The organism is Pontibacter harenae (genome assembly GCF_020907245.1).
Taxonomy (GTDB): Bacteria; Bacteroidota; Bacteroidia; order Cytophagales; family Hymenobacteraceae; genus Pontibacter; species Pontibacter harenae.
Genome location: NZ_JAJJWH010000038.1, coordinates 1 through 43,178 on the forward strand (window position 1 = coordinate 1; position 43,178 = coordinate 43,178).

General features: G+C 44.4%; 38 protein-coding genes and 1 tRNA gene. 15 read left to right on the plus strand and 24 right to left on the minus strand.

The genetic code is table 11. The annotated features are described in order from the left end of the window. Window positions 1-753: 753 nt before the first annotated feature. The 5 genes from LN893_RS15890 to rpmH form a co-directional block, all read right to left on the minus strand. On the minus strand, window positions 754-1,266 hold the full coding sequence (locus LN893_RS15890) for a DUF2480 family protein (RefSeq protein ID WP_229971775.1): 513 nt from the start codon (window positions 1,264-1,266) through the stop codon (window positions 754-756). A gap of 11 nt (window positions 1,267-1,277) precedes the next feature. Next, entirely contained in the window at window positions 1,278-1,973 is a 696-nt protein-coding gene (tsaB, locus tag LN893_RS15895; RefSeq protein ID WP_229971777.1) for a tRNA (adenosine(37)-N6)-threonylcarbamoyltransferase complex dimerization subunit type 1 TsaB, read from the minus strand. Between the two features lie 138 nt (window positions 1,974-2,111). After that, a complete protein-coding gene (locus LN893_RS15900; RefSeq protein ID WP_229971779.1) occupies window positions 2,112-3,764 on the minus strand; it encodes a S41 family peptidase in 1,653 nt (550 codons plus the stop codon). A 33-nt stretch (window positions 3,765-3,797) separates the two neighbouring features. After that, complete coding sequence (gene rnpA, locus LN893_RS15905; RefSeq protein ID WP_229971781.1) at window positions 3,798-4,202, minus strand: ribonuclease P protein component; 405 nt, start codon at window positions 4,200-4,202, stop codon at window positions 3,798-3,800. 41 nt (window positions 4,203-4,243) lie between these two features. Continuing rightward, window positions 4,244-4,402, minus strand: a complete 159-nt coding sequence (gene rpmH, locus LN893_RS15910) for a 50S ribosomal protein L34 (RefSeq protein WP_229971782.1) — start codon at window positions 4,400-4,402, stop codon at window positions 4,244-4,246. A 310-nt stretch (window positions 4,403-4,712) separates the two neighbouring features. Here rpmH and LN893_RS15915 point away from each other — a divergent pair, with 310 nt between their 5' ends. Beyond that, a complete protein-coding gene (locus LN893_RS15915; RefSeq protein WP_229971784.1) occupies window positions 4,713-6,344 on the plus strand; it encodes a M61 family metallopeptidase in 1,632 nt (543 codons plus the stop codon). A 140-nt stretch (window positions 6,345-6,484) separates the two neighbouring features. Here LN893_RS15915 and LN893_RS15920 read toward each other — a convergent pair whose 3' ends face one another. The 7 genes from LN893_RS15920 to LN893_RS15950 form a co-directional block, all read right to left on the minus strand. Beyond that, window positions 6,485-6,727 (minus strand): hypothetical protein, encoded by a 243-nt coding sequence (locus tag LN893_RS15920; protein WP_229971786.1) that lies wholly within the window; start codon window positions 6,725-6,727, stop codon window positions 6,485-6,487. A gap of 115 nt (window positions 6,728-6,842) precedes the next feature. Further along, on the minus strand, window positions 6,843-7,763 hold the full coding sequence (locus LN893_RS15925) for a PfkB family carbohydrate kinase (protein WP_229971788.1): 921 nt from the start codon (window positions 7,761-7,763) through the stop codon (window positions 6,843-6,845). A gap of 118 nt (window positions 7,764-7,881) precedes the next feature. Then, window positions 7,882-7,957 (minus strand) — tRNA-His (locus tag LN893_RS15930). 125 nt (window positions 7,958-8,082) lie between these two features. Continuing rightward, complete coding sequence (locus LN893_RS15935) at window positions 8,083-8,451, minus strand: DUF6980 family protein (RefSeq protein WP_229971790.1); 369 nt, start codon at window positions 8,449-8,451, stop codon at window positions 8,083-8,085. Between the two features lie 12 nt (window positions 8,452-8,463). Next, entirely contained in the window at window positions 8,464-9,801 is a 1,338-nt protein-coding gene (locus tag LN893_RS15940) for a dihydroorotase (protein WP_229971792.1), read from the minus strand. A 402-nt stretch (window positions 9,802-10,203) separates the two neighbouring features. Then, the gene (locus LN893_RS15945; protein ID WP_229971795.1) at window positions 10,204-10,530 is read right to left on the minus strand and encodes a low molecular weight protein tyrosine phosphatase family protein; all 327 of its coding nucleotides are present in this window, start codon (window positions 10,528-10,530) and stop codon (window positions 10,204-10,206) included. 77 nt (window positions 10,531-10,607) lie between these two features. Continuing rightward, window positions 10,608-10,817: a response regulator transcription factor gene (locus LN893_RS15950; protein WP_229971798.1), complete on the minus strand. Its 210-nt coding sequence runs from the start codon at window positions 10,815-10,817 to the stop codon at window positions 10,608-10,610. A 239-nt stretch (window positions 10,818-11,056) separates the two neighbouring features. On the opposite strand from LN893_RS15950, the gene LN893_RS15955 reads away from it, so the two are divergent. Beyond that, complete coding sequence (locus LN893_RS15955; protein WP_229971800.1) at window positions 11,057-12,409, plus strand: DEAD/DEAH box helicase; 1,353 nt, start codon at window positions 11,057-11,059, stop codon at window positions 12,407-12,409. A 63-nt stretch (window positions 12,410-12,472) separates the two neighbouring features. Here the strand turns inward: LN893_RS15955 and LN893_RS15960 are convergent, their stop codons facing one another. Together LN893_RS15960 and upp are read right to left on the minus strand one after the other, a co-directional pair. Then, window positions 12,473-12,880 carry a hypothetical protein gene (locus tag LN893_RS15960; RefSeq protein WP_229971802.1) on the minus strand — a complete coding sequence of 136 codons (408 nt, stop codon included), beginning with the start codon at window positions 12,878-12,880 and terminating at the stop codon, window positions 12,473-12,475. 220 nt (window positions 12,881-13,100) lie between these two features. Next, on the minus strand, window positions 13,101-13,757 hold the full coding sequence (gene upp / locus LN893_RS15965) for a uracil phosphoribosyltransferase (RefSeq protein WP_229971804.1): 657 nt from the start codon (window positions 13,755-13,757) through the stop codon (window positions 13,101-13,103). A 192-nt stretch (window positions 13,758-13,949) separates the two neighbouring features. Between upp and LN893_RS15970 the strand changes: the two genes are divergently transcribed. Continuing rightward, complete coding sequence (locus LN893_RS15970; RefSeq protein WP_229971805.1) at window positions 13,950-15,620, plus strand: hypothetical protein; 1,671 nt, start codon at window positions 13,950-13,952, stop codon at window positions 15,618-15,620. 108 nt (window positions 15,621-15,728) lie between these two features. Here LN893_RS15970 and LN893_RS15975 read toward each other — a convergent pair whose 3' ends face one another. Further along, entirely contained in the window at window positions 15,729-16,562 is an 834-nt protein-coding gene (locus LN893_RS15975) for a glycosyltransferase family 2 protein (RefSeq protein ID WP_229971807.1), read from the minus strand. 121 nt (window positions 16,563-16,683) lie between these two features. Here LN893_RS15975 and LN893_RS15980 point away from each other — a divergent pair, with 121 nt between their 5' ends. The 4 genes from LN893_RS15980 (at window position 16,684) to LN893_RS15995 (ending at window position 20,274) form a co-directional block, all read left to right on the plus strand. Next, on the plus strand, window positions 16,684-18,510 hold the full coding sequence (locus tag LN893_RS15980) for an ABC transporter ATP-binding protein (RefSeq protein WP_229971809.1): 1,827 nt from the start codon (window positions 16,684-16,686) through the stop codon (window positions 18,508-18,510). 129 nt (window positions 18,511-18,639) lie between these two features. After that, window positions 18,640-18,978, plus strand: coding sequence for a hypothetical protein (locus LN893_RS15985; protein ID WP_229971811.1), 339 nt, complete (start codon window positions 18,640-18,642; stop codon window positions 18,976-18,978). Window positions 18,979-18,984: 6 nt separating this feature from the next. Further along, a complete protein-coding gene (lpcA, locus tag LN893_RS15990) occupies window positions 18,985-19,563 on the plus strand; it encodes a D-sedoheptulose 7-phosphate isomerase (RefSeq protein ID WP_229971813.1) in 579 nt (192 codons plus the stop codon). An 81-nt stretch (window positions 19,564-19,644) separates the two neighbouring features. Further along, complete coding sequence (locus LN893_RS15995; protein WP_229971815.1) at window positions 19,645-20,274, plus strand: hypothetical protein; 630 nt, start codon at window positions 19,645-19,647, stop codon at window positions 20,272-20,274. 3 nt (window positions 20,275-20,277) lie between these two features. On the opposite strand, the gene LN893_RS16000 is transcribed toward LN893_RS15995, so the two are convergent. Further along, window positions 20,278-22,470, minus strand: a complete 2,193-nt coding sequence (locus LN893_RS16000; RefSeq protein ID WP_229971816.1) for a GAF domain-containing sensor histidine kinase — start codon at window positions 22,468-22,470, stop codon at window positions 20,278-20,280. 270 nt (window positions 22,471-22,740) lie between these two features. Between LN893_RS16000 and LN893_RS16005 the strand changes: the two genes are divergently transcribed. The 4 genes from LN893_RS16005 (at window position 22,741) to LN893_RS16020 (ending at window position 27,038) form a co-directional block, all read left to right on the plus strand. After that, complete coding sequence (locus tag LN893_RS16005; RefSeq protein ID WP_229971818.1) at window positions 22,741-24,279, plus strand: YifB family Mg chelatase-like AAA ATPase; 1,539 nt, start codon at window positions 22,741-22,743, stop codon at window positions 24,277-24,279. A 229-nt stretch (window positions 24,280-24,508) separates the two neighbouring features. After that, a complete protein-coding gene (locus LN893_RS16010) occupies window positions 24,509-25,084 on the plus strand; it encodes a porin family protein (protein WP_229971820.1) in 576 nt (191 codons plus the stop codon). A 486-nt stretch (window positions 25,085-25,570) separates the two neighbouring features. After that, the gene (locus tag LN893_RS16015; RefSeq protein ID WP_229971822.1) at window positions 25,571-26,242 is read left to right on the plus strand and encodes a porin family protein; all 672 of its coding nucleotides are present in this window, start codon (window positions 25,571-25,573) and stop codon (window positions 26,240-26,242) included. A 145-nt stretch (window positions 26,243-26,387) separates the two neighbouring features. After that, a complete protein-coding gene (locus LN893_RS16020; RefSeq protein ID WP_229971824.1) occupies window positions 26,388-27,038 on the plus strand; it encodes a porin family protein in 651 nt (216 codons plus the stop codon). A gap of 112 nt (window positions 27,039-27,150) precedes the next feature. On the opposite strand, the gene LN893_RS16025 is transcribed toward LN893_RS16020, so the two are convergent. The 7 genes from LN893_RS16025 to uvrA form a co-directional block, all read right to left on the minus strand. Further along, window positions 27,151-28,512 (minus strand): dipeptidase, encoded by a 1,362-nt coding sequence (locus tag LN893_RS16025; protein ID WP_229971826.1) that lies wholly within the window; start codon window positions 28,510-28,512, stop codon window positions 27,151-27,153. Between the two features lie 101 nt (window positions 28,513-28,613). Continuing rightward, window positions 28,614-29,258: a glycerol-3-phosphate 1-O-acyltransferase PlsY gene (gene plsY / locus LN893_RS16030; RefSeq protein WP_229971828.1), complete on the minus strand. Its 645-nt coding sequence runs from the start codon at window positions 29,256-29,258 to the stop codon at window positions 28,614-28,616. A 148-nt stretch (window positions 29,259-29,406) separates the two neighbouring features. After that, on the minus strand, window positions 29,407-34,182 hold the full coding sequence (locus LN893_RS16035) for a hypothetical protein (RefSeq protein WP_229971831.1): 4,776 nt from the start codon (window positions 34,180-34,182) through the stop codon (window positions 29,407-29,409). Window positions 34,183-34,191: 9 nt separating this feature from the next. Next, a complete protein-coding gene (prmA, locus tag LN893_RS16040; RefSeq protein ID WP_229971833.1) occupies window positions 34,192-35,022 on the minus strand; it encodes a 50S ribosomal protein L11 methyltransferase in 831 nt (276 codons plus the stop codon). A 4-nt stretch (window positions 35,023-35,026) separates the two neighbouring features. Continuing rightward, window positions 35,027-35,407, minus strand: a complete 381-nt coding sequence (locus LN893_RS16045) for a 7(1) septoil knot domain-containing protein (protein ID WP_229971835.1) — start codon at window positions 35,405-35,407, stop codon at window positions 35,027-35,029. 179 nt (window positions 35,408-35,586) lie between these two features. Continuing rightward, window positions 35,587-36,348, minus strand: coding sequence for a triose-phosphate isomerase (gene tpiA / locus LN893_RS16050; protein ID WP_229971838.1), 762 nt, complete (start codon window positions 36,346-36,348; stop codon window positions 35,587-35,589). A gap of 175 nt (window positions 36,349-36,523) precedes the next feature. Continuing rightward, window positions 36,524-39,328 carry an excinuclease ABC subunit UvrA gene (gene uvrA, locus LN893_RS16055; protein ID WP_229971840.1) on the minus strand — a complete coding sequence of 935 codons (2,805 nt, stop codon included), beginning with the start codon at window positions 39,326-39,328 and terminating at the stop codon, window positions 36,524-36,526. A gap of 343 nt (window positions 39,329-39,671) precedes the next feature. Here uvrA and LN893_RS16060 point away from each other — a divergent pair, with 343 nt between their 5' ends. Then, a complete protein-coding gene (locus tag LN893_RS16060; RefSeq protein WP_229971841.1) occupies window positions 39,672-39,797 on the plus strand; it encodes a 30S ribosomal protein THX in 126 nt (41 codons plus the stop codon). A gap of 175 nt (window positions 39,798-39,972) precedes the next feature. Here LN893_RS16060 and LN893_RS16065 read toward each other — a convergent pair whose 3' ends face one another. After that, window positions 39,973-41,241 carry an MFS transporter gene (locus tag LN893_RS16065; protein ID WP_229971843.1) on the minus strand — a complete coding sequence of 423 codons (1,269 nt, stop codon included), beginning with the start codon at window positions 41,239-41,241 and terminating at the stop codon, window positions 39,973-39,975. A gap of 238 nt (window positions 41,242-41,479) precedes the next feature. Between LN893_RS16065 and LN893_RS16070 the strand changes: the two genes are divergently transcribed. The 3 genes from LN893_RS16070 to LN893_RS16080 all read left to right on the plus strand — a co-directional run bounded on the left by LN893_RS16070 (window position 41,480) and on the right by LN893_RS16080 (window position 43,061). Beyond that, entirely contained in the window at window positions 41,480-41,911 is a 432-nt protein-coding gene (locus LN893_RS16070) for a hypothetical protein (protein WP_229971846.1), read from the plus strand. 265 nt (window positions 41,912-42,176) lie between these two features. Further along, window positions 42,177-42,515 carry a hypothetical protein gene (locus tag LN893_RS16075; protein ID WP_229971848.1) on the plus strand — a complete coding sequence of 113 codons (339 nt, stop codon included), beginning with the start codon at window positions 42,177-42,179 and terminating at the stop codon, window positions 42,513-42,515. A 165-nt stretch (window positions 42,516-42,680) separates the two neighbouring features. Further along, window positions 42,681-43,061 (plus strand): group III truncated hemoglobin, encoded by a 381-nt coding sequence (locus LN893_RS16080; RefSeq protein WP_229971850.1) that lies wholly within the window; start codon window positions 42,681-42,683, stop codon window positions 43,059-43,061. Window positions 43,062-43,178 lie beyond the last annotated feature (117 nt).

Below are 43,178 nucleotides of genomic sequence, written 5' to 3' on the forward strand. Positions count from 1 at the left end.
GGATAATTTCCGAACCTGCAAGTAAATCTTCAATCTTTTTTCCTTTTCCGAAACACCCTGTCGGCATTCCGTCTTCCCTCTTTCCAGAAGCGGATGCAAAGGTAAGAAACATTTTCCGCTTTGCAATACTAAAGGAGAAGTTTATTTTCAGCGATTTCGTTTCTTTTTAGAATCAGCCCCTAAAGGCCAAAACGAAATACTCAGTCAGCTTTTCCTCTCCAGGACACCCTGTGTTAGCAGAGCCTCCGTTGGCCGCCTCCTTCTGAAACGGGATGCAAAGGTAAGAACCTTTTCTGTATCCGCAACACCAGAGGCAATATTTTTTTTCAGCTTTTGTTTCCCNAAGGGTTGAAATAAACTCCTCCAGATGCCTAAGTGCCTGTGAGGGAGGGGGATTGTTTTTAGAAAACCTTCAGCCTGCCGATCATTGTTACCGTATCCGCCTGCCGCGGACACTTAGGGATAACCAGCGCCGCAGCACTTTAGTTCATGTTTGCATGAAAGTTTTTTAAACTTTTTTCATCCTATAAAAGGACCATTACATATTTTAGCCTCCGCCTTTTCATCTCCTCTCTTTAATCTTATACAGATGTTTCGAGCCCTCAACAGGAAACTATCTACGCTTCCACACCTTTTCATGAACTAAGCTTTGCAATCTTTTAGTAGCATGAGAGGGGGTTGCTTATTCACAGAAAATCCCCTGCCGTAATCAGCAGAGGATTTCTGTTATGGCATTGTACTGTATCTTCTTGCTTATGCTACTTTAGGCTTTTTATAAAGTGGCACTGTGCTGCATGGTTCGCCATACATTAGGCTACTGGTTACAGGCAGCAACTTACGCATTATCTCTACATACGCATAAGTAGGCACTGGTACACTTCCGCATCCTTTTACCACCACTTTGGCGTCCCTATATTCTTCCACATCAATTTTGGCGATAGCTTCCTGCATTAAAGCCTGCTCTAACGCTTCCAGATCACCAAACACGTAATAGTTTGCGTAGTTCTGAAGCTTGCTTGCCAACAACATATAAGTCCAGGTTGGCACGATAGCATCTGCAGAACAGATGATGGCTACATTTTTACCAGCATACTGCGACCAGTCATGCTCTTTTACAAAAGCTCTAAAATCCTTTTCCCTCAGAATAAGGCCGTGGAATAGATTATCTTTTATATCGTAAACCACACGCTCCCCTGGGTGTAGCAATAGCTCCAGGTTTAAAGTTACTAATGCACTTTGTGCGACTTTATTTATTAGTTCTGACATAGCTTTGATTTTTAGTTGGCACTTTTGTTACCTCTTGTTATATAAACATCTTTCAAATAAAAGGGTTCATAATAAGCAACATCCTCAAACAGTTGTTTCTCATACTTCCCAACAGCTAATTGACCTATTGTTTTTGCGGAAGGGCTTATACCTTCAACAAACAAAGCATTATTATTAGCTGCTACTAAAGGCTTAAATTTACTTGCTCCGTTACCAAAGAACATTACAGGCTGGTCTGTTAGCTTGTTCTTAAAAGTTTCCTCTGTAAGCACAACTGGCGCAATAGCTTCTACCTCCTGTAGTTGATCTGTCAGCAGGCAAGTATAAACCTCCATTCGTCTGGCATCCAGCATAGGGCAAAAAAGATACACTTCGGTATTCGGTATTGTGCTTACGACCTGCGCAGCCAACCCATGAAGCGTTGAGACTTCTATTAGAGGAATATCTAAGGCATAGCAAAATCCTTTCGCGGTAGAAGACCCTATTCTTAAGCCCGTATAAGAACCTGGCCCACCAGATATTGCCACCGCTTCCAACTGCTTCAGTTCGAAGCCGCAATTTTCTAGCAGCTGCGACACCATAACCGTAATATGAGACGAATGCGACTTCTCTATCAGCAGTTCAGACGCCCCCAGTAATTGATCTCCCTTAAAAAGAGCCACAGAGCATACAGAAGATGAAGTTTCAAGAGCTAACAATAATGCCATACTTTTTGCCGTAATTTTCTCTACAAAAATAGCGGAACTTAAACTTGCATCCAACCTCCCGCTTACTGAGCTGCCTTAGAAGCAAAAAAGGGAGTCACTCTTACAGCACCTCCCTTTGGTTTTGACTTATGCTTAAAACTATTTTGTTTTAAGATAAGAAGCGTATTCGTTTGAGTCGCTCAATACACGCTTTGCCATCAAAATATTCTGGTCATCATCAAAAGTAGATTCGATATAGCCTTTCTGCAGGTAATACCTTGAAGCGATTTCCGCCTCCAGCACTTCGCGGATTTCATCTTTGAAGCGGGTTAAATCATTTGCTTTGTTATGAGATATTTTCTTTTTGATAGCATCTAACTCTGCTTTGATATCATCATAATGCTTGCCGCTCTTTGCTTTCGAAGCCAAACCTTCAAGCTTACGCTCTACCGATGTATTATAAGTTACATCTTTGCCATTCAGGTAAGTTACAAACTTTTGATACTCCTCATCTGTCAGCTTGAAGTCTATAGCAGCTGGAATAGACGAGCGCTCTAACTTATACTTATTCGCATAGTCGAAGAAATAGCCATTCGCAGCAATTGTCTTGGTGATGTCGGCATAAGCATGCTTTTTCACTTCCACATCTGGGCTTACGCCACCGCCATCAAACACCACTCTACCCGCAGCCGTTTTAAAAGCTACGCGCAAAGAATCTGGAATTTTACCAACACTACCGTCTTCATTACGGTGTGCATAGTCGATGGCCTGTATACAGCGGCCGCTCGGTATGTAATATTTGGCAGTAGTTACTTTTAACTGCGAGTTGTAAGAAAGCGGACGTGTAGCCTGAACCAAACCTTTTCCGAATGTTCTTTCTCCTACCAACACTGCTCTATCGTAGTCTTGCATAACGCCTGCCACAATTTCAGCAGCTGAAGCACTGCGGGAGCTGGTCAGGATAACAATTGGAATGTCTTTATCAAGCGGTTCATCTAAGGCTTTATAAGTTTTATTCCACTCTTTTACCTTTCCTTTTGTGCTTACAATATCTTTGCCTTTATCCACAAACACATTAGAAATATTTACAGCCTCGTGCAGCAAACCACCTGGGTTGTCGCGCAGGTCGAAAATGATTTTCTTGGCTCCCATTTCCTTTAGTTTCTGAACAGCTGTTCTTACCTCCCTAGATGCCTCCATGGTAAAGCCCTGCAACTGGAAATAGCCGATTTCCTTATCTACCATACCGTAGTAAGGCACGTTTTCCATGTTGATGTTGGCTCGGGTAAGCTCTAGAGTCTTGCTTTTAGTTTGGCCATACGGACGAACCTCTAACTTAACAACTGTATTAGCCTGACCTTTAAGCAGCTTACTTACATCGGGGGTGTTTTTACCTGCAACATTTACGCCATCGATCTTTAAGATTTCATCGCCGATGTTTAGGCCAGCTTTATGAGCAGGCGAGTTTTCGTAGGGCATCTGCACAACAACTTTGCCGTCGCGTTCGCCTACCAAAGCACCAATACCACCATACTGACCTGTGGTCATTGTGCGGAAGTCTTCAATATCGTCTTCTGGAATATAGTTAGTGTAGGGGTCCAGCGATTTGAGCATCGCATCTATACCCGTGCGCAGCATTTTGGCAGGCGGCACATCATCTACATAATATGTGTTTACCTCCTTGTAGAGTGTGGCAAAAACATCAAGGTTTTTTGCTATTTCGAAGTAGCGATCGGAATCCTCTGATTTAAAAGAGAAAAGGCCTAAGCCCAGACCTGCAACAAGCAGACCTGCTAAATATTTCTTATACATATAATTCCAGGTTAAGGAGACGTGGTAAGACTTCTACATCAAACAACGTTCCAATCCTGAAATTAGTTTTTTTTGTATGGAATCAAAGGATTTTTTTTCTTTACCAATGTAAAGAATAGCGAGAAGACGTGGAGCCTTCGCTGGGTTTGCCTGCAGCACATGCTTGTTCAGGCGGTATGCTTCGCGCATCTGCCTTTTGAGGCGGTTGCGATCTACGGCACGCTTAAAATGGCGCTTAGAAACAGAAAGAATCACCTGCGTAGCAGCAGGAAAGGCCTCCTCTTGCGGCGTATGGTATACAAACCGCAGAGGATACAAATTAAAAGAAGAACCCTTGCTGAAGAGTAGCGCAATGAGGCGCTTACTACACAAGCGTTCTTCTTTCGAAAATGTATAGCAATCGGGCTTAGGGGCTTTGTTATTTAGAGCTGGATCCATTCGTTTGAGCGGCTCCGTGCTGTACAAAGCACAACCTTAAATTAAGCCTTATGTTTACTTTCGCTAGAAACAGTTAGTTTCTTTCTGCCTTTGGCTCTTCTGCTGGCCAATACTCTTCTGCCGTTAGCGGTCTCCATTCTTGATCTGAAACCGTGCTTGTTTCTTCTTTTTCTCTGAGAAGGCTGGAATGTTCTTTTCATCGTCTGCCAATGGTTTTATTATGGCCTGCAAAAGTATAGAACCTTTTCTAAAATAGCAAAGCCTGGTTAACTTTATTTCAAAAAAGATGCGTAAAAGTGGTTGAAAAGGTGGACGCGAAGCTACTGCTAAAGGATTAAATTACATGTTTTAGCTACTTGTGCTCCACAATCTTCACATTTACAGAACTAATACATATTCAAATTTATACCTTAACCCAATGCTCTACTACCAAGTCTCTTACGATAATCCGCTTTCGCACTTCATCAATATCAAGATAACTATACCCGAGACCAGCAGCAGGAACTATACATGCAACTGCCTGCGTGGCGTCCAGGGCGTTATGAACTACAAAACTTTGCTCAGAAACTAAGAGGAGTAACGGCTAGCGCTAACGGAGAAAGCATAGACATAGCAAAAGAGACAAAAGACCGCTGGCTGGTACAAGCTGCAGGTGCAGAGACTGTAGAGGTTAACTACAGTTTTTATGCGCGCCAAATGGATGGAGGCGGCTCCTGGCTTGATGAGCAGCAACTGTACCTGAACGGTATCAACTGTTTTATGGCGGTAGAAGGCAGAGAGTTAGAGGCCTGCGAGTTGAAACTGGCTATACGTGAGGACTGGCAGATTGCCTGCGGCCTTTCCGAAAAAACTAAGCACACGTTAGTAGCCGCCAACTTTGATGAATTAGTGGACAGCCCTTTTATAGCGAGCGCTACGTTAAAAAAGGCTACTTACGAGGTAGACGGTATCCCTTTCCATATCTGGATACAGGGCGATTGCAAACCAGGTTGGCAGCAGATTACACAAGATTTTGAAGCCTTCACCAAAGAGCAATTGGAGGTGTTCGGAAATTTCCCTGTGGCAGACTACCACTACCTGAATCAGATACTGTCCTACCGCTACTATCACGGCGTTGAGCACAGCAACTCCACCGTCATCACGCTTGGCCCAGGCGAGTTGCTGATGCAGCCCAGCCTGTACAAAGAATTTCTCGGAGTGAGTTCGCACGAATTGTTTCACACCTGGAACATCAAAAAGATTCGCCCAAAGGAAATGTTGCCTTACAATTTTGCGCATGAAAACTACTTTAGAACAGGCTACGTGGCTGAGGGTATCACCACTTATTACGGCGATTATATGCTAGCCAGGGCAGGCGTGTTTACAGCCGAACAATACTTTGAGGAGCTAAACACCACCTTACAACGCTACTTTGCCGATTACAGCCGCCACAATCTCTCCGTCGCCGATTCTTCGTTCGACCTTTGGCTAGATGGCTACAAACCAGGCATACCAGACAGAAAAGCATCTATTTATGTAAAAGGCGCTCTTACGGCCCTTCTCCTGGACCTGCAACTACGGAAAGCAACCGACAACAATGCTAGTTTAGACACGCTGATGCGACAGCTTTGGGAAAACTTCGGCAAGCGAAACATTGGCTATACAGAGCAGGACTATGAGCAGCTGGTTGAAAGTGTAGCGGGACAGTCTTTTAAAACCTATTTCGAAAATTACATAAACGGCACAGCACCTATAGAAGAACCTTTGGATAGGGCTTTAGGTTATGTTGGCTGCAACCTAAAAGCAACAGAAAGCCCGCTCCTATACGAGCAGCTTTATGGTTTTAAAACTGTAGCTGATAATCAAGGTTTAAAAATTTCGGCAATAGCACCAGGTTCCCCTGCCAGCCAAGCGCTAAGTATAGACGATGAACTTGTAGCTTTGAATGGCAGAAAATTGGAGCAGAACCTACAGCCTTTGCTCTCAGAAACCGACACATCAGAAAGTATAACATTAACTCTTTTTAGAGATAAGCAGCTGCGTGAGGTAAGGCTGCAGCATAATGGGCAAAGCTTTTACCAAAAGTATACAATAGAGAAAAGGCCTGAAGCCAGCGAGGAAGAGAAGCAGAACTTTAAGCTGTGGCTGAAGCAAGGGTTTTAGAGTATTGAATCACTTAGATTTGAACTATCATTTATCACGCTGGCCTGAATAATAGCTACAGAAGAGGCCTTAAAATGAAAGAGGAAGACTACGATAGCCTTCCTCTTTCTTATTTTCATAGCTTTTATTTTGTTTGGACATTACGAACCTGACTTGTATTTCACATCGGTGTTATTACCACCTTTTGCCAAGTTACGCGTAGGGTTTTGTACTTTCGTTTTATTTGTTTGTTGCGTATGTTGCGCAGGATCAATAGACATATCGTCTGTAAATCCTTTTTGCTGACGTTTGTTTTCTGTTAAACCAGTTGCCTGGTGCTCAGACTGCTTCTGCAGCCTTTCTTTATTTTGATCTTTATTATCGCTCATATCTGTCCCTTTCATTTAGTCTACTTTGTTTTACCCCTCCGCAAAGCAGATTGTTACAGATTAAAGCCTCTAAAACGAAAGAAGGGAGGCTTTCACCTCCCTTCTTATACTTATACTATCTAAAGTACTATTACAGCACTGTATCAAAAGCCACTAAGTTAACAAACTGCTGCACGCGGCTGTCTATTTCCTCCTGGCTCAGGTTCTTCAGGCGTTCTGTACCAAACTGTTCTACACAGAAAGAGGCCAATGCCGAACCATGAATAACAGCACGTTTCATGTTTTCGAAACTTGTATCGCCTGTGCTGGCAATATAACCTATAAAGCCACCTGCAAAGGTATCACCAGCGCCAGTTGGGTCAAAAACATCCTCTAGCGGCAAAGCAGGCGCAAAGAATACTTTATCCTCGTTGAACAAAAGAGCTCCGTGTTCACCTTTTTTGATAATCAGGAACTTCGGTCCCATTGCCATGATTTTCTTCGCGGCTTTTACCAGCGAGTATTCGCCGCTCAATTGGCGAGCCTCTTCGTCGTTAATAGAAAGCACGTCTACCATTGCCATCGTTTGCTTCAGTTCATCCAGTGCAATGTCCATCCAAAAGTTCATGGTGTCCATTACAATCAGCTTTGGACGCGTGTTCAGGCGTTCTATTACGGTTCGCTGTACAGCAGGCGCCAAATTACCCAGCATCAGAAACTCAGCGCCTTGGTATGCTTCAGGAACAATCGGGTCGAAATCGCCCAGCACGTTTAGCTCCGTTACCAGCGTTTCGCGGCTGTTCATGTCGTTAAAATAGCGGCCAGACCAGAAGAAAGACTTTTCGTTCTCCTTTACCTGCACACCTTCAGTGCTGATTTCACGCTCGTGCATTAGTTTGATATGGTCTTGGTCGAAATCGCCACCTACTACCGATACCACGTTTACAGGCTTCACAAAATAAGAAGCCGACAGCGAAATGTACGTAGCCGCGCCACCTACAATCTTATCTGTTTTCCCGAAGGGTGTCTCCAGCGCATCAAACGCCATCGAACCTACTACTACTAAGCTCATACTTTTATCAATTACGAATTATGAATTACGAACGAGAATAGCACTTATAGCGCCCCTCCCCTGCTCAATACTGCAATATAAATAAAAAAGCCCTTGAAGTTTTAGCTTCAAGGGCTTTGGGTGGAAGATGGGTCTCGAACCCACGACCCCCAGAATCACAATCTGGTGCTCTAACCAACTGAGCTACAACCACCGTGTCTCATTTGAGAGTGCAAATATAAGCACGAAATCACATAAAACAATACCCCCAGCATTTTTTTACTTAAAAAAATTTGCTCTGCAGAGGCAAATATTAAGTAAGCATTTCAGTAGTAGACACTTAGTTTTCTAGCTTACTTCCGCACCATGGGCAGTAGTTAATCAAAACCATAGAAGTCCCGCCGTCATGAATGGGAATTCCGTAGAGGCCCTCGTCCCATTTATTTATGACAACATCTACATCACCGTACTTTATCTCCCCTTCTTCATCCAGGCTCTGAAAAACTTTATCGGCCATCATCAAGCAGCAGTAGTTCTCATAGTTAAAGCCTTTACCTTTTAATTTCTCGGCGGTGGCCCAGTTATAACAAGTTTCGTCTTCGTGTATGGCATCTGCATAAGCCTCATACTCTTCAGACTGCACCACTTCTTCTGGCAGTTCTTTCCCGAAAAAGCGGGTATGCAACTCTTTAAACCTCTCTAGCTCCATAAAACACAGCCCTTACCGCCTATCGAATAACAACCTCTCTCCTTTTTTGCTTTCATCGAAGTTGCCGTTTACAAAAGCCTGATGTCCTGACACAAAAGTACGGGCAATAGTACTGCTGAACGTACGGCCTTCAAAAGGAGACCAGCCACATTGGTAGTAGGTATTTTCTTTGCTAACAGTATATGGTTTATTCAGGTCCACTAATACCAGGTCGGCCCAATAGCCTTCGCGTATATAGCCGCGCTCGCGGATGTTGAAAAGTATAGCTGGCGCATGGCTCATTTTCTCTACTACCTTCTCCAGCGTCAGTTTTCCTTCTTTTACAAATTCTAACATTAATTGCAGCGAGTGCTGCACCAGTGGTACACCAGATGGAGCTTTTTTATACTTCCCTTGCTTCTCCTCCCAGGTATGCGGCGCGTGATCTGTGGCAATAACATCCAGTTTATCATCTAACAGGCCCTGTAGTAAACCTTTTTTGTGACGCGCTTCTTTTATGGCTGGGTTGCATTTAATTTGATTACCCAGAGTGTCGTAATCATCTTTATCAAACCATAGGTGATGTACACATATTTCAGCGGTAATACGCTTCTGCTCCAGCGGAATGTCGTTGCGGAATAGTTTCAGTTCTTCTTCGGTGGAGATGTGCAGAATGTGCAGGCGCGTGTTGTGCTTTTCTGCCAGCTTTACGGCCATAAAAGACGATTTAAAACAAGCTGCCTCGTTCCGTATTTCAGGGTGGCACTTCACTGGTATTTCATCTCCGTATTTCGCCTCATAAATGGCCATGTTGTCGCGTATGGTCTGCTCGTCTTCGCAATGCACGGCAATAGGCAATTTGGCTTTAGAGAAAATCTGCTCCAGTGTCGCTTCGTTATCCACCAGCATATTACCAGTGGAAGAGCCCATGAATATTTTTATACCGCAAACAGTATTGGGGTTTGTTAACAGCACTTCAGCCAAGTTATCGTTCGTGGCCCCCATAAAAAAGGAGTAGTTCGCCAACGAATTTTCAGCGGCAATTTTATACTTATCTTCCAGCAATTCCTGTGTAGTGGCGTTCGGCACCGTGTTCGGCATCTCCATAAAAGAAGTAACGCCACCTGCCACAGCCGCCCTTGCCTCTGAGCCTATGGTAGCTTTATGCGTAAGGCCTGGCTCCCTAAAATGCACTTGGTCGTCTATCACGCCAGGCAGCAGATACAAACCTGTGGCATCAATCGTTTCATCGGCTTCTTCACTTATATCTTGTCCGATCTGTGCAATGCGCCCATCTTTAATCAGTACATCGGCAGTAGTTACAGTGCCTTCGTTTACGAGTTGTGCGTTCTTTATTAGGATAGAGTTCATTGGGCTAATATACGGGATGCGTGGCTTTATCAACAGCATAAAACATATAATTTAAGCTTAAACCCGATATTTAGGAGCTTTCGCAGCTATAAGAAGCCTACTGGCAACAGATGAGTTGTAGCAACAGTAAATTAAGAGGATACATATTGAGAAAAGTAGTAAATATGACAAAAGGGTAACAAGTTTGAATAGGAGGTAGAACCTAATTCCGTCAACTTAAAGGATTTTCTTACCATCTCGGCAAAAGGAGAGACCTAAATTGAAACGGCAAGGTTCTTAAAACTCAGATTTCTCCCGATGGTCGAAATGACATGCCCGCTTAAATTGGTGACATTGGGGTAAAACCCGCTTGGAAATGCTGCAAAGACGATGGAGACTACCACAATTGCAGGTGTACTGCGTTTATAGCTCCCCTAAATAAGGTACTACCGAAGCTTTCAGAATTTGGATAAGTTCAGCATCCATATAAGGATAATCATCAGGGATATCCAACATTATAATTTCTGTCTCCTGAGTGGCTAGAGCGAATTTTTCTGTAAGGCGCTGCTTGTGGCGCTTCTCCATTACAAACACCACATCAGCCCAGTACAGCTGCTTTTCGGTTACTTTTACTCTTGCCGATGGCTCCGTGCCAGCGGACCTAACGATGTGCAAACCGTTATTTTTAAATATTGCTTCCGCTGTTAAGCTGCGCTGCTTATTTCTGCTACAGATGAATAATATGTTCAATTGCCTTGCTTCTTGTTAAGTTACTAGTTAGCGGCGGTAAAGCAACTTCTCAACTATTTGTTTCAGATCTGTTTTTCCTAAACAAGCACTCCTTCTCTGTAGGCCCAGGAAATTAACTGGTAGGAGTCGTTAAGATTAAGCTTGCGCAACATCATGTGGTAATGTGCCTCTACTATGGCCTCACGTAATCCTAACTGTACACTTATTTGCCTGCAGTTGAGGCCTCCTTCTAGTAAACTGAGTATCTCAAGCTGTCTTCTGCTGAGCGGCTTCTCATTATGTCCCATGGCAGTGGTAGTATTAAAATAGCAACTAGAATATAATAGAAAACATAAAAGTCATGAATATTTAAAGCGTACACAATACCTATATTTAGGTATTTTACCCACATAATATTGTATTTATTAATCTATATATTCTGAGGCTTGATTATTTGTAGGTTGTAAGGCCTCAAAAACACCTAAAGCTTACTTTGCTATAAAATTCACGTACTTTTGTAGTATCATTTAAATTAAGACTTACAGACATGGCAGAAGAAGCAGAAGATCAAACAATCACTTTCGAAGATTTTAAGCTGAACAAGCAGTTGCTGAATGCCATAGAAGAAGCAGGCTATCAAAAGCCAACTCCTATTCAGCAGCAAGCTATTCCGCAGATAATGGCTGGCCATGATATTTTAGGAATAGCCCAGACAGGCACGGGCAAAACAGCCGCTTATCTGTTACCTATTATCATGAAGGTGAAGTATGCACAAGGCACAAACCCACGTGCCCTTATACTGGCTCCTACCCGAGAGCTTGCCATGCAGATAGAGGAAAACATTGGCTTACTAGCAAAATACACAGACCTGCGATACACAGCTATTTACGGAGGTCTCGGCCCTAAAACTCAGATATCCAAAATAAACGAAGGCCTGGACATACTGGTAGCAACTCCAAAGCGCATGATGGAGCTGTACCTGAAAGGCGAGCTGGTGCTAAAAGAGCTGAAGACGATGGTACTGGACGAAGCCGATAAAATGATGGACATGGGCTTTATGCCGCAGATCCGCCAGATACTAGAGGTAATTCCGCGCAAGCGCCAGAACTTACTGTTTTCGGCTACTATGCACGATAAAGTGATAGAACTTTCAGAAGAGTTCTTGGAATTTCCGACACGGATAGAGGTTACTCCACAGGCCACTCCTGTAGAAACCGTGAGCCAGGTGCTATACCAGGTACCTAACCTACGCACTAAAATAGCCATGCTAGAGTACCTTCTGCAGGATAAAGAAAGCTTTAACCGTGTCATTATCTTTACCAGGAGCAAGAAAAACGCAGAGAACGTAGCCAAATTTTTAGAACGAAGAGAGTACGGTGAAGTGCGCGCCATACATGGCAACAAAGGCCAGAATACTCGCATCAACTCTATGGAGGCCTTCAAAGGAGGTGAAGTTCGTTTTCTGGTTGCCACCGATGTAGCCTCACGCGGTATTGATATAACGATGGTGAGCCACGTAATAAACTTCGATGTGCCTTTTGTTTATGAGGACTACGTGCACCGCATTGGGCGTACAGGCAGAGCAGAAAATGTAGGTGCTGCCATTACGTTTGCTAACGAGGCGGAGATGTACCACATACGGAAAATAGAAAAGCTGATTCGGATGCAGATACCTGAGGAGCCTATGCCAGCAGCGGTAGAGGTGCACGAAACGCCTTTTGAGGAAAAGCAGGAGATAGCAATGACGATCGACCATCTTAAGCGCCAGGCTAATCCAGATTTTAAAGGCGCTTTCCATGAAAAGAAGGCTATTCCCAAAGGAAAACCTACCAATAGTAAACGAGATCCGAAAGCATCTTTCTGGCAAAAGACAAAGAAAAAAGGAAGCAAGAAGCGTTAAAAAAAGAAAGGGCCGATACTAAATAGTGTCGGCCCTTTCTTTTTTTCTTCAGATGACTCACATTTAGAATAGTCCCACTGCCAGGTGTCGTAGTTCATATACTAAATAAGTCTGCACAAAGCTCCAAAGTATAGCACTCCATAGCATGTGCAGGAAAATTGTCCTCTTCGATGCACCGAAAACCGCCGCTACCACTGTACCTAGTATAGGTGTTAGTAAAAGCGGCGTCAGGAAGGCAACACCTACCACGCCAAAGCTTTTCCAGACCTTCACAATGTTTCTGCTCTTCTTCCCGAATACAGGCATTTTTTTCTGTCGCCTATAGTTGCTGTACCATTTTGAGGCAGCCCTTCCTATGAAAGAAAATATGACCACACTTGTCATCATGCCTGCTGCTGTAAGCAGCGCTGTTTCCCAATAAGCCAACCCAACGGACATACCTGTTACTGGTCCTCCAAAGAACTTGAACATACTGATCAGGTAAACAGACAAGCACTTAATTATCTCCTCTAACAACACTTTAGTATTACATTAAATTTGGCACCACTATAAAACAGCCCGCATCAATATATATACGGGCTAATTGCCATCGTAAAATTTACCTATTCCAATAAACCTATATAAACTTGTAGAAATAAGGAGAGCAAAGTATAGCAGCCTCAAAACAGCTACATTTTCTTAATAGTTCAGGTTACACTTTCGGGCCAAAGGCCAAGTCACCCGCATCGCCCAAGCCTGGCACAATATAAAAATTCTCGTTCAGGCGTTCGTCCAGGGCACCTAACCAAACATGGGCCTCTGGTATTTCTTGCTGCACATGCGCTACCCCCTCAGGCGAGGCAATAGCAGCTGCAATATGCACTTGCTTGGGCTTTCCGTGTCGCAACATACCCTGGTAAGATTTCACTAGCGACCTGCCCGTTGCCAACATCGGGTCAGCCAGTATAAGTATTTTATCGTGCAAGTTGGTAGAGGCCAGGTATTCCATATTAATCTGCAGTTCGCTGTGTGCTTCTTCTACACGATAGGCACCAACAAACGTACTGTAGGCTTTATCGAAATAGCTTAGCATGCCCTGGTAAAGCGGCAAACCTGCCCGCAGTATAGTAGCCAGCACGGGCTGTTCCTCCAATAGCATCGTCTGGGATTCAGCCAGCGGCGATTTAATAGTTGCAGTGGTATAAGGCAGCGTTTTCGAGATCTCGTAAGCCAATAACTCTCCCAGCCGCTCCAGGTTGCGACGAAAGCGAAGGCTATCGCCCTGCACGGTTACCTCGCGCAGCTCGGCCACAAAATGATTTGCTAAAGAAGGTGTTGCTGTTAAAATATGAAGGTTAGGGTTTCCCATACAAACTCAGGCTAATAAGTTAACTTTCAAAGATACATAAGGTAAAATCGTCTCCGCAATATCTACCTGTATAAAAAAATATAGTTGCCTGTAACGCTGCACCCTCAGCAACTACTGTATCTGAGCAAATTGCTATCTTTGCCGTAATTTTATTTCAAAAGGAGTTTCGCGCTCCTTTCTTACAAGAACCATATGAAACATTTCTTCAGCGGATTGGTGGTATGTCTTGCAGCTGTTTCTACACTGCAGGCACAGGATGTATATGTGCCGTATAACCGCGATGTTTACCAATTAATAGACCGCTATAGCATAAAGTACGGCGACCAACTGCCGCAACTACACACTAGCGTAAGACCAATAGGCAGACAAGAGGTAGCAGAACTAGCAGAAATTAGTGCCCGCAACGCCCGCACAGCCGCCGATCAGTTCAACACGGAATATTTGCTTAACGACAACTGGAACTATACAAATCAGGAAAGCAACCAAAGCAACAAACCTATACTCAACTATTTTTACCGAAACAAGACAGACCTCTTCCACTACGAGAACAAAGACTTCTCTGTGCGGATTAACCCTGTGCTGCACCTGGAGTTAGGTGCCGATAACCAAACAGACGGTATCCGCTACGTGAACACACGCGGTATACAGTTAGAAGGTTCTATAGATGAGAAATTTGGATTTTATACTTTCATTGGCGAAAATCAGGCAAGGTTCCCAGGCTATGTGAACGACCGTATTCTGCGCGACAACGTGGTACCGCACGAAGGCTTCTGGAAACGGTTTAAAGAAGATGGATACGATTTTATAACGGCTCGCGGCTATATAAACTATGCACTGAGCAAGCATGTGGAGATACAACTGGGCCACGACCGCCACTTTATGGGTGATGGTTACCGCTCGCTTATCTACTCTGACTATGCGCCGCCTGCCTTTTTCCTGAAGTTGAATACGCGTGTTTGGAAACTGCACTACATGAACCTGTTCCAGGAGCTAACGTCGGAGTTTGTCCGCAATGGCCCTGATCAGCTTTTCCCTAAGAAATACATGGCCCTGCACCGCTTAGGAATCAACGTTACGAACAACTTTAACATAGGCCTGTTTGAGCAGGTTGTGTTTGCCAGAGGCAAAGGCCGCTTTGAGTTGCAATACCTCAATCCAATTATTTTCTACCGAAGTGTAGAACAGAACCTGGGCAGCGAAGACAATGCCATGCTTGGTGCCGACTTTAGATGGAATATACAGAACCGAGTGCAGGTGTATGGGCAGCTAATGCTAGATGAGTTTTTGCTGGGCGAAATAAGATCTGGTAACGGCTGGTGGGCCAACAAGCAAGCTGGGCAGATTGGGGCTAAATATATAGACGCATTCGGATTATCTAATCTTGATTTGCAAGGCGAAGTGAATGTTATTAGGCCATACACTTACCAGCACGTAAACCAGTTCACAAACTACCAGCATTACAACCAGCCGCTTGCGCACCCAATGGGCGCTAACCTTTACGAGCTAATTGGTATTGTGCGCTACCAGCCACTCCCTCGCCTAAACCTGACCGCCAAAGCTATTGCCACACGTTATGGGCAAGATGAATACAGCGCTGCCGACACAGTAAATTGGGGCAACAACGTGCTCTTGTCTTACATGGATCGAGCTCAGGAGTACGGCAACAGAATAGGCCAGGGCATAGCTACAAACCAACTGTATCTCGACCTGACAGCTACTTATCAACTAAAGCACAATGTATTTATTGATCTGAAAGCTATACTTCGCAGAGAAGATGCCGAATTGAATACATTGGATCAGAATACCACCTATGTGTCTGCAGCTTTCCGTTGGAACATAGCACAGAGGTTGCATGAGTTTTAAACCTACTCCTACCCTCTTCTGAAAACAGGAGAGGGTATTTTTTAGATTTACTGGATATTCGTTGCGGAGGAGCGTTCTTGCCAACAGCCACTTTGGTTCTGTTTAAAACTATACTTTGGCTGGGGTAATCTTAAAACTTGGCTTGTAGTACTCCAGCTCCTCTTTTGTCCATTTATCTTCCAGGCTAATCATTTTGGAGGCATCGGCAAATACGGGAGGCTTCGATTTTAGTGTGATGCGAATAAAATGGTGGTTAAAAACTCCTAGTGCAGCATGCATGGGTTTTACATCTTTATGCTCTTCATGCCTTTTTTTACTGCGGATAAATAGATCGAAATCTGCGGCTTGTATGCGCTCGTCCCACAGCCCCACTTTTTCAATACCTCTCCGCGTCATGATGACGGAGTTGCCTGCAAAGCCTTCTATAATGGATGTTCCGAATCTCTGATAACGCTGTGCACAAAACTTCTCCCAATTTCCGTACATCAGTTTCGCCATCAGTTTGAATGTAAAGCCATTGCGCGCAACAGCCCCCACAAAATTTTTAATGCCTTTCCAGCGCCTGCTGTACCGTTGCGTTTCCTCCTGTGTTTCTAGTCTTTCTATGCCGCAGGTAGTGATTACGTCTAAATCATGCGCCTGCATCGTCTCCAAAATTTTGGCATCCCAATCAGTCGCCACTACAATATCGTTGTTCAGGAAAGCAAGCACATCGTATTTGGCAACTCTAATACCCTGGTTCTGGCAATATGGGTAAGAATAGTTCTGATCATTTTCGATAACCGTGGCACCCACACTTTTATAGTACTCCCTGCTCCCGTCGGTAGAGTTGTTATCGATAATTATCAACTCGAATGGGTTACGGGTATACTTCTGGAGGTTCTCGTAAAAAATCTTGTTTACCGCCAGTTGGTTGTAAACCGCCACTATAACACTGATCATCAGAATAGAATTAATTTTGCGGGCGCAAAATACAAAAATAACGGCAGAGGCGACTCGGCTAATTCGTGCGTGGGCATTGGACGAAATATTGGTAACTTGCAGCAATTTCTATTAGTACTACATGAAAATCTATTTCCGCATATTAGCGTTTGCTAAACCTTACAGCCGATTTGTACCACCTTATGCTATTCTAGCTGTGCTGGCAGTGGTTTTTGGCTTAGTAAACTTTTCATTGCTTATCCCTTTGCTAACGGTACTGTTTAACGAGGCGGCTGAGCAACCTCAACTTGTTAAACCAGAACCCGCCCTTACCATTGATTACCTGACAGACCTTTTCAACTATAAATTTTACAGCATTCGGCAAGAAGAGGGTCCTTTGGGTGCTTTACGCTATGTGTGCCTTATTATAGTTGTGTCCGTGTTCTTCTCAAACGTGTTTAAGTACCTCTCGCAGCGCGTCATGACCTCCATGCGAACGTATGTGGTGCGGAACCTGCGAAGAGCTCTATTTGAAAAGATTTCTACATTGCACGTTGGCTACTTTAATAACCAACGCAAAGGCGATCTACTCTCAAGCCTCTCTAACGATGTAAATGAGATTGAAAACTCTGTTGTCAGCTCTGTTCAGGTGGTGTTTCGGGAGCCACTTATGCTGATCGGGTATATGGTAGTGCTGTTTATGATCTCTGCCAAACTTACTCTTTTCACGCTGCTCGTGCTGCCTATATCTGGTTCTGTCATAGCTTTCATATCACGCAAGCTTCGCCGTGATGCCAAAAAGGGGCAATCGCTGCTAGGCAATATCTTAAGCGTAATGGAAGAGACTATTTCAGGCAACCGTATTGTAAAAGCTTTCAACGCGCAGGCTTATGTACAAAAGAAATTTAATAATGAAAACGAACACTACCGCCGTGTGCTAAGCTCTGTCTGGAACAAGCGCGAACTGGCTTCTCCTGTATCTGAGTTTCTGGGCATATGCGTGGTAGTTGGTGTATTGCTTTATGGTGGGCAGCTGATTTTAGAGAACCAATCCGATTTACAAGCTGCCGAATTTATCACGTTTATAGCAGTTTACTCGCAGGTGTTGGTGCCAGCTAAAAATATTTCCAACGCCATGACGAACATCCAGCGTGGTATAGCCTCTGGCGAACGCATTCTCCTGATCATCGATCAACCTAATATTATAGAAGAAATACCTAATGCCGTACCTTATCCTGCTTTTAAAACAGGTATAGAGTACAGAAATGTGGGGTTCAGCTATGGCTCCGATAAAGTATTAGATAATGTATCTTTCACCGTACCCAAAGGACATGTTATTGCCTTGGTAGGCCAATCTGGCTCTGGCAAATCTACCTTAGCCGATTTATTACCGCGCTTTTACGATGTGGTAGAGGGGCAGATTCTTATGGATGGGATTGATATCCGTGATATGAAAATCGAGGATTTGCGCAGCCATATGGGTATTGTAACGCAGGAATCTATCTTATTTAATGATACCATCTTCAACAATATCGCTTTTAACAAAACCGACGCAACGGAAGAAGAGGTAATAACTGCCGCTAAGATTGCCAATGCCCATGAGTTTATCATGCAGTCGCCAGAAGGGTACCAGACCATGATTGGCGACAGGGGTAGCAGGCTTTCGGGAGGGCAACGGCAGCGCCTGAACATTGCTCGGGCTATACTTAAAAATCCACCTATTCTTATTTTGGATGAAGCTACATCAGCTTTAGATACTGAGTCGGAGAAGCTGGTGCAAGAGGCGCTTACAAATTTAATGCGTAACCGTACATCAATTGTGATCGCGCATCGCCTAAGCACCATTCAGCATGCAGATGAAATATTAGTGATGCAGCAAGGCAAAATAATGGAAAGAGGCACCCATGAAGAACTCTTACACACTAGTGGGCATTATGCCAAATTATCACAAATGCAGCTAACTCCTTAAGTTTTTATTGTAGTTTTTACAGCAATCACTGTGTTATATACAGGAATACAATGTACCATTTCGGAATAATCATATTATTTTTTTAGTTTTATCCGAAGTAGATTTAATTGTTAACCTCGCTATAACAGCATGAAAGCACTAAAAACTATCTTTGATTTAGTGGTTCTAGGCTATATCGTATTTACGGTTCTTCTTTTAACCACAATCCTTAACGAGAATACTATTTTCAATATCTCCTCCGAAGAGCAGGTGTTGTTACTTTATAAAATATTAGGCGCCGTAGGTGCGTGTATTATGCTGGCAAGGCTGTTGGTAAACAACATGTACATCGCCTCGCTTAAGCATGACCAGTATCGGGCAAATTTAAAAATTAACGGACTTAAGGCCGATCTGTACGAAAAGCGCCAAGAGTTCAGGTACACAAGACCTAGACAAGCCAAAGCCCAGGAAGCCGAGGTTTCCAATTAACAGAACATGATTTCAACCATACTTGCAGAGTTAGTAGAGGCACAGAAAACACTCGCCGCCTTTATCTCTGACACAAATAACATAGCTGCCGTAGAGCAGGCTGCCAATTTAATGGCTTCATCTATAGAAGGTGGTGGCAAAATAATTTCCTGCGGCAACGGCGGCTCTATGTGCGATGCCATGCACTTTGCCGAAGAGCTTACTGGCCGCTACCGCGATGACCGCAAAGCGTTGCCAGCCATTGCCATTTCCGATGCCAGCCACATAAGCTGCGTAACGAACGACTACGGCTACGATGTTGTTTTTTCGCGCTATTTGGAGGCTTTGGGTAATAAAGGTGATGTGCTGCTAGCCATTAGCACCAGCGGCAACTCGGGCAATGTGCTTAAAGCTGCCGAAACAGCTAAGGCTAAAGGCATGAAAGTAGTGGGCCTTACGGGTAAAGACGGTGGTAAGCTAGCGCCTCTTTGCGATGTTGAAATTCGGGTGCCTCACAAGGGGTATGCCGATCGTGTGCAGGAAGTCCATATTAAGGTAATTCATATTCTGATAATGCTGCTGGAGCAGCAACTTTGCAAAGAGTAAAAGTAGAAGTATAAATTGCCCCTGAAGTAAGAGGAACGTATAGTTAAGCAATGCCATCTGGTGTTGCTTAACTTGTTTTATATGAAAGGTGCTTTCCTGTACTTGATGTTTGCTCTTACGCTATTCTCCTGCCAGCGCAACGGTACGGCAGAAAACAATGTACCAGAATCAGGAACTACTGCCCCTGCCCCACCTGATTCTGCCTATCTGATAGTTCCTGGAAACAGGGTTGGGCATGTGCAACTAGGCATCCCAAGCAATGATGAGCTAAAGAGCATGCTGGGCAAAGCAGATAGCAGCAATGCTGCCATGGGCAAAGCGCTCATGTTCTGGCTAAGCACAAGTGGCAGCGGAGCACAAGATTATCTTACCGTATACACAACTGCAGATTTTAGCGGTGCCAACGAAGGTCAGCATATAGTAGAGCAGGTGCAGGTTACTTCTCCGAAGTTTCGGACAGAAGGCCAAATTGGAACAGGTAAAGCATTTGCGCAGATCAGGCAACAGTTCCCCCGATTGCAGCCGCTAGCTTACTACACCAACTCCAATAAGCAACAGGTATACCTTTACGATGATGTACAACTAGGCATTACTTTTGAAATAACACTGCCCGACAGCACCTGCAATGCCATCACCATACACCAAAAAGGAGAAGATGTAACCGAAACCTACCTGCCACTGCACCCTAATATAGTTAAGCTGCCAGAGTAGTGCCTATAGCTGTTTGCCAGCAGGTAAGTAAACAATAAAGGCACTCCCTTTTCCTAACTCACTCTCCACTTCTATTCTTCCACCTGCGTTCTCTACTATGCGTTTTACAATATATAAGCCAACTCCCGATCCCTCAACATGGTCGTGCAGGCGCTTAAACATAACAAACAACTGGTCTGCCTGAGACATATCAACGCCTAACCCGTTGTCTTCTACCCGCAACAATACCTCCTTCTCTGCCTCCAGGTATTTTACACTTACCTTCACCTCAACTGGCCTGTCTAACGACCTATACTTAATGCCATTGGAGATCAGGTTATAAAGTATGCTTCTGAAGTTTTTTCTGGAAAATCGAACAGTATCAAGAGCTGAAAAATCTGATGTGATGGTAGCTCCAGCATTCGCTATAGTATCGCGGATAGACTCCTTTATGTCTGCCAGCAGTTCATTCAGGTCTAGTTGCTCCTCTTCCTCCTCTATGTTCTTCTGCGTTTTAGATATCTCGGTAAGCTCTGCAATGGTTCTTTTAAAACGACCGATGGCCACATCCATGTATTCCAGCAAACGTGTTACTGATACCTCCTTCAGCGCAAGTTCATCTTTTAAGGCAAGCAACAGGCCCTCCAAATTCGCAATAGGAGCTCGTAAATCGTGAGAGGCTGTATAAACGAAGTTATCCAGGTCTGCATTCGTTTTCATCAGCTCTTTGTTTTTAGACGAAAGTTCGCTGTTGATTACTGTTAGTTGCTCCTGAGCCTTCACCAGGTTCTCGATGGCCAAACGCTGCTCGTGCACATCGGTACAGGTACCAAACCACTTCAGCAGTTCCCCGTCTTGTGTTACTAAAGGCACAGCTCTTGCCAAAAACCATCTATAAGTACCATCTTTAGCTTTTATTTTAAAGTAGTTCTCATAATCGGCACCACTCTCTAACGACGCTTTCCAAACTTTGAAAGCCGCATCACGGTCATCCTCATGCACAGCTTTAAGCCAAAGGTCACCAATTCCCTCAACGGCAATTTTCCCCGTGTACTCCTCCCAGCGACGGTTTATGTAATCAATATCTCCGCCAGGGTTAGCAGTCCAGGCTATTTGCGGCATCGCCTCCAATATCAGGCGCAACTTCTCTGCCGACTCTAACAGCTCCTGCTCCGCCTTCTTTTCCTCAGTTACATCACGCACTTCTATGACAGTACCCACAGGTACGCCATTTTCTTTTATCGGGCTGGCAGCACAGGAAACAGGAAAGAAGGTGCCGTCTTTTCGGATAAATACATCCTGGTGCGCACGCACATCGCTATTTTGTGGCAGTGCTCTGTCTATTGGGCATTCGTGCAAAGGATAGTGACTGCCATCGGGCCTTGTATGGTGTATAATATCATGCAGAGGCTTATTCGCAAGCTCTTCTAAGGTAAAGCCTGTCATAGCCACAGCGGCAGGATTCATGAAGGTACACTCTCCAAATTCGTTCATCATAAAAAGTGCGCCTGTGGCATTATCTGTAATAATGCGATTCAGATAGTTCTGATACTCCAGTTCTGCAGTTCGCCTTTTCACACGTTCATCCAGCTCTTTATTAAGCTGCAGAAGTTCTGCGTTAGAATTACGAAGTTCGTCCTCAAAAGACTTCCGCTCATGAAGTATTCTGTTCCATTCTATAGCAGTTCCAGCTAACCCAGCAGATATTTCCAGAAGTTCCACTTCAGTTTGAGTAGGTCTGCGGACACTCGTGTAGTACATGGCAAAAGTCCCGAGCACGCCTCCATCTGTAGACGACATAATGGGATGCGACCAGCAAGCTTTAAGGCCAAACTCCAGCGCGAACTGGAAATTCTCCCACAACTTGTCATGTTCTATATCTTCCACTATAACCAGCTTGCCTAAATAGGCAGCTGTGCCACAGGAGCCTGAAGTTGCCCCTACTTTAAGGCCGTCAACAACTTCAGAATATGCTTTGTCTAAACTTGGGGCACTGGCATGGTGCAATGTACGGCCACTGTTATGCAGCAGCAGTATAGAGCCTTTCATATCAGGGCTTACCTCTTGTATCATCAAAATAAGGCTATCCAACACTGCTTCTAAAGCCGCACCTCGCATTAGCTGTTGCCTTACACTTTGCTGCGCCCTATTAAAAACGGTTAAGATATTTTTATCCGTCTGTTCGACGTTCTGAACTGGCTTTACTTCTGCCTCCATTTATATGATTTTGTAAGCTAATATCAGTGTATTTTGCCTATCTGTTGCTATACATAGCTTTAAGCAAGAGATTTTTTTTGGCGATTTTTAGTCGAAGCTATGCTTACGCACCTGCTAGGGCAACTGTTCGGTTTGTAAGTACGCTTTCTTAAGCTGAAAGATTAAACTTAATTTGCACTCTATAAAGTATGTGGCACTCAAGAACTTTGTTGCAAAATATAATGTTTCCGCACCAATATACTTTAGCCTTATTGCATAAAAATATTCACGATGCTTATTAAAACGTATGGCAGTGCCGTTCAGGGTGTTAACGCCTATACCATTACTGTAGAAGTAAACGTATCTGCTGGCACCAAATATTTCCTGGTTGGCTTACCCGATAATGCTGTAAAAGAGGGCGAACAACGGATAGAGTCGGCACTAAAGCAGTATAACTACAAAATGCCACGGCAGAAAGTGGTGATCAACATGGCTCCCGCCGACATCAGGAAAGAAGGCTCTTCTTACGATTTAACCATAGCCATGGGTGTGCTGGCAGCATCGGGCCAGATCGCAACCGACAAGATTTCGCAGTACATGATTATGGGAGAACTATCGTTGGATGGTTCTCTAAGACCAGTAAAAGGTGTATTGCCCATTGCCATCCAGGCACGGAAAGAAGGTTTCAAAGGTTTTATACTTCCAGCCCAGAATGCTTCGGAAGCAGCCATTGTTAATAACCTGGATGTTATTCCAGTTAACAACATTATGGAGGCCATAGAGTTTCTGGATGGGAAACGAGAAATACAGGCGTTGGTAATTGATACCCGCGAAATGTTCCAAAGCAATGTAGACCAGTATGCCGCCGACTTTGCCGATGTGCAGGGGCAGGAGAATATTAAACGTGCTCTGGAGATTGCAGCAGCTGGTGGCCATAATGTGATTATGATTGGCCCTCCTGGGGCAGGCAAAACCATGCTGGCTAAACGATTGCCGTCTATCCTGCCGCCCCTTTCTATGCAGGAAGCCCTGGAAACAACCAAAATACACTCTGTGGCTGGTAAGCTGGGAGAAGCTGCCTCTCTACTGAACACGCGCCCTTACCGCTCGCCGCACCATACTATATCGGATGTAGCCTTGGTAGGAGGCGGTGGCATTCCGCAACCTGGCGAAATATCGCTATCGCATAACGGTGTACTGTTTTTGGATGAGTTGCCAGAGTTTAAGCGTACTGTGCTGGAGGTGATGCGGCAGCCCTTAGAAGAGCGGCGGGTAACCATCTCTAGGGCCAGAACTACCATAGATTTCCCCGCAAACTTCATGCTGATTGCCAGTATGAACCCGTGCCCCTGTGGCTACTACAATCATCCAGAGAAAGAATGTGTTTGCGGACCAGGCGTGGTACAGCGCTACCTGAACAAGGTGAGTGGCCCTTTACTAGACCGCATAGACCTGCATGTGGAGGTAACGCCTGTTACCTTTGATGAAATGACAGCCACACGCAAAGCAGAAGAAAGCAGCAAAGTGCGTGAGCGTGTAGTACAGGCAAGAGAACTGCAAACAGAACGTTTCAAAGAAACACCTCAGATACATTCCAATGCCATGATGCCATCGCAAATGGTGAAGGAAATCTGCCACATAAACGAAGCTGGCAGAACACTTCTTAAAACAGCCATGGAACGTTTAGGCCTTTCTGCCCGCGCCTACGACAGGATATTAAAAGTAAGCCGTACCATAGCCGACTTGGCAGGTAGTCCAGAAATAAAAATTGAACATTTAGCAGAAGCTATACAATACAGAAGCCTAGACAGAGAAGGCTGGGCAGGGTAAACCCAAGCACCTTAATAATCTTATTAACAATCCCTTAACAAGGCTGCAGCTGCAGAAGCTGCAGCCTTGTTATTTTTATAGCTATGCATCTATATAGCAAATTCGTGCTGACAAATACAAATTATGTTTTATGATTTTTCTTATACTTTTAAAATTTTAGCACGTAATAGCTACAAACAGATTCAATCTGTAAAATATACTTGTAACAATTACACTAAATTAAATTACTATGAAAAAGGGCTTATTATTATTCTTCTTTGCTTTCATAGCTGCTTTCGCAACGCACGCACAAGGCATCGGCGTAAGAGTAGGAGCTAACTATGCTGGGTTTGAAGGAAACGACGCCGACATGTTTGAAAGAAAATTGGGCTTTCATGCAGGTTTATATACAAGCATACCTCTTGTAGATAACTTTCTTTCTGTCAGGCCAGAAGTACTATACTCAATGAAAGGCGCCAAGCTAGACGATGCTAATGATGTTAAGCTAAACCTTAGTTATATCGATGTTCCAGTACTTGCTCATGTAAATGCAGGTCCTATTTACTTCGAGGGTGGTCCTCAATTCTCGGTACGTGTTGGCGAAAACATCAAGGCTGACGATAACACCGTAACTTCAGATTTGGATGGTTTTAGACGCACTAGCTTCGGTTATGCTGCAGGTGTAGGATTTGCCACCCCGCTCGGTTTAAATATCGGTGTTCGATACAACGGCGACTTCTCTAAACTTTATGACGATAATAACGCAGCTGATGTTCGCAACGGCGTGTTTTTACTCACTGTAGGCTTTTTGGTAGGCGGCAGATAAAAACCATTAGTACGAAATTTAAGCTATGAAACGAGGAAGCCTAGGCAACTGCCCAGGCTTCCTCGTTTTTTACTTCTACCAGTTAAATATATTCACTCACCCGATATTTAAGCAAGCTATATAGCAAATTTCTATAAAATGGCCCGCTTGTTGCTAATGCACTTGTACATGCATGTACAAGTGTTATCTTAACTGACGGAGAAAGTATTCTTATTCAGGACAGATAATTGCACTAAAATTTTAAATTAAGTAACTGGACGGAATTACATTAAACAATATTTAGCACCTGATAAATTGTTGTGAAATGCATGTAGAAAGCTTTTATAGTTGCTTTTTACATCATACCACTCCAATATTTTTGGACACAGATAATTTAAACTAATTAGGTGCCCTTACTTATTAACAGAAACCTTACACCTTATTCTGTCATGTAAACCGTATACAGATGATGTGTAGACATGTTTAACTTAATTACACTTAAAAAATATGAAAAAGATATTCTTTGTAATAACCGTTTTAATAGCCTCTATGTCTGTAGCTCAGGCACAATCTGGTGTTGGAGTCCGAGTAGGCGCTAACCTTTCTAACCTAGAAGGCGATTTACAAAATGAAGACCGTTTCGAGAACAAATGGGGCTTCCACGCAGGCCTAACCTATAATATCGGCATCATAGGCAACTTCTTTTCTATTCAGCCAGAGCTGCTTTACTCAAATAAAGGTTATAAAAACAGCGATGAGGAGTATACCCTATTAACCGATACTTACAGACGTGAGGGAAACACAAATTATAACTACCTTGACCTTCCTGTTTTAGCTAGAATAAAAGCTGGCCCATTATACTTTGAGGCTGGCCCACAGGCATCGTACCTGCTTAGTGTTAATAACAGAACCAGGCTTTATATGAACGACGAACGTGTATCGTCAAACACAACCGAAATAAGCAGAGACGACATGAAAAAATTTGAACTTGGTTATGCCGCTGGTATAGGACTGGCAACTGGCGGAGGCCTTAGTATTGGTGTTCGTTACAATGGCAGCCTAACAGATTTTGGAGATTTCAATCCTGAGGATTATGAAGGAGATATCGGTAACGATTTAAGAAACGCCAGAAACTCTGTATTCCTGATTACTTTAGGTTACAATCTTGGCAGCAGATAGTATTTGAGTCTTAATTAAAAAAGCCAGTTTTGCGCAAAAGCAAGGCTGGCTTTTTTGTTTTAAACCCTTTTGTACTCTAACAAATTTGTATTCTCTGCAGTACAACAGAGAAGCACTTAACTAAGTGAATAATCCGTACTCAACTATGAAAACAGAAATCTTCGTTATAACATTACTTTTCACTGTGGCCTTTTCGGCACAGGCACAATACTCCAGGTTTGGAGCTAAAATAGGTGGCGCACTTACTTCGGCTGTAGGCTCCGATGCTCCTTCTAGCAACATCAATTACAAAGCAGGTATGCATGGGGGATTGGTTTATACTTACGAATTCATTTCCAGAATAGCTTTCCAGACCGAAATGCTCTACAGCAGAAAAGGCTTTACCTACGACAACTATAGCGTGTCAGAAAGCGAGGCCTACGCTGGCGACCTTATACTAGATTATGTGGAGGTACCGCTGCTATTTAAGCTACAGAAGGCTGCCTTATTTGTAGAAGCAGGCCCTTATGTTGGTTACCTATTTAACGAGGAAAGCAACGTTAATTTAATCAGCACCACCGACCCAACGCCTGGCGGCACAGAGCCGCTCGTGCTGGGAGAACAGTACTTCAGCAAAAGCCAGTTCAACACGTTTGATTATGGCTATACCGTAGGCATTGGCTTAGCCTTACAAAATGGACTCTTTATGAGTTTGCGCAATACTGGAGGCCTTCGCTCTTTCAGATCAGACGATTTATCGCAGCGCAATATGGTGTGGCAATTCTCTATTGGCTACCTATTGCCAGCTATTCTGTAGCAGAAGCATTGTACCCTTAAACAGTAGAAGCATCATTTTTCATGGGGTAAAACACATACTTTCAGCATCAAAAAAGCCACCTGCTAATATTCAGGTGGCTTTTCTATAGTTGTTATTTGCTCATCTCAGCATAATACTTGTAAAACAGCGGTATTGTCTCTATGCCTTTCATAAAGTTGAAGATACCGAAGCTTTCATTTGGGGAGTGAATCGCATCGGAATCAAGGCCAAAGCCCATCAGCACAGAATCTAAGCCTAGCTCAGACTTGAACATGGCTACAATCGGAATGGAACCTCCACTACGAACTGGCACTGGCTTGATGCCAAATGCTTCTTCATAAGCACGTGCAGCAGCCTGATAAGCCACAGAATCGGTTGGTGTTACAACTGGCTCTCCGCCGTGGTGAGGTTTTACCACCACTCGCACACCTGCAGGCGCTATACTCTCAAAATGCCTCTGAAACTTCTCTGTTATTTCTGCGGACGATTGATTAGGCACCAAACGCATTGAAATTTTAGCAAAGGCCTTAGAAGCAATAACTGTTTTAGCTCCTTCGCCTGTGTAGCCTCCCCATATACCGTTTACATCTAACGTAGGGCGAATGGAAGTTCTTTCGAGTGTGCTATAGCCTGCTTCGCCATGCACATCTTTCAGATCAAGCGCTTTTTTGTAGTTCTCCAGGTTAAACGGTGCTCGGCCCATCTCTGCTCTTTCTTCCTGGCTAAGCTCCTCTACATTGTCATAGAAGCCTGGTATGGTGATATGGTTATGCTCGTCGTGCAGCGAAGCAATCATCTGGCAAAGAATATTGATCGGGTTTGCCACCGCGCCACCATACATACCTGAGTGAAGGTCTCTGTTGGGCCCTGTTACCTCTACTTCTACGTAGCTCATGCCGCGCAAGCCTGTCGTTATAGAAGGCACATCATTGGCTAGCATGCTGGTGTCACTAATCAGAATCACATCGCCCTTCAGCTTTTCTTTGTTATCCCTTACAAAATCGCTTAGGTGCTTAGAGCCTATTTCCTCTTCCCCCTCAATCATAAACTTCACGTTGCAAGGCAAAGCACTGTTTTGCATCATCACCTCGAAAGCCTTCACGTGCATGTACATCTGCCCTTTATCGTCGCAGGCACCGCGCGCGTAAATCTTTTCGTCTTTTATAACGGGCTCAAAAGGAGGCGATTCCCACAGTTCGTAAGGGTCGGCAGGTTGCACATCGTAATGGCCATATACCAACACTGTTGGCAGACTTTCATCTATTATTTTCTCCCCATAAACAATAGGATACCCAGCTGTTTCGCATAGCTCTACTTTATCGGCACCCGCTTCTTCCAGTTTACTTTTGATGAATTCTGCTGTTTTTAGCACATCGCCCTTGAATTTAGGGTCGGCACTAACCGAAGGAATGCGCAGCATGTCCAGCAGTTCATTTATAAAACGTTCTTTGTTATCAGAGATATATTGGTTCATATACATTGCATTGGTTTGACTTAAAGTTACAAAAAAATGCCACCCTTGCTGTGCAGGATGGCATTTTTACATATTGTATCAGGGCTGCTCTTACAGCAGCTTTATTTCTTTCGGCCTAATGTAATGTTAGCTTTACTTTCTTCGCCCTGTAGCAGGCGGTTAATGTTTTTACGATGAGTGAGGACAACTACGGCAAACACTACAAAGCCAAACACGATCAGCACAGGGTTCTCTGGATGAAAGCGTGGCAGCAGCAGCAAAATAGGAAAAGCTAGTGCCGCAATCATAGAGCCCAGGGAAACATATTTAGAAGTAAACAAAACGATTACGAATATAACCATACACATCAGCGCGACTTCTGTATGTATAGCCAGCATCATACCTAAGAGCGTTGCCACTCCTTTGCCGCCCTTGAATTTTTCGTAAACAGGAAAGATATGCCCTACTACCGCCAGAGCACCTAGTATCAGTTGATAAACCACCAGATTCTCTGCTTGGATGACGTCAAAAATGACCAGAAGCCCCGCTAAAGATGTTGCCGTCCAACCCTTAAAAATATCGATAAGCATGACAGCTGTTCCAGGTTTTTTACCAAGCACCCTAAAGGTGTTTGTAGCACCCGAGTTACCACTACCATGTTGGCGGATATCTATACCATAGTATGCCTTCCCTACCCAAACCGCCGTGCAAATAGAGCCAATCAGGTAGGCAACAATACCAAGTAAAGCTATAAAAAGTACATCCATTCCGTCAGTATGTTTTTTAAAACTGTAGCCTCTACAGCTGCAACAGCAAGTCAGAGGTTTATTTAGAAAAAAAGAAGCTCAAATATAAAGAGAATTTAATCTATCCTCCAAAAGCTGGCTCTTTTACTTATATACGGCACCTCTGCCGCTATTGGTTATACAGGCTTCCTCCTGCATCCGTCCCGAATGGATCTTCTTCCTTATTTTTCTTTCTCTTCTTTCTGCTCTTCTGCGGCTCCTCTTCTTCCACAAAGTTATAACCTGCGTCTGGGTCTGCTATCGGTTGCTCTGTAGCAACTTTAAACGCTTCTTCCCCTTTTAAATAGTTGTTCCTAAACTGAAGGATGAACTCGTTCTTATCTATAGGGCCACCAGCATATACACCTTTCGCTCTGGAAACTGCTTGGTTGAAATCATCGTCTGATGATGCCACTGTATAGGCATTCTCAAAGAAACTGATGTAGTACCAGGTATAGGCATCGGCTTGTAGGTACAAGTGCATTACAGGGTCTCCAGCCAAGTCCGTACGAAGATCCATAAACCCATCTAACTGCACGTTCAGGTCTTCTTTGTCTATGCTGGCCAGGCTAATTTTGCCTACGCTGTACCAAGTGTTGTACATATCCGACCATCGGAGATCTACTTTATTAAGCAACAGGTTTCTTGCTAACGCTTTGGATACTTTTGGCAGCGGCACGTACTCTGCTGCGCTGCGCTCTATATAACTTCGCACATTGCGGTTGCCGATAAACTCACCAAGCTTATACAACATTGCTGAACTTCCGTCTATAGCCTCAGGTGCCCCGCCAGCATTTGCACGTATGTTCTTCGCCATAGAACGCAGTGCTTTAGAAGGCACCTTTGTATCTAAAGCCAGGAAAGTATCTAACTCATACTGCGCGCTGTCGATACTAGCATTGCCGTTACCAGCGGCCTGTACCGTAAAATCTCTTGTTGACCTTACCAAATTCAGTTTACCGCCAAAGCGTATAGTTCTACTAGAGTCGTTGTACATCAGCACGCTACCCTCATAAGAATCGGCGTAAGCTCGATCTTCTCTGCCTAGCTTAAACTCTCCTAAACCCTTGTCATAAGACAGCAGGCCATCTACCACAAACATGTCCAAGTCATCTTCAGCTTGTTTTTTAGAGACAAAGGTGGTGTAAACCTCCGATGAGCCAGCCACTATGTGTAAACCAGTGTGCAAAGGCGTTCCGTCGGCAGCTTTAGGGTTTATAATCGGAATCTTTACCTCATCTGGATTAAGAGTGTCCTGCTTGTATGGGAACCAATCGGAATCAGCAGGATTATCTGTGAAATTTAGCTTCAGGTCTCCGTCAAAGTCCATGTGTTGCTTATTTGCATGCATGGCTACTTTTCCACGGTATAAGATGCGCGGGAAAATATAAAAAGGTTTGCTTTCGTCTATCGTACCTGTGGCTAAGGTATAAGCAGATGCTTTCTTCTTCTTTTTTAGCTGATCTCCATTCTCAAAGCTTGAGAAAAGAATAGCAGCTGAGTCGGCAGCTGCATTAAAATAATTGTGCAGAGCATCGCCCGTAAACTTTTTCCTGGAAAGAATATTGATGTTACCTGCGTAAAGCTTGTGGTACTGCTGCAACGAATCGGAAACTACTCTGGCATTATGCAGCGTTTGTATAGTGGCATCGGCAGCTACAGCTACTTTTCCGCTATCAGGCATAACATAGCTATCGGCTACGGCAATGTAAGGCACGCCGCCTGCTAGCAAGGTGTTTTTCGCCAGATCGTACTCTCCGCTGGCCGCCATGAACTTAAGAGAGTCCTGCTCAGGATGCTGTGAGAAGAACCAGTTTTTAGCACCATTTTCGTCTGCGTTAAGGCTTACTTTTTTAGCATTCACATCCCATCTGGCACTGCTCATAGATGTTTTATACTGTGCCTTCGGAAACTCGATGCTGGCCATTCCTTGCTGCTCTATGCCAAAATCCACACTTCCAGTATTCAAGTCGTAAGTAAACGCTACTCCATCGGCCTTCACCGCTGGCAATCCTTTTATATCAGAATTAGCCAACAATTGTGCATGGCTACCGCTAAAAGACCGCTGTTTAAAATCCAGGTTTGGCGCTGTGATGCTAGCTGCAGAATTGTCTACAGCACCACTGGCATGCATACCTGTTGGCGTTAACTTGGCTATACCTTTAAAGGCAATTTGTTCTTTATACACCTGCAAAGGTTCCTGCTTTGTTTGGATATACATCGTATCTGACTGCGGCAGCCAGTTCATGCTAAAGCCGTTTAAGGATGCTATCGGAAACTCGGCTCCGCCCAACTTGCCTTCATTTAGCGTAAATTTGGCACCTTCTTTTGTAACCACAGAATTCGGATAGTAGGTAAAACTTGGTGCCTCTAGTGTAGCAGCTAAATACTTAATTCTGCCTTTGCTCTGGATGCCGTCCGAGTTCATCATAATGGTATCATACACCATTGCTTTTCCCCCAAAAGCAGGCAGACCTTCTGCGGATGGCTGGTAATAAAAACCCAACGACTCGTCGGGCATCATGGTAAGTTTTACTTTTATAGGAGGGAAAATGCCTCCAGATTGGAAAGTACCATCAAAAGCCACAGCTCCCTTGCCAGTGCCTAAGCTATCCATCTGAAAGGGTGGCATCTCGAAGAAAACAGTACTATCGTAAGCTCCGCCCAGCACATCGGGCCTACTGAACGCTACCTGCCCACCTACTGGCGCATCAAACTTCGGATACTCTGGAAAATGCTCTTTGCCAGACTTGTTGTTGGGCTTGTTGATGTATAACTTACCCGACATTTTGCTACCCTTACCCGACAATACCTGGTCAGTGGCCTCGCCACCCACGGCTCGCTTCCTCCGCGATACAAGTGCTATACTATCAAGCTTTACAAGGTCTATAGAGAATTCATCGTAGTTAAACTTAAATTCTGAACCTTTAAAAGCAAGGCTGCTGGCATACACCTGCCCATCAAACTCCATATCCCTGTTTTTCAGGATGTGTACTTCTCTCCTTCTCGGAATAATGTACACACTGGCGGTATCATTATTAAAAGTGATTTTATCTACTCCGCGTACTGTTAGCTTGTTTTCATCCAGATTTAGCGTAGCATTTCTACCTGAGGGTACCACTGACTTTATGATCAGGTGATCGTAGTCAGACAGTTTTTGGGAAGCCTCAGCATAATGCCACGCCTTTTGGTTTAATTGAATAAAGCCTCTCTTAGCATCATACTGCAGGAAACTCTGGCGCGACAACATGTTTGCGGCATCACGTACTTGCCCCTCCTTCAGCCCTGTGCTTTTGGTTACCTCGTTCACGAAGAACTCGCCGCTGCCAACCTTCTTGGCATGGTTTACAAACACCAGCAACGGATGAAACGTAGCCCCGCCTATTAGTTGTGCAAAGCGGTTACTAGAATAATAGTTGGTAGACTCTACCTGTACAGGTACTATAGATTTGCTCGTAAGTACTGAAAAGTTGATGTTTGACTCGTTCAGGTTCCATTGCAGGCGTTCGGCTGTTACCTCCAGCTTATGGTAAGAATCGAAAAAGGGTGCCTGTGCAAAAGCTCCGTCATCCTTTAAAAGCGTTAGTTCCTGGTTTGGCTCGTAGTAGCGCAACTGCACTGCTGGGTGGGTAAGCGAATCTTGCTGCTGATAGATGGCAATACTCGCACGGGTTGTGGTTATAAGCGAGTCGGTGATGGTATAACTCGGAGAAGCAGCACGGAATTTACGTTCTCCGTTCTGGAAAACAATAATTTCTGCAGGCCTGTTATCTAAACATTTGCTCCCGATTTTGTTACCCAGGAGCAAAAGCCCCCCTTTGTACACAATGTTATCACCATAAGTAGTAATGCGGGCATCGTTAGTAAAGGAGATGAACCTGGGGTAAGGGTAGTTGTCAGTAGGTTTGCGTTTTGTACTCAGCCACTCGAAGGCACCATCTACAGGAGCACCCAGTACCGCATTGTAGGTAACGGTGGCATCTGGTACTTTAAAACTGGCTGTGGTAATATCGAAGTTATACTTGCGAAACTCGGCAGAGGCTGGTGCCCCTCTTATTTTCCATTGAAACGTACCACCTTCGCCTACAAACATATTGCTGGCAAGCATTATGTAGCCGCTTGTGCCTTGTATGGAGGAGGAATCCCAGGGGGTAACAAAATTTAGCGTTGCGTTTTCCAGCTTTAGTACTGGCCCCGCCACAGCAGGCTGATTAGGTATAAACTGCTTCTTAAGCTCTTCTTTTCGCCTCTTCTCTGCCTTCTCTCTGTCTTCTTTTGTTTCTTTCTTAGGTTTAGCCTTCGTAATAGGCACTCCCCAAACAGGATCTATTTCCTGCTCCACTCCCACCTCATCGTCCCACGAAATATTATCCCAGTTACTGTTATCCTGAGGCTCTGCTGCACCTCCTTTTCTTTCTTCATAAGCAAAGCTTATCTTGCCTCCCGTGCTGCGCAGGCTGTAGTAAGGAGTTTGCTGCAGCAAGTTTGTGCTTAAGTAGGTACTGGCTGTGCTCAGAAATTGCGCAAACTGTTTTGCATCATCCTTCTCTACAGATTTGGAAACCACGCCCAAAAGGCTTCCTAGCTCTTGGCCGCTTACGTTTTGGTTGTTTACACCTGCTGTTACCAAAGTGTAGAATAAGCCGAAATAAGGCTGGGGGCGCAAGCGCTTGCCGCTCATGCGCTGGCTTATGGTTATTATTTCTTTTTTATGTTTTGAAGAAAGCTTTCCGCTGTTCCAGGCTTCTTCCAATGCCGTGCCAACTGCTTCTGCTTTGTCAACTCTTCCCGATACTAGCATTGCTTTCGCCTCTGCTATAAAACTTTCAGGCTCCTCAGAAAATTTTGTCTGCGCCTGCGCTGTCAGAGTAGTAAAGAAAAATAGTAAGGGTAAAAGTTGTTTCATCTTGTAAAATTAAGCTTCTCTAAAAATAGCTGACACCCAGTTGTTTTTAACTCGGTGCGAGATGTAAGAAAGCCCCAGTTCTTGCGCTCGCTCCTGCAACAATGGAAGGTCTTCGGTATAAAACCCGCTCAGCAAAAGCCAACCTGTTGGTTTAAGCACTGCTTTATAAGCTGGCATATCGTCCAGTAAAACGTTTCTGTTGATGTTGGCTAGTATGATATCGAAAGGTTTTTCTCCTTCTATTGTCTCAGCCCCACCTAATCGAACATCTATAGTCGGATAATTGTTAAGCGCTGCATTTTCGCGGGCATTCTCCACGGTCCAGTCTTCTATTTCCACTGCTACGATTTCTGAGGCTCCGAGTTCTCCTGCCATTATGGCCAATATGCCTGTGCCGCAGCCCATGTCTAGCACCCGCTTGCCCTGGTGGTCCAGCGTCAGTTGGTTCTCGATCATGAGCGTGGTGGTTTCGTGGTGGCCTGTGCCAAAAGACATTTTCGGATTGATGACGATATCGTACTTCGCCGTTTCAGGCTTTTGGTGAAAAGATGCCCTTACCGATACCTGTTCCCCAATAAACAGGGGTTCAAAATTCCGCTCCCACTCTTCGTTCCAGTTCTGGCGCTCTATTTTTTGTACCGCGTATTCTACCTGCACAAAGTCTGCATAACGGTTTAGTACTTCCTCCAGAGCTTCCTGGTTAAAATTTTCTTCTTCGGAGTAGGCGCTAAAGCCGTCTTCGTTTTCTACAAAGGCATCAAAGCCTAACTCTCCCAGTTCGGCTGTAAGTATATCCGCAAATTCAGCGTTTACTTTTAAAGTTACTTCTATAAAATCCATTCTATTATTGTTCGCGACAAGTGGCAAAAGAGCGCACATCTGTAAAGTGCACTGTAAAGTTGGCGAGGTTTCTATTATCGGTTACATACAAGATATGATCTGCAAAGGCTTTCTTAGGTGTGATGTACCAAATAGCGGTGCCATCAGCAAAAAGCTTGTTCTTTTCCCGATACACGACCATGTCCGCAAAGGCTTCATCCTCTTTTAAAAAGACAGTATAGGCAGCCGTGTTCTTGTACTTTGGATCGTACTCCAGGTAAACAGAGCCATATACCTTGCAATAATCGCGTGTTGCTATAGCCTTTGCAGAAGGAGCAACAGGGACAGGTTCTGCTGTATGAAACAGCATATTCAGTACCAGCCAAAATATTAGTAATAGTTGCATACTATAAATTTAACCAAATATAGGTATAAGCCATAACAATTTAGGGCAGATAAAATTGCACTTAAAACAAATTTATTTGACTTCCGCATTGTTATACAAGCCACACAACCTCGGTAAAACACTATAAAAAAAGCTACTGATGCGCACACCAGTAGCCTCTGCATTAGGTTTATCCAAATCTAGAAAGACTTGATGATATCGGTAAAGTCTCTTGATTTTAGCGATGCACCACCGATCAAGCCGCCGTCTACGTCTTCTTTCGAGAAGATTTCTTGTGCATTGCCAGGGTTGCAGCTACCTCCGTAAAGGATGGTGCAGTTGAAAGCAGCCTCGGCATCAAACATCTGCGACAGTTGCTCACGAATGTAAGCGTGCATCTCCTGCGCCTGCTCTGCGCTGGCTGTTTTACCTGTACCAATAGCCCAGATCGGCTCATAGGCAATCACGATTTGGTCAAACTCTTCGTTGCTCAGGTAAGAAACGCTATCTTTCAGCTGCTGGCCTACATATTCGAAGTGGCGATCAGCATCGCGCTCTTCTAGCGGCTCACCGCAGCAGAAGATCGGCTTCAGGCCATGCTTTAGGGCAGCTTTCATTTTCTGATACAGCTTCTGCGCATCTTCGTGGTGGTACAGGCGACGCTCACTGTGCCCAACAAGTACATACTCCACGCCCACCGACTTTAGCATAGCAGCCGAAACCTCGCCTGTATAGGCTCCGCTTTCGTGCTCGCTTACGTCCTGAGCCGCCAGGTGCAATTTATCATTGCCTTGCGTTAGTTTGCTCACGCTCTGCAGAAAAGGAAAAGGAGGCGTTACGATTACGGTTACATCATCGTTTACCTCGTCTTTCACCATGTTATCTATTTCCGACACCAGCGAAAGCGCTTCCTCTGCTGTCTTGTTCATTTTCCAGTTACCTGCAACTATTTTCTTTCTCATGTTTTATACTTTATAGATGATGTTTGATTACTTTTTGTAAAGTATACGATAGTATGTTGGCAATTTAGCAATTTCTGGTTTAACCCCACCTGTGCCTCCCCTAAATACAGGAAGGGGAGCTGTAGGTAACGCAAAAAAATACCCCCTCCTGTTTTTAGGAGGGGGCAGGGGGAGATTATAACCTAGTCTTCAAAAATCTGGCCGTATGGTTATCTTCTAGCTTGGCCATTTCCTCTGGCGTACCTTCAAATAGCAGGTGTCCACCGTTGGTACCACCTTCTGGTCCTAGGTCTATAATCCAATCGGCACATTTCACTATATCCATGTTGTGCTCGATAATAACAACTGTATTGTTGTTCTCAATTAAGGCGCTGATGGAAGTAAGCAATTTGCTGATGTCATGGAAGTGAAGGCCTGTGCTGGGTTCATCGAAAATGAACAGGATATTCTCCTGGTGCGGCTGTGCTCCTTTCGTTAGGAAAGATGCCAGCTTTACGCGCTGCGCCTCACCACCCGATAAGGTGTTACTCGACTGCCCCAAACGAATATAACCTAAGCCTACATCGTTCAGCGGCTTCAACTTTTCAATGATCTTCGGCTGTTCAGCAAAGAACGCAAGACTGTCGGCAATCGTCATTTCAAGCACATCCGAAATGCTCTTGTCATTGTACTTGATGTCGAGCACGTCCTGCTTAAAACGATGGCCGTGGCAGTTCTCACAGGTTAAGTAAATATCGGCCATAAACTGCATCTCAATCTTCACCTGTCCTTCGCCCTGGCACACTTCGCAACGGCCTCCTTCTATATTGAAAGAGAAATGCGAAGGCTTGAACCCACGTGATTTGGCCAGCGGCTGATCGGCATACAGTGCACGAATGGCATCGTAAGCTTTCACGTAAGTAACAGGGTTTGAACGCGACGATTTACCGATTGGGTTTTGATCCACAAACTCCACGTGCTCAATTTTGGTATAGTCGCCACCCAGTTTGTCAAATTTACCTGTAGCCTCGGCTGTATTGCCGTGCAGCTTCTGCATAGCAGGGTACAGTATCTTTTTAATCAGAGTCGATTTACCCGAGCCACTTACACCAGTTATCACCGTCATCACACCCAAAGGTACTTTCACGCTCAGGTTTTTGAGGTTGTTTTCGCGGGCACCTGAAATGTTAATGGCATTGCGCCACTTATGCCGTTCCGTTGGCACGGGCACTTCCATGCGGCCACTCAGGTACTTAGCGGTGTAGGTATCGCCTTTCTCAGCCAGTTCATCAAAAGTACCCTGAAACATCAGGTTACCGCCACCAGAACCAGCCTCAGGTCCAATGTCTATCAGTTGGTCGGCAGCACGCATCATTTCTTCTTCGTGCTCCACCACAATCACGGTATTACCGATTTCCTGCAGCGAGCGCAGCACACCAATCAGCTGCTCTGAGTCTTTGGGGTGCAAACCTATACTTGGCTCATCCAGGATATACATTGATCCCACCAAAGCACTACCCAAAGAAGTGGCGAGATTAATTCGTTGGCTCTCGCCACCCGACAAGGTATTGGAAAGGCGATTAAGGGTAAGATAGCCCAAACCTACACGCTCCAGGTAACCCAGTCGGTTTGCTACTTCTGTTACCAAGCGTTCGGCCACATTTCGCTCGTGCTGCGTCAGCTCCAGGTTCTGGAAGAAAGGCAGCACCTGCGTTAGCGGCATCAGCACCAGGTCGGTTATACTTTTACCGTTTACTTTTACATAACTGGCATCTTTGCGCAAGCGGGAGCCGCGACACTCGGGGCAGGCGGTGCGGCCACGGTAGCGCGACAGCATGACGCGGTACTGGATCTTATGCGTCTGCGCCTGTATGTGCTTGAAAAAATCGTTAAGGCCTTCAAAGAACTTGTTGCCAGTCCAGAGCAGTTCCTGCTCCGCCTCTGTCAGTTCGTTGTAAGGGCGGTGAATCGGGAAGTCGAAGCGGATGCCGTTTTTAATCAACGGCTGTAGCCATTCGTTCATTTTATCGGAACGCCAAGGCGCAACGGCTCCTTCGTACACCGTCAGGCTTTTGTCAGGTATAACCAGGTCAGGGTCTATACCTAACACGCTGCCAAAGCCTTCGCAGGTTTGGCAGGCACCGTAGGGGTTGTTAAAGCTGAAAAAGTTAACGGACGGCTCTTCAAAAACGATTCCATCCAGTTCAAACTTATCAGAGAAAACACGCTCCTCATCCCCATAATGTACACGGCACTCGCCCTGGCCTTCGAAAAATGCTGTCTGCACCGAGTCAGCAATGCGAAACTGCAGGTCTTCATCCGATTTATAGATGACCGCGCGGTCGATGAGAATGTATACTTCCTTGCCCAGTTTCGGCTTTTTCTGCTCCAGCAGTTCCTCGATAAAGTATACCTGCCCCTCAGAATAAATTCGGGAATAGCCTTTCTGCAACAGCAGATCCAGCTCCTTGGCTAAGGTTCTGTCTTTTTGCAGATGTAGCGGCGCCAGAATCATTACACGGGCTTCGTCCTCTAAAGAGAAAATAAAATCTACCACGTCGGCTACCGAATCTTTCTGCACCACTTCCCCCGAAACAGGCGAATAAGTTTTGCCGATACGGGCGTAAAGCAGCTTCAGGTAATCGTAGATCTCGGTGCTGGTGCCCACGGTGGAGCGGTTATTTTTGATACTTACCTTCTGCTCAATGGCGATGGCTGGACTGATGCCTTTAATGTAATCCACATCTGGCTTATCCATGCGGCCCAGGAACTGGCGGGCATAAGAACTCAAGCTCTCCACGTACATGCGCTGCCCTTCGGCATAGAGCGTATCGAAAGCCAAAGAAGATTTACCAGAGCCTGAAAGACCTGTTACAACTATAAATTTATTGCGCGGCAAGGCCACGCTCAGGTTCTTGAGATTATGTACACGTGCCCCTTTGATGATGATGTGCTGACGGGCGTCGAGTTCGTCGAAATTTTGTTCAGGAATGTTTGTCATACAAACGATGGCTCTTGTTAAGTATAGGCTCTAAACTTTGCAGCCTGCAAAAGCCTTTTTTTGCTTTTGTGTAAGTTGTAAAGATACTAATACCTAACATTTTTTTTGAGGAGTTTGTTGCAATAGCTGTACAAGTATAGCGTAAGCAACTGCATGAGCATTTCATTTTCATTGTTGATGTACGAAGAGCGTTAACAATAGTATACTTACCAGAGAACAGAGATTCTACGTGTGAACTGAATGCTGTACTTAGAAAACACGCAGGGTAAAACTAACCCGTTGCGCAATTTTACCCGTATGATGTTTTAAGACGAAATTAAACTAAAACTATTTACTATCAATTATGGGAAAAGGAGATAAAAAATCGAAAAAAGGTAAGATATCGAAAGGCACTTTCGGAAACAGCCGCCCACGTACAGCTACAAAGAAAAAATTACAGGAGAAGCAGAAAGAAGAAGCTGCTAAGTAACATTCACCTAAGCTAAAGCAGAAGCCTCCGCACCTGATCAGGTGCGGGGGCTTCTGCTTTAAATAATCAGTTGCGGCCTATAGTATATTACCAAATTATTAAAGCCCGATCAGGCAAAGCAAACTAACGTCTTTCAATCAAGCTACTTTATAACAATAAGGTAACTATAAACGAGTTAAGCAGGCTCTGCGTCAGGCGTTAAATCCAGCGTTCTGAGTTTATCTGCTTTAAAGGCAGTAAACCCGACAACAAGCAACGTCATGGTGCCCCCGAAAATAACGGCAGGGACTGTGCCCATCAGTTTTGCCGTCAGTCCAGATTCAAATGCACCTATCTCGTTAGAAGAGCCCACAAAAATGCTATTTACCGAAGACACACGCCCCTTCATATATTCTGGCGTAAAGGTGTGGATAAGGGTAGAGCGGACAATCATGCTCACACTGTCGAAGGCCCCGCTCAGGGCCAACAGCACCATCGAAAACCAGAAGTTGGTAGACAAGCCGAAAAGCAGAACACAGGCGCCGAAGCCAGCCACACACCACAGCATTTTCTTACCAGCATTCACCGTAATCGGGTAATAAGCCATGGCCATAGCTGTGAGTACAGAGCCTACGGCAGGCGCTGCTCTTAAAAATCCAAGGCCTTGCGGGCCTGTTTCCAGAATATCGGAGGCAAAAATGGGCAGTAGCGCTACGGCACCACCAAACAGCACCGCAAACATATCCAGCGATATGGCACTAAGTATAATCTGGTTGCCGAACACGAATTTTATACCTGAGCGCAAGGATTCTTTCAGGTTCTGCGGGTTAATGTTCTCTGGCAAAGGCTTTGATCCGATAAAGGCAAACGTTACCAGCGACAATAAAACCAATATGGCATCGGTGCAATAGGCAGCCTGTATACCAAAGAAGCCATAAATTAAGCCTCCCAGTGCAGGACCTACCAACGAAGCAGACTGCCACGTAGTGCTGCTCCATGTAATAGCATTCGCATAGAATTGCTTATTGGCTACCAACTGCGGCATAAATGAAAATACGGCTGGCCCCATAAAACCACGGGCTATACCGCTTAGAAAAATTACGCAGTAAATAGGCAGCACCCCATACAGCGCCAGCACATTGCTTACATCCAGCGTCAGAAAAAGCAATGTGGCAGAGCATACCATCAGCACCGACACTACTACCATAATGATTTTCTTACGCGGCACCATATCGGCTACATAGCCTGCATACAACGACACAAAAATAGAAGGAATAGCCTCGGCCAACCCTATAAGCCCTAAAGACAATGGGTCTTGGGTGATGTCGTAAATCTGCCACCCCACTACCACTGCCTGTATTTGCATAGCCAGCGTAATACACAACCTGGCTGTAATGTATAACCTGAAATCAGGAATGCGCAGCACGGCGTAAGGATCGTGGCTGCGTTTTGGTCTGTTACTCATGTGTAAGCTTTAAAACACAAAGCTAAGCCAATATGACTTATCATAAATGCTAATTCCTAGTCTTATAACATAAACTTATATCTATATTTAAATTTGCACGTATAGGCTATTTGCCAGAAAATGTTCTATCCTATAGCGGATTATGAATAAGTTAAATTCATTTACAGCGCTTTTTAATGGTTCAGTCATTGTCTAAGTTTATAAAACAGTTCGTGCTGCATAACGAATATCACAGCCCATGAATGCTATTGAAGAATTGGTATTGCCTTATCTGAAGCTGACTTTCAGAAAGGATCTAAACATCCTGATTGGCAGGTGGGTTTCTGCTGTTACAGCCGAACAATTGTTTGAAGGATACATTCATACCCTTGCCTTTGCGAGAGACAAAAAGATAAACCTCTGGCTGATGGATATGCGCCTTCGCAACGTATCGACTCAGGCAGAAAAAGAGTGGTTTTTAAAGTTTTTTATACCAAAAGCCTCTGAAAATAGCCATACAATACATGTTGCATATATGGCTTCCCCGAACCAGCTGGCAAAGTTTCGCGAACTGTACCACACAGATTCCCCCTTCTATTTTAGTAAGCAGCTTGTTGTCAATTTCTTTGTAAAAGAGCAAGATGCACAGGAATGGCTTAATACTTGCAGGCAAAGATTATTATTAGGGTAGCTTGCATCGCTTGTGAAATAATTGTTATTTTCTATTTGCTACTGTAACACTGTGCTTTCTTTACAAGTATAAATTTCTGGAAACAGAAAAAAGCCACTCTGTTATTGAGCCTGCATCCTAAGCAACAGTTGGCCTAATTTACTGCGTACCTCTGCTACCAAATTACCGCAGGTTTAACTATAAATTTTTTAAAAGAGCTAGACTTTAAGGTAACGCCTTAGAAAATGTAGCGCCTTTTATTTTTTAACCACTAACAATTAATGTTATGGAACAACTAGACATTAGAAACTTACTAGGAAACATAGAGCAAAAAGTACATCTACAGGAAATCACTTCTGACAAAGACGTAACAAAACTGATAAACACAGAAATTGCGAACGCAATAAATCTGAAATACAAAAAGGAGAACAGCACCGAAACAGCTTTGCAGAATGTTTCCTGCACAAGTGTTGAGTGCTACCTGGACCACCTAAAGGCCGTTGAGAAAAAACTGAAGAAGCCTGCCAATATATCGGCTCAGTGCATGCCTGTAGAAGAGCGTGACATAAACCGACGATTACTACTTATTTTAAATCGCCTAAAGGGCTACAACAGGAGAAAATAACTCCATTTATTCAATTTCAGATCTATCCTTCGAACAGATTTAAATTTCTTTCGAAGGATTTTTTATGCCCTTTGTGTAGCTAAAGCTCATTTTGCGGGTTGTATGATGATTGTCATTTTAAAGCCAGCTCAAGCATGTAACTTTGCAGCAGTAAATAACTACCGCATGAAGAAGGATATAGAAAACGAAGAAGATATAAAGCTACTGGTGGATACCTTTTACGACAGTGTAAACCAGGATGAGCTTCTGGCGCCTGTTTTCAATGACTTTGCCCAGGTAGATTGGGAACACCATCTGCCAACCATGTATAAGTTCTGGAGCTCGGTGCTTTTAGGTACTACAACTTACAATGGGCGGCCGTTTCCAAAGCACCTTCGCCTGCCAGTTAGCCGCAGCCACTTTAGCCGTTGGATCAGCCTATTTACACAAACAGTCGGCGATTTATTTGAAGGCGCGAAAGCAGAGGAGGCAAAGCATAAAGCCACAAACATTGCCCATATTTTTCAGATGAGAATGGGCCTGCTGGATGTTATCAGGAGCAGCTAAAATGGAATCAATCATTTCATTTCCAGAAGCATAAGCCAATCCTACAGCAGGATTGGCTTATTTATTGCTGCAATTTATTTTTGGTTGTGGTTTAGAATGTATGATGTAGGAATAAAT

Coding starts and splice junctions, on each gene's coding strand:
- LN893_RS15960 (WP_229971802.1), bottom strand. CDS start 12,880: ATGTTCAAGTTCTTTGGAGGACCAGTAACAGGTATGTCCGTTGGGTTG.
- LN893_RS15925 (WP_229971788.1), bottom strand. CDS start 7,763: ATGAGCTTAGTAGTAGTAGGTTCGATGGCGTTTGATGCGCTGGAGACA.
- LN893_RS16015 (WP_229971822.1), top strand. CDS start 25,571: ATGAAAAAGATATTCTTTGTAATAACCGTTTTAATAGCCTCTATGTCT.
- LN893_RS16070 (WP_229971846.1), top strand. CDS start 41,480: ATGAATGCTATTGAAGAATTGGTATTGCCTTATCTGAAGCTGACTTTC.
- rpmH (WP_229971782.1), bottom strand. CDS start 4,402: ATGAAAAGAACATTCCAGCCTTCTCAGAGAAAAAGAAGAAACAAGCAC.
- LN893_RS15995 (WP_229971815.1), top strand. CDS start 19,645: ATGAAAGGTGCTTTCCTGTACTTGATGTTTGCTCTTACGCTATTCTCC.
- prmA (WP_229971833.1), bottom strand. CDS start 35,022: ATGGATTTTATAGAAGTAACTTTAAAAGTAAACGCTGAATTTGCGGAT.
- LN893_RS16020 (WP_229971824.1), top strand. CDS start 26,388: ATGAAAACAGAAATCTTCGTTATAACATTACTTTTCACTGTGGCCTTT.
- tsaB (WP_229971777.1), bottom strand. CDS start 1,973: ATGGCATTATTGTTAGCTCTTGAAACTTCATCTTCTGTATGCTCTGTG.
- LN893_RS15980 (WP_229971809.1), top strand. CDS start 16,684: ATGAAAATCTATTTCCGCATATTAGCGTTTGCTAAACCTTACAGCCGA.
- LN893_RS16065 (WP_229971843.1), bottom strand. CDS start 41,241: ATGAGTAACAGACCAAAACGCAGCCACGATCCTTACGCCGTGCTGCGC.
- LN893_RS16060 (WP_229971841.1), top strand. CDS start 39,672: ATGGGAAAAGGAGATAAAAAATCGAAAAAAGGTAAGATATCGAAAGGC.
- LN893_RS15940 (WP_229971792.1), bottom strand. CDS start 9,801: ATGAACTCTATCCTAATAAAGAACGCACAACTCGTAAACGAAGGCACT.
- LN893_RS16045 (WP_229971835.1), bottom strand. CDS start 35,407: ATGCAACTATTACTAATATTTTGGCTGGTACTGAATATGCTGTTTCAT.
- LN893_RS15970 (WP_229971805.1), top strand. CDS start 13,950: ATGAAACATTTCTTCAGCGGATTGGTGGTATGTCTTGCAGCTGTTTCT.
- uvrA (WP_229971840.1), bottom strand. CDS start 39,328: ATGACAAACATTCCTGAACAAAATTTCGACGAACTCGACGCCCGTCAG.
- LN893_RS16075 (WP_229971848.1), top strand. CDS start 42,177: ATGGAACAACTAGACATTAGAAACTTACTAGGAAACATAGAGCAAAAA.
- LN893_RS15985 (WP_229971811.1), top strand. CDS start 18,640: ATGAAAGCACTAAAAACTATCTTTGATTTAGTGGTTCTAGGCTATATC.
- rnpA (WP_229971781.1), bottom strand. CDS start 4,202: ATGGATCCAGCTCTAAATAACAAAGCCCCTAAGCCCGATTGCTATACA.
- LN893_RS15915 (WP_229971784.1), top strand. CDS start 4,713: ATGCAACTGCCTGCGTGGCGTCCAGGGCGTTATGAACTACAAAACTTT.
- LN893_RS15955 (WP_229971800.1), top strand. CDS start 11,057: ATGGCAGAAGAAGCAGAAGATCAAACAATCACTTTCGAAGATTTTAAG.
- upp (WP_229971804.1), bottom strand. CDS start 13,757: ATGGGAAACCCTAACCTTCATATTTTAACAGCAACACCTTCTTTAGCA.
- LN893_RS15920 (WP_229971786.1), bottom strand. CDS start 6,727: ATGAAAGGGACAGATATGAGCGATAATAAAGATCAAAATAAAGAAAGG.
- LN893_RS16080 (WP_229971850.1), top strand. CDS start 42,681: ATGAAGAAGGATATAGAAAACGAAGAAGATATAAAGCTACTGGTGGAT.
- tpiA (WP_229971838.1), bottom strand. CDS start 36,348: ATGAGAAAGAAAATAGTTGCAGGTAACTGGAAAATGAACAAGACAGCA.
- LN893_RS16005 (WP_229971818.1), top strand. CDS start 22,741: ATGCTTATTAAAACGTATGGCAGTGCCGTTCAGGGTGTTAACGCCTAT.
- LN893_RS15900 (WP_229971779.1), bottom strand. CDS start 3,764: ATGTATAAGAAATATTTAGCAGGTCTGCTTGTTGCAGGTCTGGGCTTA.
- LN893_RS15890 (WP_229971775.1), bottom strand. CDS start 1,266: ATGTCAGAACTAATAAATAAAGTCGCACAAAGTGCATTAGTAACTTTA.
- lpcA (WP_229971813.1), top strand. CDS start 18,985: ATGATTTCAACCATACTTGCAGAGTTAGTAGAGGCACAGAAAACACTC.
- LN893_RS16025 (WP_229971826.1), bottom strand. CDS start 28,512: ATGAACCAATATATCTCTGATAACAAAGAACGTTTTATAAATGAACTG.
- LN893_RS16010 (WP_229971820.1), top strand. CDS start 24,509: ATGAAAAAGGGCTTATTATTATTCTTCTTTGCTTTCATAGCTGCTTTC.
- LN893_RS15950 (WP_229971798.1), bottom strand. CDS start 10,817: ATGGGACATAATGAGAAGCCGCTCAGCAGAAGACAGCTTGAGATACTC.
- plsY (WP_229971828.1), bottom strand. CDS start 29,258: ATGGATGTACTTTTTATAGCTTTACTTGGTATTGTTGCCTACCTGATT.
- LN893_RS15975 (WP_229971807.1), bottom strand. CDS start 16,562: ATGATCAGTGTTATAGTGGCGGTTTACAACCAACTGGCGGTAAACAAG.
- LN893_RS15935 (WP_229971790.1), bottom strand. CDS start 8,451: ATGGAGCTAGAGAGGTTTAAAGAGTTGCATACCCGCTTTTTCGGGAAA.
- LN893_RS16000 (WP_229971816.1), bottom strand. CDS start 22,470: ATGGAGGCAGAAGTAAAGCCAGTTCAGAACGTCGAACAGACGGATAAA.
- LN893_RS16035 (WP_229971831.1), bottom strand. CDS start 34,182: ATGAAACAACTTTTACCCTTACTATTTTTCTTTACTACTCTGACAGCG.